Below are 57,671 nucleotides of genomic sequence, written 5' to 3'. Positions count from 1 at the left end.
CAATCACATCGGCAGCAATCATCTTCTCCACGATTTCCACTGCATCATCCTTCTGCGGACAAGGTTTACCGTACATACTGCAAACACTGCATCCCGTACAAGGATGAACCGTTTTGTCTTTCAGAAAAATCTTCTCTACTTCATTGCCCGCCTCAATAGCACCTTTCATAAATTCATCACAAAGCAAATCCGAATTACCACCTTTACGTGGACTGGACGAAATTATCAAAACTTTTTTAGCCATAACTTTCTTTTATTACTTTCATCTTTCAGAATTAATCAGTCTTTTCACTCTGCAAAAATAGACAATTTATAACATAGCGAATGTATATAAATTACAGAGAAATATACCCAGATTACAGATTCAAACATAACAAAAGATTTTTTCTACCAATATTTAATTTATATCTTTGTCCACAATACGAACAACATGATACAATGAAAAAAATACAACTGACCGACACACATAAAGAAAAGCTGTTTCAAATCCCCCTTTTTCGGAATTTGCCCTTAAACATTAAAGAATCCCTATTGGAGAAACTAGATTTCGTAGTCTATATAGCAAACAAGAAAGAGATAGTTGTTACGCAGGGAACGCCTTGCAACAAACTGTATGTGTTGTTGGAAGGGAAATTGCGCACGGATATTATCGACGGACTGGGAAATGAAGTGATGATTGAATATATCATTGCGCCACGCACTTTTGCCACTCCACATCTTTTTAGCTCGGACAACACATTGCCGGCTACTTTCACTGCCCTTGAGGACAGTGTGATACTTATGGCAACAAAGGATTCTACCTTTAAAGTTATCAGCCAGGACCCGCAAGTATTGCACAATTTTCTCTGCATTGCAGGCAATTGCAATATCTGTACCGTATCACGTCTGAAACCACTCTCCCGCAAGACTGTTCGGGAAAGATTTATCGTTTATCTGTTCGAGCACAAGAAGAAAGATTCCCTGATAGTGGAGATTACACATACGCAATCCCAACTTGCCGAATACCTGAATGTATCACGTCCCGCCTTATCGAAAGAAATTAATAAGATTATCAAGGAAGGGCTTATCACTATGGAAGGGAAACGGGTGGAAATTTTGAATAAGGCCGCTTTAGAGAAATTCATATAATAAAGAAACAGGGGCAGGGTTGAAACTAAGGAATAATTTGGCTCTTATATCGAAAACAAGTTAAATATATAAATGAGCCGAAGAGAAATAAAACTGTTTTTGCTATATTTGCAATCAGAAAGAAAAGCAAAAAAATATGACAGATGAACAATTAGGGCAAATGAAGCTTATCTTCAATTACAACGATGTATTCTACAGCTTCTTCTATGATGACCTCAGCGGCTGCGTACATCGTTCCCGCGAATATGCCATCAATTACGTCTATTCGGGTGAGATGATTCTCGACAATGGCAATGAGCAAATTCATGTCGGAAAAGGCGAATGCGTCTTCATACCGCGCGACCATCACATTACGATGTACAAGAAGACGAAAGATGGTGAACGCTACTGCGGTATCTTCCTGATGTTCACACGTCGTTTCTTACGTGAAATGTACGGTAAGTTGGAACAACGTAAAGTACCGACCAATACCGCGAAACTCAATTCCGGAGTGATAAAACTTCCGAAAACGGCCGAACTCGCCAGTCTGTTCGCTTCGATGACGCCCTACTTCGATCCGAAGGTGAAACCTGTGGATGACCTGATGCAACTGAAATTGCAGGAAGGTCTGCTCGCATTATTACATATCAACAAAAAGTTCGCGCCGACGCTTTTCGACTTCAATGAACCGTGGAAAATAGATATTCTGGAATTTATGAACGAGAACTACATGTACGAGCTCACGATGGAAGAGATGGCACACTACACGGGACGCAGCCTTGCCACATTCAAACGGGATTTCAAGAAAATCAGCGACCTCACTCCCGAAAAATGGTTTATCCGTAAACGACTCGAAGTAGCTTACGCCCTGATGAAAGAGGGCGGCAAAAAGGTCGTGGATGTTTATGCCGAAATCGGTTTCAAGAACCCGTCTCACTTCTCAACCGCCTTCAAAAAACAGTACGGTATGCCGCCGACCGACACATTCGTGTAAATCGGAGCAAAATATATTGAGTTTTTTAATTAAATTATTTAAGCCTCACTGCGACATCGCAGTGAGGCTTAAATATCAACTTACAGCTTGTTCCTTACAGTAACCTTACGGTAAGGGCAGCCCTGATAATTTACCGGAAAATATAGAGTATACAATCTTCATAGCAATGTGTATGCTGATGCCATATTGTCCACCGCCAAACTTGATTATCATAAATTCAGAACTACTTTTCCTGCCATTTGCATGGAGCTTTTAAGAAAATAGATAGTTGAGCTTTTGAGTAACTCCTTTTGAGCCCGACAATAATGTGCCGCTTATTTTATAGCCGTACCTTTGCAATATGAAATAGAACAATAACCATTTAAATAATAGAATGATGAGAACAGCGAATTTTAAATCCGCAGCTATCGCAGCCTTGTTAAGTATGGGGTTGCTTACCGGCTGCACGAACGGTATTACAAATCAAAAAACAAGTAATCATATGGACACATTGAATCTTACACAGGAATGGGACAAAAAGTTCCCACAGAGCGACAAGGTTAATCATCGTAAAGTAACTTTCAAAAACCGCTATGGCATCACACTTGCCGCCGACTTGTACGAACCCAAGAATATCGAAAGTAAACTCCCTGCCATTGCCGTTAGCGGCCCTTTCGGGGCTGTGAAGGAACAGTCATCGGGACTTTATGCGCAGACAATGGCCGAACGCGGATTCCTCACCCTTGCGTTCGACCCCTCTTATACGGGCGAGAGCGGTGGCGAACCCCGTAATGTGGCATCGCCCGACATCAACACCGAAGATTTTAGCGCGGCAGTGGATTTCCTGATTGCACACCCCAATGTAGATGCCAAACGCATCGGTATCATCGGCATCTGCGGATTCGGTGGTATGGGACTGAATGCCGCGGCAATGGACACGCGCATCAAAGCAACAGTAGCTTCTACAATGTACGATATGAGCCGCGTGAATGCCAACGGCTATTTCGATGCCGAGGACAGTGCCGAAGTACGCCGCAACAAACGCGAGGCGATGAATGCTATCCGGACCCGTGATGCACAGAACGGCACGGCCACTCCCGGTACGCCCGGTCTGCCCACTAGCATCAAGGGCGACGAGCCGCAATTCGTCAAAGACTACTTCGATTATTACAAGACTGAACGTGCTTTTCACGCCCGTGCCATCAATTCTAATGGTGCATGGAACCCCACGATGGCTCTTTCGTTCATCAATATGCCATTGTTAACCTATATCCACGAGATTGATAATGCTGTATTGCTCATTCACGGCGAAAATGCCCATTCGCGTTATTTCAGCGAGGATGCCTTCAAACGCCTCAAGGGCAACAACAAGGAGTTACTAATCGTTCCCGGAGCCAACCACACCGACCTTTACGACCGGAAGATTCCGTTTGACAAACTGGAAGCATTTTTCAAGTCAAACCTCAAATAAAATAAAAACATGAGTATATCAACTAAAAATAAGCATAACCACTTGTTGATGTTCATCCTCACACTCGGAGTATTCGGAATATTGAATACTGAAATGGGAGTAGTGGGCATCATCCCTATCATTGCCGAAACCTTCGGTGTTACGGTGCCGGATGCGGGTTGGACGGTCAGCCTCTTTGCGCTGATCATTGTCTTCTCTGCTCCCGTCGTACCGTTACTTTTTTCACGGGTAAACCGTAAAACGGTCATGGTGCTCGCCTTGTCCGTGTTCGTGATTTCCAACCTCGTTTCGGTCTTCACGACGAACTTTACCGTACTGTTGATAACCCGTGCGATTCCGGCATTCTTTCATCCGCTCTATGTATCCATCGCTTTCTCAACCGCAGCCTCTTCCGTTAGTCGGGAGGATGCTCCGAAAGCCGTTTCCAAAATCTTTGCCGGAGTATCGGCAGGAATGGTGCTCGGAGTGCCCGTGACGAGCTACATCGCCAGTGAATTTTCATTCTCTGCAGCAATGGTATTTTTTACCGTTGTCAATGCATTTGTACTGCTCGCCACTATTTTCCTCATACCGTCCATGCCCGTTAAGGAACGGTTATCGTATGGCACACAACTCAGCGTATTGAGAAAGCCCGTATTGTGGAACTCCTTCCTTGCGGCATTACTGATGAATGCAGCCATGTTCGGATTTTACAGCTACTTGTCCGATTACCTGATAACGGTTACAGATGTCTCCTTCAAGGTAATCAGCCTTCTGCTGTTTGTTTACGGCATGGCAAATATCGTCGGAAATATCGCAGCCGGAAAGTTGTTGGCACAACGTCCTTTCGCCACGTTGAAATACGTACCTGCCATCATGGCGATACTTTATCTCGTACTTTACGGACTAGGGAAACTGACCATACCAACGTCAATCGTCATTCTGATATTGGGAATATTCGCAGGTATTGCAAATAACGGGAATCAATTCATGGTATCTACGTCGGCAACCGAAGCACCCGATTTTGCCAACGGATTGTTCCTGACCGCCGCAAATCTCGGAACAACGTTGGGAACGGCAATATGTGGCATGTTCATAACCGTATGGGGAACACAATCATCTCCGTTGGGAGCTGTGGCATTCCTGCTTGTCGGAGTGGCAAGCATTATTATCAGGAATAGCTTAATGAGCCGCAATAAACACATAATGGCAGTGACAATATGAAGAAAACAGAACGACCAATAATCACTTTCCCAAATGGACAAACTGTTTGTCCGTTGGGACAAGGCACATGGAAAATGGGACAATCCGCCGCACGGCGGCATGAAGAAATACGGGCATTACAACATGGCATCGAACTGGGAATGAACCTTGTCGATACTGCCGAGATGTACGACAACGAGGAACTGGTAGGCGAAGCTGTCCGCGACTGTAGAGAGAAAGTGCTTCTCGTGAGCAAAGTTTTACCGAGTAATGCAAGCTATCGTGGAACGAAACTCGCCTGTGAACGAAGTTTGCTGAAGCTCGGAACGGAGTATATCGACCTCTACCTGTTGCACTGGAAAGGACGCCATCCTTATGAAGAAACCGTTCGGGCGATGACCGAATTGCAACAAGAGGGAAAAATCCGTTTATGGGGTGTCAGTAATATGGACACAGCCGACATGGAACGTATTGTTTCACTGTCCGGTGGAAGCGGCTGCGCCACCGATCAGGTACTCTATAACCTCGGCGACCGGGGCATAGAGTTCGACCTCATGCCGTGGTGCGCTGCCCGTAGAATGCCGCTTATGGCCTATTCGCCGATCGGAGAAGGACGACTTCTGCGCCACCCTACATTGGTGGAAATCGCCCGGCGACACGATGTATCGCCCGCACAAATCGCATTATCGTGGACTATGCGTCAATCCGGTATCATTGCCATACCCAAAGCCGGCAATGTAGCCCATGTGGAAGATAATTTCCGAAGCCTTTCCATTCATCTGACAAAGGAAGATTTGTATGATTTGGATACCGTGTTTCCCACACCGACACGGAAAATACCTTTGGCAGGTTGGTAATAACATGAAATGCTATAAATTATGAACTATAATAAGAAAAATGAATAAAGTCATAGATAGTATGCTGGCACATCGTTCCATCCGTTCATACACCGACAGAACGGTAAGCGATGAAGATTTAAACTCCATCATCCGTGCCGTACAAGCCGCACCGAACTGGGTAAACCTGCAACTCGTTTCCATAATTGCAGTAAAGAATACCGACCATAGAAGACGTTTAGCCGAATTATGCGGAAATCAGGTACACATTGCCGAAGCTCCCGTATTCCTCGTGTTCTGTACTGATTACCATAGGGTGGCTCTTGCCTGCCATAAGAAAGAGCAAACGCTCGATGAAGTAATGCAGGACATTGACACATTGCTCGTGGGAGCTCATGAAGTCGGTATCGCTCTCGAAGCGGCTGTCGTGGCTGCCGAATCATTGGGATTGGGAACAGTCCCTATTGGAGATGTACGTAAAAATGCGCTGGAAATTGTCCATGAATTGCAACTTCCGGAATATGTCTTTCCTATGTTGGGATTATGTATCGGCTACCCCGCAGAAGAACCGGGATTAAAGCCTCGTTTTCCACAACAGGCTGTCTTTTTCGAAGAGACATATAAGACTGATTTAAAAGATAAACTCGCTGAATATGACGTTATCTACGCCCATTATCTTAAAGAACGTCCATGGAATAATCGTGTAGGCAACTGGACAGACCTGGCAGCTGATTTCTACCGACATCCGTTTCATTACAAAGGAGTTGCGGATGCCTTAAGTCAACAGGGATTTACCTCGGCTAAAAGCAGATATTCGGTATAGAGATCAAAGTCCTAAAATCCCGGTCAACATAAGTCAACCGGGATTCTCATCATTCTGTTTATTTCTCTACCATTTAGTGAAAAATACTTTCGGATTGATATTCAACGATACCCATCCCCAATCCTGCCAGCTTTTATGATTGCCGGTTTTCACAGCGTCCATCGTCTTCGTACCACGCATAAAAGAATATCCGGCAGAGAGTTTCACATCTTTCATGATCGACCAGTTAATCTGATAATCAACTTCCGAACCTAATGATTTCTTTAAATCCTGAACTTTAACTGCTGTACTAAAATAATGGTAATTAAGTTCCATATCTACCTTGCCAGATAGACGGAAACGACCTCCGATACGAGCATCCATCAATCCCGGTGCATAACCGTTTGCAAATGTAGAAGCATAAAAATAATCCATTGCTCCATAGAATTTATGATGGGTCCCATAAAGAGGATCAAAAGCCTTATACTTACCGCCATTTCCTTTATCACCGCTTAAATAATCAAAACTAGCCACGGCTCCCCATGTCTGATTAAACGTATAGGCGGCTTGTATGCTACCCATCAAAGCTGAAACTTTCTCCGCAGCTTTATTCTTACCCATCTGATAGTAGAAAGCACCATCCAGATTCCAGTTACTATTCTTATAAGTGAGGTAAGTACCCATTGTTTGTAAATAGCGGGTATGAGAATCATCCGTGGCTTTATCACCCGTTTCCAATCCCAGATTCATAAACAATAAAGAAGCTCCGAACGGAACATTATCCGCTTTATAATGATACCAGACGGTTTGCATATTCTTATAAGGCTGTCCGGTAGAAGAATCATAGTAAGTACCTCCACTTGTTCTATTGTCATTATTCTGGTTAAAAGCAAGAATCAGATGGACTTCATTATTTTTGTTGGCATATCCCAGCTTCAATGCATCGTGGTAACGGCCCGCTACATTCCAATCCAGTCCTCCCAAAATACGTTCATCATCATAAATCAATGACTGACGTCCCAGTTGAGCAAAGAACCCTTCACCAAAGTTCAGTTTCGCCCAAGCCTCATTCAACATAAAACGCCCATTCTTCTCAATCTGCGGGTCTTGTCCCCAAACACCGACATGCTGTGCCGACATCTTTAGTTCCAGATCCGAACGTTTATAATCCATCGAGAGGCGTGCACGGTTATTGATGAAAGATGTAGGAGCTACCCCTTCATCCCGTGGAGTCAATGCACCATTCCGATACTCCGCACGAGGTCTGATTTGCATAGACATCGTAAATTCATTCTCTTTCTCCGTGTTTTGTGTATATGCCATGCTTGGCAATAGCATAAGCAAGAATGACCAATAAAGTGTTTTCATTGATATTGAAGTTTAAGTGATTCGATATTTCAATTTAAATTATAAGTATGCACACTGACTCCTTGCGCGGCCGGAAGGTAATTGATTCCATACCAGCACATTTGCAACAGGACAAATGATACTAACAGAATAATCAACGCAGGACGTGCCTTCAATGGCTTGCCCAATCTGAAATGGATATACACCAGATAAGCGAACCAGGTAGCTGCCGCCCAAGTCTCTTTCGGGTCCCAAGCCCAGTAATGTCCCCAGGCTTCTTTTGCCCAGATAGCTCCGGTAAGCATACCTAATGTCATAAATGCCAGACCTACATAGGTGAGGTTGTCACACAAATCCATTTCTTTCCGTTCAATCTCCTTCTTTTTGAACCAAAGCAGATAGACGGCCATCACCGTCGCCGCTCCCAACATAGCATAAGCAAACATATACACAATGACATGAGGGGCAAACCACGGGCTTTGCAAAGCAGGCATCAACGTCTTATTATGAATCTCCGGTTTGAAGATATTGATACAAATAAAGACCAATGAAAGGATGCAACTGAAACTTAAAATCCATTTATACTTCCAGCGTGCATAGGTTATCAATCCCGCCAACGGAAGGAAGAAAGAATACCACAGCCGTGTCTCTCCCATTGTCCGCATCGGAGGACGTTCTAATGAAATCCACATTCCGATAATGAAACTGAAGAAAATAGCCAGACCTAAGAAAGTAAATCCATAAGCCCATCCCGTTTTTGTACCTTTCCAGGCAGCAAAAGCTCCCAAAGCCCAACAAACCAGTGCGGCTATTGCAAATAGTATAAAGTATTCCCAACTCATGCTTTGTCCTCCTCTTTCCTCTTTTGTGCGCTGACAAACAGACAGATGGCTCCTGCCATCATCATTATTATTCCTGTGTAAACAACCGGCAACCACGGATCGCGAACCAACTCGAAGACACTGATATCGCTCCATCGTCCCTTTGTTTCATCGTAACTAAGTTGATAAATTTTCCAACCTTCTATCTCCATCGGGCGGTTCACTTCAATGGTTCCTCCCGTGATCGTTCCTTCTTGTGTGTAAATCTTCACTTCCGATACAAATCGCTGCGGTTCCCGTTCCGGCATTACAATACTGGTTAAAGAATCCAGCCGGATTGCCTTATAGGGAAAAAGAAAACTACCGCAACTTACCCATCCCTCTTTGGTTGTTTGATTCTTCTGATTGACTGCTTTCAGATAGACAGCATAAGTCGCTCCCATCGAATGAAATTCAGTAAACTTCAAAATATCTTCGGTAGCCACAGAAGCAGCCATCGGAATAGATTGCTCAATAGTTAGCTGCCAGTCCTGCAAGCTGCCATTTGTCACTCCCTCTTCCAACAATACATGTACAGGAGATTTTTCGGGAAGCGTACGGCCGGTTTCATTATCAATCAACATCAGTTTCGGAGGATATTCGTCGATAGTGAAATCCTTCAGTTCGATAGCCAGCGGAAGTTCAATCAGTTGACCTTTATCATCCGTAGCCCGCCATTCGGCACTTCCCATCCGGGTTGTCATTTTCAACCTTTGCATATCGGCATTTCCCAAAGTGGCTGTTATCAGTGCAATAAACAATCCGATATGATTCAGTAGGAAAGAAATCCTGCTGATCTTCAAAGAGAAACCGGTGCGAAGGATTGTCAGCCCCAAGGCGGTGACCATCCAAAAGTAGAGCAGGACAAAAGGCCAGGAAGAAATCATCTGCGAAAATCCCAGCAGATCAGCCGGAGCATGACCGGAAGGAGCCTGCCGGATCAGTCCCATCACTACTGTCATGCCGACCACCCACAATAGAGACGAGACAGCAGCGGAATAATGACTCAACCATCCGAATAAATAGACACGTTTGCGAAGAAGGTGCATGGCTACCAAAGCAATGATATAAACCACTAACACAATCACATTGACCGGACAGGCAAACAGGTCCCAATGTATGGCTCCCACTGTCATTTGCAGCAATAGCCCTATCACCAGTAATCCTGCGCCAATCACCAGCCCTTCTTTATAACTCCATGGTTTGCTCCACATATATAAATTCTCTTATTTCTGTGCCAGACGGCCGTTTTCTTTCGCTTTCTCCAACCATGCCGGAACAGTTGTTTTCAGGAATTTCTCCTTAGTCGCTCTTTCAGCATCCATATCCAAGCCGATATATTCCTGTGCTTTTGCCTTTGTTGAAATGTCCGGCATCGGAACATCTCCCGTATATCCATTCTTTGCCAATACTTTGGATACAGCCAGACGGGCTTGCATGGCACGATCCAATCCATGAGAAAGAATTCTCTGAATTTCCTGCGGTGCGTGGAAAGAACCTCCGTGTGAAGCTACTCCGAAATCCCAACGCCATTGTGCCTGACGAATCAGTGCGAGCACATCTTTCATCTGTGTTTCTGTAGCACCCTTGTCCCAGGCAAATTTAGCTTCGATATGTGCTTTTGCCAATTCCTGTTCCAGACGGTTACGGATTTCATTCGCTTTACGTTGGCGTTCGTACACATTATTACGTAAAGTCTCTTCACTTTCGCGGTGACAAACCTGACAGGTGCGGTCAATCATAGCCAACGGGCTTTGGATATGGTGATCGCTGAATTTCACACCACCTTCACTCTTATACGGCATGTGACAATCGGCACAAGAAACACCTCTCTGTCCGTGGATACCCATCTGACAAATCTCATAGTCAGGATGCTGTGCTTTCAGAATCGGAGTACGGCTCAATTTATGAATATAATCATAGAAACCGGCCTCATCATAATAAGCCTCCATATCTTCTACCGTAAAACCTTTGTCCCAGGGGAAAGTCAGATACTTACCATCCCCTTTGAAATAATATTCCACATGACATTGTGCACATACCAATGAACGCATCTCCTGCGGAGTAGCTTTAGTGATGTCTTTACCCTGACGTTGGAAAGCCTCTATCAAAGCGGGACGACTGATATGAAGATTCATTGTTTCGGGATCATGACAATCGGAGCATCCGATAGGATTCACAATTTCGGCGCCCATAGCCCCCCATTTATTGTTATAGAAAGAATCGACACCCAATGCCTCCATCATACGGGGAACATCCGGACTCTTACAAGTCCAACAGGTAGACGGTTGAGGACCTTCGGTCGGGCTCATGGGCGAACCGGTACGCAAAGATGCCGTAATATCCTCAATGGCATGCATGTGTCCCCGTGGAGTGGAATAATCTTTTGAGAAAGCATATCCCGCCCATAGAATCACCATTTCAGGACGTTTTTCCAAAGCATCTACAGCAATATTTCCATTAAATTCACTCTCAAAGTCAGTCTTTGCAGTCTCCGTCCAAGTCTGGTATTCACGGGGAAAGTCATTCTTAAACAGTTCATTTCGTGCTTCAATCCCTTTGATAACGTTTTTACGGTTATTGAAAATGCTGGCAACTTCCGCCCTCCGTTCCATCAACGCAGAAACGCATAATCCCAAAACAAATACAACGACCATTGAACCTCCGAACAACAGCCATCCTTGCCATGATTTTAATTTCTTTTCCATTGTATATCGGTTTTATTATTTTATTACGTATTTCATTTCTTATTTATCTTTCTGATTCACCATCTTCCGGAGCCATTCGGGAACAGGCGATTCCGGAAGAGGAACAATCGCTCCCGGAGTACCGGACAGGGAATTCTTTCCACCATGAGGAACATCACGATGGCAATCCCAGCAAGCCTTCCCCTCTCCTACCTGTGACATCATATAATCAATCTTCCCCGTCTTCACAAATTCCGTATTGAGTTGTGTATGACAGCGGATGCAATTATTCATAATCACTTCGGAACTGGCTTCATGAGCCTGAATGACCTGCGGCTCGCTTTTGGTAAGAAATGCAGCCACGTGTTTCATACCGTCCATACCTTTAAAGGTCCATTTCTTCACAGCATTTTCATGCGGCACATGACAATCATTGCAAGTGGCATTCCGGGCATGTGAACTATGGAACCAGGTTGCATAGTAAGGAGTCATAATGTGACAATTCACGCATGCAGCCGGGTCATCTCCAAGATAGGTATGCGCCCGGAGCATATACATAAACAGTGCTCCTCCACCCACAATAACACCGCCAATGATGACAGCCGCTACCTTCCATTTATAAGAAGGAAAGAGTCGATTTATTATTGGAAACTTCATCATACGAAAAAGTATTTTTCACAAAAGTAAAGGATTGGAAACAAAAAAGGTGTAATAGATATTACACCTTTCGAAAGAAAAAATACTCATTACGTAAAAAAACAGAATGGGAATGTGTCAAACGTCCCTTTTTGACCTCACCTCATTCTTTCTCTATGTATTGTCTTATTCATCATGGTGATGGTCTTCGTCTTCCACCTCATTACTTAATTTGATATTGCGTGCGATATAAGATTCGTTACCTGCGGCATCCGTGCAATAAACCATCAAATGATAATCTCCTGCAGTAGCATTGGCCGGTATTACAATATCGTGATGATGAATATGGGCGGTTTTCTGTCCGGACACATCGTAGGATCTGTTGAAACTAAAATCTACTGTTTCCTGTGCAGCCCTGCTATTACCTCCGTGTGAATGGTGGTCGAAATTACTATGAATTTCAATCTTATAGGATTTCAGCATGACATCATCCGACAAATCCATTTCAAAATGAACCCCATGTTCGTTTCCTATCTCCAAAGCCTGACCTTCTTCCGGTTCGTGAAGTTCAATCAGAGGTTTGGTCGTATCACTGGAGTCATCATTATCACAAGAGGAAAACATGAAAGTAACTGTTGCCAAAAGGCTAATCATTGGGAGATAAAATTTATTTTTCATTTCAGTAATTTTTTAAATGGAACTTTGATTAATATCTGGAAGTTACGTCCCGGTTCGGGGATTTCAACTTTCCTGTAAAAACTAAGATGATTGTAATATCGGGTATCGAATATATTCCGGGCGGTCAGGGTTATTTCAATCTCATTGTTTCCACCTATCGGAATATTCAATGAACCACCCAGATGAAAGAGATTTGCTCCGGCTGTACGGTCTTCGTTACGGTCCACTCTATTTTGCCGGGCAATGCTCTGCCATTCTGCATACAACATATACCGATTCTTTTGCCAGGTTAATGTATTGCGCATAACAGGAGGTGGCGAGAAACTCAATGGAATATGTTCATCACAATTATAGGTGTAAACGTATTCAGCGGAAATCCGATAATTGAAGTTGCGCAGAAAATCAACATCTACGGTAGCTTCAGTTCCTGCAAATAGCGCTTCTGCTCCGGTATAGCGATAGATTTGTCCGGCATGAGGCAATACAGACCACTCTCCAGTAGGACGCAGAAAGATGTAATTGCTGAACCAACTGACAAATGGAGAGACGGAGAAAGAAATTCCCCGGTACTTCAGATGATAAGAAGCGTCCAGTTGCCAGCCTTGTTCGGACTTTAGGTTTGCATCTCCCTGTTCATGGCGGAAAGTGCCGTGATGTACACCGTTGGCAGCCAACTCATTCGCACCGGGCAGGCGGAAACTACGCCCGATATTCACCTTTACCAGATGTTTGTCGGAGGGAGTCCATACCAATCCCAGAGAAAGAGAATAATCACCGTAGTGCTTATTCACAGAGTGACTGTTCCACTTGTAGAAGTCTATCTGTTCCGGATCATAGCCCTGTTTCCGAAGATAATCGGCAAGGTAAGTATCTTCATGCGAAGAGATATTCATATATCCGTAGTCATATCGCACTCCTCCGCTGACTGAAAACACATTGTTGGGTCTGTATGTCGTAAGCCAAAGCATTCCGGTAGTGGAACGGCGATATTCAGGCAGTAAAAACGAATAGCCGGAAATGTCGTTCCGTTGATGTTGTCCATCCCACCCCAATATATGTTCCCACGAAGAAGAACCAATAAAACGAGCTTTCACCGAAGCACTGAAAGTGTTCAGATTAAAAGCAAGTTCCTTATCGGGGTCTTTCTCCGGTGCGGGTTGCGAACCATAGTGAGTATGGAAAGCACTCCACTCTTCACGGTGATTGTTCTGGAAACCTAAATCGCCTGACAAGATCAGTTTCTCCCATGCATATTGCTGGTGGGTGGTCACTTTCAGGTGATTCACTTTACTGAATGGCAATTCAATATTACGGCTGTCTCCATCATCTTCCACACGTGACGCATCGGGTATGCCATGTGCCCCCGGAAAGAATCCCGTCTTTTGATATACATTACTCACAGCATAATTCGCTTTATAGGCTCTTCGTTGATATTGGGTAAAAAGTCCGATATTGCGTTCAATGCCTGCTGTATTCTTGAGTTTACGCCCATATATGGGAATTCTTTGTGTCAGGTAGACAATAGAATCCGTCGGAATACGATAGTCACCGAAATGTTGTTCCGAATAACGAATATGGGAGTACCAGGCATTCTTCCTGATTCCCAGCATCAGTGATCCTCCGATGGTTCCATTGACTGATTTACCCAGCAGTGTGACATCTCCGAATACACGATTATCAGCAGGAACAGCCGACGGAACAACATCAATCACTCCTCCCATTGCATCACTGCCATAAAGCAGTGAGGAGGGTCCTTTCAATACATTGACTGCTCCGATATTGAAAGCATCCAGTTCTAGTCCGTGATCGGCTCCCCATTGTTGTCCTTCCTGTTTGATTCCGTTTTCCAATACAGCAATCCGGTTGAATCCCATTCCGCGAACCATCGGTTTGGAGAAGCCCGAACCAATATCCATTGCCTGTACTCCGGGAATATTCTCCATCGCCTGCATGAAGTTTCCTGTAAAATGTTTGCGCAAAAAATCCTGATCGGCTACATCAACCGTAAGGGCAGACTTTTTCGCTTGACGTTGCTGGTACGTTTCGGTTACCACAACATCAGGCAAAAGCATGCTCTTGATTGAATCGGATTTCTGTGCATGGACGGATAAGGTTACAAATAGCCCTATTACGCCCGAAATAATTCCGATACGCATCAATTACAATCTTTTATTTAATGTGTAAAATGAATGTAAGGATAGATTGAAAGCCAATCTATCTCCATTGAAAATATGAGTATGTAATCATGCGACCGGAGGCCCGCGTAAATGATGCGAATAAGTTCGTTTGCAAACAACCTTATCCTGGTAAATAATCGGCTCGTAGGGCACGAGCGTCAGTGTGCAATGAAATTCTATCGGTTGAGGTTCAGTAAAGAAAGAAAGGGAGTATTGGCAGATCGCACAATCATCAGATGATTGGTGAGAATGCTTTGCATGGGAACACGACTTTTCATCCTCACTTCCATGATAGTGAAAGGTCTTCACTACAAAGAAGGGAATGAATGTCATGAATAACATCCATGCTATATATACCCTTATATTTTTCTTTTGATACATTCTCCCTCTATTGATTAATAGAATAGCGGGACAAATATAACAGTATGAAAAATAATCAGCAAGTTATACATCTTAATATGTGTTATCAGTAATAGAGTTCACCTCCCTTAATGTCCAAATCTCTTCATATTCATAAGCCTCTCCCGGCTTTAGTTTAACCATAGGACTGTTCGGTTCCATTTCCAAAAATTCATCATTAAAATAAATCATGTTAGGAAAACACACCTGCAAATTATTATCATATTTCCCCTGTGGAACATACTTATTTTGTTTGATATACAAATAATCACTGAACTGATAGAAATACATACCGTTTGTAGTATTTATCCCATATTTCTTTTGTTCGTCTCCTCCGGGAAATGCGGTAAAATAATGATTCTCTACATGAATACGTTCCTGCAGATGATGAGAGGGAATTAATGTATCTGCTGACAATGAAATCTCACTAAATCCCAATGGATATTGTGAATTTGGCATCGCTTCACAATAGTAAATCCCACCGGCAGGCAGTAATGTACGTGTCCAGAAACAATATTCAACCTCCCCATTTGAAATATTAGACATTCGCTGTTTAATATGCAGAACCGGCTGGTTCTCTTCCAAAAAGTAAATCCGCTCCACCTGAATACCCATCGCCTGTGAGGGATGGCTGACCAAGCGCAATTTATCTTCCTCAATAAAGGTTTGATAAGGTCCTGCCCAAATTGAATCATGGATATTCTCCGTTCTACGTTCATTACCGATATCAAATCTACCGGCATCAGGACTTCGTCTTGTTCGTATATAGTTCTCTACAGTCCAACCGTTGATAACAGAATCACTCCACAATATATTATCTCCACGACTCTCTAAGCCGAAATATAGAATTTGTCCGCCATACGTCGGATTAACAATTACGGAAACAGCCCTGTTAGATAGCTTAAGGCAGTTCTCCCACCCTCTGTAAGAAACTGTATCAACCTCCTGAACCGGACGATGTGAACAGGATAAACAGAGAAAAAACAAAAGAATGAATAGTATATATTTCATAAAAGGCCAACCTCTCTTGATTTATTTAAATTCCTTTGGAGAGGATTTGAGAAGTCCTCTCCAAAGGATCATTTTATACCGGAATAATTTCGACAGAGAATGTAGAAGATATTGTTTTATTAAGCCAGATTACGAGGCTTCCTCCTACTTTATCACTCAAATAGTCACTATCAGACACCAACGTCTTTCCACCAACCTTGACCGTTACATTTCCGCTTCCGGTCCAATTATCAATTCTAAATACAGGATTCTTCACTGCGCCGGTAAGGTTACAAGTAAACTGACAACTTCCTGTACCTGTCGTTTTCATCAAAACCATCTCCCGTTTGGAATACCCTGTTACATCCGGATTATAAGAAACTCCGTTCAGATTCGTCGGGCTTCCCATATACAGCCATCCTCTTGTATACGCATCTATATCAGAAGCCGCATCAGGTTGATTGATACCCAACAGCATCAAATATACTCTATATTTATTTCCATCCGAATTAATCTGATAAGCAGTATTCCAGGAAACGTCCCCTTTAGCCTCCACGCCAATCAATGAAGAATGAGAGACCTGTGACGGCCAGGTAGCCGTTGACTTATCATAATCCCCATAACGGGCATTTAAATAGGGTTGTTTATCTACCGGCCAATGAGACATCTGATAATTTATATCATGCCAGGTCAAGTCATTCTCAATCGGCAACGGAGAGACTTCCGGACGTTCAGGAGTATAAGAGAAAACAGAAAAAGCATCAGGAGCATTATTTAAATGAGCAGTATAGATTTGCTCTTTCCAGTTTTTCACATTCTGGTTGACTTCATCAAATGGTTTAGCCGGATAAAGATCATACCGGTTGCCTGAAAGATTAGAAATACTAAAAGCCGGTTGTTTCACATGATCTGATGGAATGGATGAACTGCCGGAAATAACCATGGGCTCACTCAACTCATGATAGCGATAATAAGCCTGTCCCGCCTGTTTCTGAATATACTCGATGCGTCTCACGCCTACTCCGTCAGCATAGAAAGTATAATACTCGTCTACTTCCGGATATATCCCGTCAGGATAAGGAGCCTTATAATCCGGATTTACCAACGCATAATGGTACTTAACCACTTTCCTTACTTTATTATTCTCTATGATATCCACTTTCGCATGCGCCAACAAACGATCCGACATTGGCTCGAAGCATCCTTTACTCAAATCCGACCATGTTTCAGCAAACTCATAACAATAAAGCAATTCGTTATTCATGTGCCAAGCAGGTACAAAGTTTGCCTCCGACCAGAAAACAAATTGTCTGTTTTGTGCAGCAGCCGGGCAATGTTTCGGATTGAAACTGATTACCGTCGCATCCCCCGGAAAGCCAGCCCATGTAAAATTACGCTGTTTTACATCAAATTCCGGAGAGGACTCCACGACATCTTCAGCCGAAAACTCTTCAAAACGAATATCTGAAAAGTTCACTTCTGTCGAGTTTTCATTACCATTCCTGACTATCGGACAAATAAAATAGTTCTGTCCCTGTCCTCCCCAATCTTTCGATTGAGCAAGTTCAATCCAGTTCTCATGAAATTTCCCATCAATTTCTTTTCCAACACTCACATAAAAATGAAAGAAACCGGATATCTTATTCCTGATGATACGTGCCTTACCTGTAGAAGCTGTAAAAGGAACAGAAAAATAGCTATTATTGAGAGGTATGGAATAACGGAAAGAATAATCGTTTTTATTTATCTTCTTCGTATTATCCAAAACGTTATCTATTCCGTCCTGACGATCCAATACCCGTACGGTCGACACACCGGATTCTGTACACACACTCACCGAAGTATAATTATTGAAATCCGGTTTCCCGTTCTTCTCCCGGACAATAGCCAAGCCAAAGTTAGTTGTTTTATCAGCTGTTACCTCCGCAATAAAATGTCCCTGCGCAATCTGTGGCAGACAAACACCATAAGTAGAATTCTTCCCGTTTAACCCTATTTTTACAGAGGAACCGGAAACATCAAAACGACCATTAGCCCCTATCGTTAAAGCGATAGGCTGATACTCCGTAACCACAGGAGGAGCCGGTTTTTCTTCTGGATTAACCGGCATATAGGGATCATCCAAAGTGCAAGCTATCAGGCTGGAAAGCAGACAAGCTGCCAATATATTATTCATTATCTTCTTCATTTTTATTATGTATTAATAGGTCCGATTGAGATATACATTTCACAATCAATTGACTTGATTTACCGAGAGATATTTCAATTGCTTCTCAAAAGCCGCCGCTGAAAGATGAGTCTTCACCTGAACCACTTCCTCTTTTCCCGGTATCAGCGTTACGTAATTCTGCTCAAAGAAACTTTCATCGTCATCTACATAAAGATAAAGCCCTCTAATCAGTGCAGAAGAACGAAGCCGTAAATTGACTCCTTCATTGGTCTTCTCCACCGTTATAATAGGAGCCACCTTTGAATAAGTATACTGATTGGAGTAGACCGGATAATGGATGTTCGAAGAAACCGTTTTACCATTTTCATTCAACGTCACATAAATGAAAACTTCGTTCTCTTTCTTACCTCCATAAAGTTCCGTAGTTGTTATCGAAGCCACATCTTCACACCCATTAGCACCCAAATCAAATGAAACTTTCTTTGAGAACACCGTCTGTCCCTCCAAAGTCAGAGTCGTTATCTCCAACTCTCCTTTCATCTTTTGCAAACGATCGGAAATGACCTTGAATACGACTTGTTTTCCGGAAGCATAAGGAGAAACCAATACCTCGTCATATGCATCGCGGGCATAATACTGTAAAGCCTTCCATCTGCCACAATAATCAATACTTGACCACGAAGCTACCGGCCAACAATCATTAATCTGCCAATAAAGTGTTCCCATACAGTAGGGTTTTGCACGACGATGAGCTTCAATTCCAATCTTCACCGCCTCCGCCTGCAAATACTGGCTCATATAAACAAATGCACTAAAATCATCGGGAACTTTAAAATATTTCTCCATATACATCTTCATCATATTATTCCCGAAATTCGGATCACGAGTCTGGTCATTGCGGGCACGCTGATGAGACAACATAACTTCCGAATCCAAACGCAAATCATGTTCACTTGCAAAACGACGGATGGTGCGCATCTCCGGATAAGACTGAAAACCATACTCACTCATAAAGCGACCTATGTTTTTAGCTTCCGTGTACTCTTCAAGCCATCCTCCTTTCCAGACAGACCAGAAGTGTACATCTCCCATATTATAATCTATATTATTATAGCCGGTCACAGGAGATGTCGGGTGATAATACCTCGTTTCATCCACAGCCTGTATCGCTTCCGGAATTACGTCATAAAAGAGTTTATGCAGATTACTCTGATAAATTCTGTCTTCTTCGGGCGTATAACGATCTTTCCATCCCCATCCGAAATATGAAATCTCATTTTCATTGTTTCCGTTCCAGAGTGCAATGCAAGGATGATTACGCAAGCGTTTTACATTATCCTTCACTTCCTCGGCCACGCTATTCAAATAATGCTCGTCAGCGGGGAACATGCCACAGGCAAACATCATATCCTGCCAAACAAGAATACCGTATTTGTCACACATTTCATAAAACGCATCCATCTCATAAATACCTCCGCCCCAAATACGCAACATATTCATATTCACATCAGCTGCCGACTTTATGATATATTCGTACCAACTTTCAGGCACCCTGTTCGGAAAATTATCCAAAGGAATATAATTGGCTCCTTTCATAAAGACCGCTTTTCCATTCAGCTTCACAAACATTGACTGCCCCTGTTCATCTTTTTCACGAACTATTTCCAATGTACGGATACCCGTCTTTACACGGTCTGTCACCTTACGTCCTTCTTTATCCAATACAATATCGAAATCATACATCCGGGGATTGCCTAATCCGTTAGTCCACCATAATTCAGGATTCTTCACTTCGAAGTCCACCCGTACCGTGTTCATCCCTTTAGTTAATGCTACTTGTTTACGAACAGCCTCTTTCTTATCATATTCCACTGTAAACGTTGCCTTCGTATCCTCATCACTCATCACCGTACAAACAGCCTCCATCTTCGCTTTTCCCGACTCCAGTTTCCGGGTAATAATTTGAGTTCCATCGATATGGATATCATCCCAGTATTCCAGATAAACATCTCTCCAGATACCGGTAGTAATCAAACGAGGGCCCCAGTCCCATCCATAATTATATCCGGCTTTGCGAGCATAAAGGCTTAACATAATATCCGACTGATCATTATTAGGCCATGCCTGCAACTGGAAAGGAGACGCCAGGTACTTAGGCATATCCACCTTAAATATAGAATGGAAATAGATGCGGATAGTATTCTCCCCTTTCTTCAAATAAGGAAGAGGATTCAAAGTCCATGTACGAAACATATTGTCACACTTCATCACCAGATAATCATTGATATAAATATCGGCATACGTATCAAGTCCGGCAAAAACTAGCTGTACATTGGGCGCTTGAAGCAGAGCCTCATCTACTATGAAAGTCTTTTTATATTCCCAATCCTTTTCTCCAATCCATTGCAGGGATTTCTCATTTACTCCGTAAAACGGGTCCTTTATCATACGATTATTCATCAAATCGGTATGTACAGCTCCGGGCACTTGTGCCGGGAGCCAACTTTGAGATATAGATTGCTTGAACTGCCATTCATCATTCAGACTGATCCGGCTTTTGTTTTTCGCCGTAACAGGTATCAAACAGGTAAATAACATAAGCAACAATATATATTGAATCTTTTTATGCATAATACAAATTAGTTAAATGATAAGTGATTGCTTAATCCCGGTCACTCTCTACCAGAATAGTACTCTGAAAACGAGTTGCATTTCCCGATTTCGGGACAATAAATGTAATCTTGGCAACTGCTGATTTATAACTCGTGTCATCACCCAACGAAGGTGATATATTATAATTTCCCGGTTTACCGCTTTCTTCTACGGCTTTAAAGTTGTCATCTTCAAACGTTATATTCGGACAAGAGAACTCACCTCCCCAGTCTTTCTGATTATAGAATTTGAATTGAACCCATTTACTGACAATGACAGTCTGTGAATAGACAGTTTGGGTAGCATCTTCCGATACTTTACGGAAAATAACTGCATTATTAAAATCCCAATCCGGATTATAGTTCCACAATTCCGGGCGACCGATTCCCCAACCATTCACAAACAAAACTTCCGGATAGGAAACATTAGTAGTTAACGGATTTTCCGCACTCTCTACAAAAACAAAGTTGAACATCGTATTCATATATAACGTCACATTACCTGTCTGCCCGATATACATCAACTTATCTCCTTCCAGTTTAAAGAAATCCGGATCAAACTTCAACACATTGAGATCAATCAATTCTGTCCTCACTTCTTCACCGTTTGTCAAAGAAACATTCTGGGCACGAAGTGTATTGCTTACAAAATCATTATCCGACGCATTCTTCTTATATAGCATGAAGACAACATCATTTACCGTCATTTCCTTTTTCAGAGGTGAAATCTCAAAAGAAAAAGCATCGAATACCACCTCTCTCACTTTCTCTTCCGTACTCTGTGAATCACAAAGGGAAACCGGACGCGACGAAGCCAACTCGCAAGTATTCGTACTGGCATCAAATCCCCATACCATTCCTTTCTTTTCCGGCTCGCTATATATAAACACATTTGTATTATTCGGCAAGTCTACAGTAGCCTTATATAAATAAGGAGTTAACGGATTACTTTCATCCCTTTGCAGCACAATTTCTTCCCCTGTTTCACCAACCACTACATATAATTGTGCAAAATCCGGCCTTTCCAATGGAATCTCGTAAGATTGTTCTGCTGTTTTCACATTTTTATTTGTAGCCACAACCTCCAGAGAAGCAAGTTGCTCGCCACACAAACGTCCGAACGGCACTTCGATTTCTTCTTCCACTTTCAATGTCTTTTGATTATTTCCCGGAAGAGTTTTGGAATAAAGCACCGCCTGATTGGCAACCAAGCGTATTTCTACGTGCGACAAGGCATCTGCATCCGTCACCTCCACGTTTAATTTTACCGACCCACCATATTGCAACTGTTCCTGATTCAAGGATAACTTTCCAATGACAGGTGCTTCGGCAGACGGATCGAAAAACATTTCATCCTGATTCTGGCAAGAAACAGCCAGTAACCCGATAAATATATAGAATGAAACAAGCTTATATAAATTCGTTTTCATATTTCTTCATTTAAAGATTAATAAAGGAAGAGGATTAATTATACCCCGGATTTTGAGTTAGGTTCGGATTACGATCCCTTTCTTCCTGCGGAATAGGCATCAGCAACATGTGTGCGGGGAATTTACCCGTAACAGTCGTTTGTTCTCCATCCACAATTTCCGACCACGTCAGACTTGACAGGGTGCTTTGAGCAATTCCATAACGTTTCAAATCAAAGAATCGCTCTCCTTCGTAAGCCAGTTCCAAGCGTCTTTCTTTCAAAAGGAGCCGGGTCAGTTCTTCTCTTGAACTGGCATTCAATTCCTGAAGTCCGATACGGGTACGAATCTTTTGCAGATTGGGTTCCGCTATTGCAGTTGCCGGACCGGACAAAGCATTGACTGCTTCTGCATGCAACAAAACAATATCAGCCAGACGGAAAATATAGATCAAGTCTCCGCAATCCCATCCTACCCGATTCTTTGCCCTGCACTTGTAAGGGAAAGGCAATGTGCGGGTTTCCCATTGTCCATTCTTCAGTTGCGCATAATACTGGTCGAACCAAATATTGTTAATGTCCTCAAAGATGACCGTAGAGTTTTTACGAACCTGATCTCCTTCATCATCAAAAGCTTTCAGCAAACTTTGGGAAGGTGTCAGATATTTACGCCAATTCTGCTCTGTCATGGAAGGAGGCAATAGAAGAACAGGTACGTAATTATTTTCCGTACTGTTGGCGATATACTGTACAGCCAGAATCGTCTCACTATTATTACGATGTTCATCGTCAAACAGATGGTCATACGTATCCACCAATCGGTATACCGGCGAATTCATCACTGCTTCCGAATAGGTCTTCACCTTATCCCATTCTACATTGCCGGGTGCACCTTTCGTTGCATACACTTTTGCAAACAAAGCGTTAACCGCCCCTTTACTGGCAAATCCTCTGGTTTCAGCTTCCGTAGCACGCTTGTCCGGTAAACGGGTCAACGCAAATTCCAAATCTTCAATGATACGTGCATAAACTTCCTCTTCCGAATCGGCACGAGGCACTTGCACATCAGCCGGAGCAGTGCTTCCCGTAGTAGTCACAACAGGCACACATCCCCAGGTCTTTACTAAATTAAAATAATGCAACGCCCGCAAGAAAGAAGCTTCTCCAAGCATTTCTTCACGTTTACTCACTCCGGTAAAAGCTTCCGCGTCCAACAACGGATCATTAATTTGAGGTATATATTTCAAAGCTACGTTACAACGCATAATACTTCCGTAAAGCGACTTCCATGATTTCATAACAACCGCATTACGGGGAGTCAGGTCGCGTAAGAACACATTATTGATATCCACATCATCACCACCACTGTATGCATTATCCGCAAAACAGTCTGCAAGAATCATATAATACCACATATAATATTCTTCATGCCCCTTCTGTATTCCGTCATAGCAACTGATAATCAGTGCTTCCGCATCTTTTATGGAAGTAAAAGCATTGGCTTCGGTCAGTTCTCCCTGCGGTGTTTCTGTCAGGAAACTATCACAGGAGGTCAGCCCTACATTGAGCAGCAAAGCTGCGGATATAAATATAGAATATATCTGTTTCATGTCTTTTTTAGATTTAATGAGTTGAACAATGCTCAAAATACAATAGTAGCTCCCAGAATATAAGTTCTTGCATGGGGGAAGACACCCTGGTCGATTCCCATAGCCGAAGAACTGCCTCCACCGATATTCACTTCCGGGTCATAACCTCTGTAATTGGTAAAAGTCACCAGGTTATCCCCTGATATATAGACCGTCACTCTGTCCATCAAAGCCTTCCGGGTCAGCGGACGCGGCAAAGTATATGACAGTTTCACATTTTTCAGTTTAAAGTAAGATCCGTCTTCTACAAAACGGGAAGAAATAGCCGGGTATTTATCTTTCTCCGCACGGGGCACAGTAGTGTAGTCTCCCGGATTACGCCAACGCATCAGGACACGGTCGGACTGGTTGCGGGAGTCGAACATTCCTTCGGTAAACATACGGGTGGCATTATAAATATCATTCCCGTATGAACCCTGAAAGAAGAAAGACAGGTCAAAATTCTTATATGAAAAGACATTGTTGATGCCATACAAAAATTTCGGCTGTGCACAACCCAAGATCCGGCGGTCTTCATCTGCGCTCAAATCTTCTTCATACACTAACATTCCGTTAGCCTTTTCGTACATCATACGTCCGTTTTGCGGGTTTACTCCTGCTGCCTGAAAACCATAAAAAGAACCTAAAGCCTGTCCTTTCTGAATGATAGACACATTTCCGGAGATTTTCTTATCAAGTGATCCGGTAAAGATAGCAGGACTTCCTGCCATATCTGTCACCTCATTCTTATTAGTGGAGATATTAAAATCTGTTGTCCATTTTAGTTCTCCGGTCAGATTACGCGTGGTCAGTTGGAACTCCAATCCTTTATTTACCACGCTACCTACATTTTGCATACCCGAATCGAATCCGGAAGTTTGAGGCAGCTTTACCATTAACAGCAAATCGGTTGTTTTCTTATAGTATGCATCGGCAGTCAACGTCATTCTTCCATTAAGGAAAGAGAAGTCGAGTCCCACATTGGTCTGGGTAGTTCTCTCCCAACGCAACTTATCATTCCCTATCTGGCTCTGATAATATCCTGGTAAAATAACGCCATCCATATTATAATTGGCTCCGATTCCATAAATCCCATAAGAACTATAATAACCCACCTGGTCATTACCAACCTGTCCCCAGCCGACACGCAGTTTCAAATCACTCAACCAATCCAATGGTTTCATAAATTCCTCCCCAGTCAGTCTCCATCCCAAAGAGAAAGAAGGGAAATACCCCCAACGGTTGTTCACGCCAAACTTGGAAGAACCGTCAGCACGGAAATTGACAGTGGCGAGGTACTTATTCTGGTAGTCATAGGTCACTCTCCCCAATACAGAAGCATTGGTAGATGCACCATAATCTTCACTTGGCTTGTTTAATACAGTTCCGGCGTTCATAGAATGTATTTTATTATCAGAGAATCCACGTATAGAACTGTTTGCCGATTCTCCCACATAGCGGGAAGCCACAAACCCCGCCAAAGCCGAGAAACTGTGATCTCCTATCTTCTTAGTATAAGTCAGAATTTCTTCGTTGATCCATTTGTAATTTAACGAAGTGTTATAACTCGCTTGTCCCTGCTGGTTACGTCCCCAAGCTGAACTGAACGGGTCCAGAAATTCTTTGTACCGGGAAGCACCCATTTCGATGCCCATGCTTGTTTTTAACTTCAGATCCGGAGTAAAAGAAATCTCCGCATAGAGGTTACCCAACAATTTATGATATACATAATCACGAGTATATGACTCTACCGCACTTAAAGGATTCTCCAAAGAAGACAAAAACGGTAGCGTAGGAAATGTTCCGTCCGCATTATATTTACCTACCACAGATGGAGTGGTGATGGCTTGCAGAATAACGGTCTCGGAATTTCCATCCGAAACATCGACATCATTGATCTTACTGTAACTTAGGTTCGTTCCGATCTTTACCCATTTTTTCAATTCCTGTTCCAGATTGATCTTAAAATTCATACGTTCAAATGAAGATGGTTTTACAATACCATCCTGTTTGATAAATCCGGCTGAAATGTAATAAAGGGATTTTTCGTTTCCACCGGAAATGGATAACTGATAATTCTGCATGGCCGCATTGCGAAACATTTCATCCTGCCAGTCGATATTGGCATTATACACGGAGGTATCCATGGCCGGATACCCCAAATCGGAAAGTAAATCCTGATATTCATCTTTATTCAAAACATCTATTCTCTTGGCACGTTCCGAAAAACCATAGTAGGCATTCAACTCAATTTGCGCTTCACCTTTCCGGCCTCTTTTGGTGGTAATCAGTACTACCCCATTCGCACCTGCATTTCCGTAGATTGCAGCAGAAGAAGCGTCTTTCAATACCGTAATGCTTTCTATTTCGGAAGGGTTGATCGTTTTTGTGTCACTGGTCGGCACTCCATCCACCACATACAAAGGTTCGTTTCCTGCATTGATAGACGTAGCTCCCCGGACACGGATAGAGAAACCCTCATTCGGCTTCCCCGAAGGGGTGATAACTTGTACTCCCGCAGAACGTCCGGCAAGTGCCGACCCGAAATCATTCACGGGAATATTTTCTATATCTTTTGCCAGAACAGTGGATACAGCTCCCGTTATATCTTTCTTCTTCTGTACGCTATAGCCTACTACAACCACTTCATCCAGTTTTTTCACATCTTCCTCTAAAGTTACATTCAGCATCCGGTTGTCTCCGATTCTTTTTTCCTGGGACAGATAACCGAGAAAAGAGTATTGAAGTACTTGATTAGGATGATCGATTTTGATTTCGTACTTACCATCCATATTGGTCACCACTCCATTATTACTTCCTTTCACCATCACACTGACACCTATCATCGGTTCGCCGGAACTATCCGTAACTTGTCCTGTCACGTTTCTGGCAGTAGCCCCCTGTGTAGATTCTGCGTCTTTCTGCCTGACATTCTTGGAGATACGGACAGTTTTGTTATTGATATCGAAAGAGACATCCTGCCCCCGAAACAGATTATTCAGTACATCTTCGATCTTTTGTTGTTTGGCGTCTATTGAAACTTTTCTTTTTGTATCAATATCCGGTGTTCGAAGAACAAACGTGTAGTTGTATCGCTTATTGATTGTTTCCAACGCCTCACCAATTGTCTTATTTTTGAGACTAAGCGTGATAAGTTCTCCATTATTCTGCGCCAATACCGGATTCGTCCAGATAAATAGCGCCAATAGAATTGGTAAAAGATTGCTAAATAGCTCTCTAAAATGAGCCGGTTTTTCATGATATTTCATACCTTTGGCAATGATCTAAGTTAATAATTAATTTTGTTAACTGATTTCCAAAACGGGAAAGTGTCGCAACCACTTTCTCGTTTATTTTTTTATTTGTTTATCCATCCATTCCGCACATGTATTTTAAGGTTAATAACTGGGTTGTCTATCTCGTCTTTCTTGAAATTTCAATAATATCCTGATCTCGCTTGATACATAATTCATTGTCTATATTCAATGCTTCGAGCATCTCATCCAAAGAAAGTCCCTGGGCAAATGTGACAAAGAAAATTTCTTTGAGTAGCGCTTTATCCCTTATCACAATCTGAACATTGAACAGACGTTGAAGTTCCGTTATAATCTCTTGCAGTGTCTTGTCTCTGAATGTATACTGTCCGTTTCGCCAGGATTGATACCCATCGACGTCAAACTTTTCAAGTTTAACTTGTTTTTTATCCAGTATGGCTTTCTCACCCGGAACAAGGAAAATATCATGCTGATTTAAATCTCCCTTCACCAACAAAGAAATACTTCCTTCAAGCAGTGTGGCTTCCGTGCCTTTATCTTCCGTATAAGAACGTACATTAAATCTTGTTCCATGCACTTTGATGCTTAAATCTTTTGTATCTACAATAAAAGGACGTTCCGGATCTTTTGTCACTTCCAGAAAGGTTTCTCCGCTAACAAATATCTGGCGAACTTGGGTAAACCGTTCGGGATAGATAATATGTGTACCGGAATTCAGCCAGACTTTACTCTGGTCGGGCAAAATAACTTCTTTCTTTTGCCCATATTCGGCATAGACTTCTATCCAGTTGACTTGTGATTCCTTGTTATCCAGATATAGATAAAGAGTAGCTCCCAATAAAGGAATAAACAGAATAGCTGCAACACGTATCAGATAATGTATTGTTCTCGTGAATGTACTCTTTTGAGGAGACGGAGCTACTCCGCCAATAGCTTCACAGACCTTCACAAATGCAGAAGAGGTCATTTCGCGGTCACAGGCTACTTGAGACGATTCTTTCCAAATTTCTTGCAATTCCTGATCGAATTCCGGTTTAGACTCATTCTCTATGAACCATCGTCCAAACGCACTTGAAGTGATATCCTTCTTCAAGTTATAGAAATAGTCTTTCAATATTCCGGGAGGTAAGAGTTTCATTTTTCTTCGTATTATCTGGTTATATCTGATATACGGAAGCTAGAAAAAGTACACCCAATGCTTTTTCGACTTTAACATTTATAAACTATTAATTGGGAATAGAGGTGTAACAAAAAGTAGTATGGCAGAGCGGAAAAATTAAAATCAGAGAGAAAGAATGAACAAAACAGCAATCCAATAAAGAAATCCTCCCAGTTTTTCACGAAGTATATGCAACGCTATATTCAGATGGCGTTCTACCGTGCGTTTGGATATTCCTAGTTTAGAGGCTATCTCATCATTAGACAATCCTTGCAAACGACTCATGACAAACACTGCACGACGCTGCGGAGGCATATTATCCACTTCTTTCATCACCAGTTCTTTAATATGTGACAGATCATAAACACTTTCTATCATTTCATCTGTATGATCGCTATCCTTCAGATATGAAATGCTTTCCAAAGGTTCTGAAATGACTAAGGAACGGAAATAATCTGTTATCTCATTCTTTGTGATGGAATACAAATAGTTATTAAACTTCCGTTCGCAATCAATCAATTCTCTTTTTGTCCAGACCTTGATAAATACATTTTGAGCTATATCATCGGCAACAAAAGAATCTTTCACTATCCCCAATGTGAAGAAACGCACTTGAGAATAGTAACGATCGAAAAGAAGTTTAAAAGCATTTATATCTCCGGAAATCATTCGAGAGATAATATGACTCTCATTTTTCATAAACAGTTAGTGCAATATTGCAGATTTTATTGTCTCATACTTCCCAACATTTCCATCCCTTATTAGCACAAATGTACACCACATATGTCCGTACATTATAATTAGGAAACTTTTTCTTAGTGTCTTCACCGTATCTTTTCACCTGTTCCACGTGCTCGGGAAGAGGCTCGGAAAGCGCAAGCATCTTTTCAGCTTCTTTCATACGATAATATTTAAATTCGACCACACGATCATCCGTATAGTAATCTGTACCGGGAATACCGGTCATTTCAAAGTCTGATCGGCCTACTGAATTATTCTGTTCGATGGCAAAGGTATAACAACTACTTAAATAACGCGATACCAGTTCGTAGAAAGAACACCGGATAAAGTTTTCATTGATCTTATCAAAAACTTGTGCTGGAAATTGTCCCAAATATTGTTCGAAATAATTCTGAACGAGTGGTTCTAAGCTTCGATTGGAATCATAGTGCCGATACACAGGAACATAACGTTGTGCATTGCCTTCTATTTTGTTCAGTTGATTATAGTAGTCCATGTATACACTACGCATCGTCATATTAGGCAATGTGGTTACAAATTTATCCTTCAACGTCGTCATTCCCAAATAAAACAAACTAATGGGATAAAACTCTTTATCAAAAAACTTTTTCTTATTAAACTTACTAGCAAGATCAGCCACATTATAAGGCAATTCATCGTCAATTACCAATGCATCCAACATCGTTTTCGCATTATCCAGCGAAAGAGTCAACCGACGAATCCAATGAATGTCAGTACGTAGATTTTCATCTACCAATTCGTCCGGAATACTACCGGCATTGGCTGCAAATTTCTTGAAGAAGTAAGTAAGGATAGTGGCATTGAATAACCGATCTCCATTCGGACGGAAACGATAACCATCATAGTTACTCACTATTAGTTGCCATATTTCGTCAAAGCGATCCTGTCCTGTAGAATACTTATCAAGCACATAACGTAGATATGTTTCAGTTTCTTCGTATGTAAACCCAAGCATATTCAGGAAATTAGGCTCAAGAGTCAATATCTCTGCAATATTATATCCACTAGTCAAATCATCCATAGTGACAGGCAGCACACCTGTACAAAAACAAGTACGGATACTACCTTCACCAATACCTTTTTTAATTACTTTAAAAAAAGTACGCAGAAAGCTGTCATTAGTAGTAACTTCTTCATAGAGTGGATCATTATAGGCAGTAAGTAATTGATTGGTGAAATTATCATATTCATCAATCAAAATATAGACTTTAGGCAATTCGTGAGAGCGGGCGTAAGTAAGCACTTCTTCCAGCATTTTAGATGCATCGCCACGATTGCTAAATTCAAAATCACCAAACAAATCACGATTATGTGCTACCATTACTTCTACCGGACCGCAATTCAGGTCATTAAAATTCTGTGCCAGCCCTTGAATATGGTCTGACATTACCATTGCGGAGAAGTCATAACGAATTATCATATAACGGTTATGTTCTTTTGTCGGATGGTTTCCAATCCACGTGTCACCAAACAATTCTTCAAACCGATGCGCTTTCGTACGGTCATAATAGCAAGCTAGAGTAGAGACTAACAAACTCTTCCCAAAGCGACGGGGACGCAGAAATACAGGAGCCTTATAATCTTCAAGCTTAGCTATATATTGGGTCTTATCTACGTAATAGAAACCACGTTCACGCATTTCTATGAAATCTGCTACTGCATAAGGAATTGTTATACTTGCCATAATCCTACTGTTTTTTCTATAGACAAACAAAGGTACAAAATTGTTAGCAATAACAAGAAGAAATCTTTGAATTGATTGTTATTACTCTTGTTGCCAAACATAAAACACGGTTCTTCCAGTTCCACGTTTACGAAGAATCCCTTTCTCAATGAAAGTATTCAAATCATCTATTGCTTTCAGTCGGGAAAGTCCGGTCAGGCTACTATATTCCAATCGGGTAATACCACCATTTTTCCTTAGAAATTCCTGTAAAAGCTGTTGGCGTTGCTCCATAGAAAATTCCACTTTTTGAGAAGAGTGTTTGGATTTGTCCACACGTTCCAACTCTATCTCACGCTTAATCTTCCTTTTGAACTCTTTGGAAGTACGCAAATGCACGTTATCAAAACAGATTGATTCGGCACGAATCTCCCGTTTAGTCATTACTTTATGCGTACATTTCAAAGAGATGCTAAAATGCCCGAGTTCGCCAAGTTCTACGATATATCCCTCTGCTAACGTTTCGGCTAGTTCATCCAATACAACTCCTACCACCGCATCTATCACGTTATAGTTAAAAGTCTGGGAAGAACGAGATACACGTTCCAGGAATTCTTTTTTCGAGTAAGTTCCATTTGGAACGATACGGGCATGCAAAGGCTTTTGTTCTCCGGTACAATCAGGATCCGGTGTTTCATACAAATCATATTGAGCACTCATAAGTATATCTTTTTATTAGTTCATACATTTATTACTTTCACTACGTATATTTAATCGCCTGTTCATTGAACTTTAATCTTCAGTTCATATAAAAATAATCGTCTGACAGCTGTATCTTTTTCGTCTGACAGTTGTCAGACGGAAAGATAACAGTTGTCAGACGAAAGTTCAACAGCTGTCAGACGATTAATCTATCGCATACAAAGGTATAACTTTATGCGATGCGACCTTTAAATCTTAGGAGGAAAAAGACAATTCCTCCCAAGAATTTAATCACCCAACAGTAATTTAGTCACAGCGGCAGTATTCAATGCCCATTCACGGGTATATATCTCGTCCGCTTCCGGAATATCAACTAACTTCAATCCCTGCGCCTGTGCTTTGACAGCTAACAGTTCACCAACAGTTGTTTTCGCTTCCAGCTTATCCAGATACTTTTCGATGGTCTGTGTATCCAAAGAAAGAATCGTCTGTCCACCAAAAGGTATTTCCAGCCAAACAATTTCCCGTTCTTTCACTTTCAGAACTCCGAAAACAAGCCCTTTCTGCAAACTTTGGGAAATACGTACCTGATGTTGCACGCAAGAAGGATCGTAAGCTACTCCTGTTCTTTCCGATATCTTCATTGGATAGGCAGAGTTCATCCAACCTACCACCAGATTAGGAGAGATAGTCCCGTTGCTATATGCATTGCAAGTGAAAGCGACATATTCCGCACCTACACGGTTCAGTTCATTCAAATCCAGCTCGATATATTCGGCAGTACCTTTCTTATTAGGAATACTTCGGATATCCCCGCTATGTTTAGCGCCAATAGCTTGCAAGTTGAAGAAGGAACAAACTTCTGTTGTGGAAGGCAAAGTGATATGACAACTCAAGTCCATATCAAGATGCTGTGCCGGAAGCCCTTTTCCCCACTGCATAAACAATCGCACTTTATCTCCCTCTACCGGGAAACGCGTTCCCTGCAAAGCACAGGAAGTATCCTGAATTGTTTCGCTACGATCGCCGATAGCCAACGGGATATGGAACAACATAGGGTCAATATACATACTTTTGTTTTCACTTTCGACAGTTGCACTGGCGAAACGGGCAGCTACGACTTCCTTACACAAATCCTGTACATCCTTCACCATCGCTTTTAGCTGATCCTCCATATACAGCCCCACCAAATAATGTGGTTCTATCAAAAGAGCATTCCCCCCTAAAGGTTTCACCATTCTCTTACGTCCCGGTTCAAAGTAGCTCTCCGCATACATACCCAAAGTAACGACCAAACGTGCTGGCAACAAATGAACCACTTCTTTAAATACAGCCAACGTCTCTTCCGCTCCGAACCAAAGCATATTCGCAAATAAAGAACGTGCAAACATACCCGGTCGCTGCTTTAACAAAGCAAATGTCTGTTCCGCATCCGCCTTCAAACGGTTGCGCTCCACTTCTCCCTGCCAAACGGTATATGCCTCGCGGTAGAATATATCCATCAATTCCTTCAAATTTCCGAATTCCGGCTTACGGGCATATTCCGCCAGACGCAACGCACGTATCATACGTACCCACATCTCTCTTTTCGGATGCATGATTTCGCAAGCCTTCTCCGGAGCCATTGTCAGGTTGTTCAACCAAAGAGCTACCATTTTACATTCACGACGCGTATATTTCAACTTCAACTCCTCACGCTTCGCTTGAGCTGCCGAACGACTTTTATCCAAAACTCCACATATATGTGTGTTGTTTCTACCTGTTTTACGGATAATAGTCTTAGGCTCTATGATTTGCAGGAATCCGGTTTTCTTATACCACAGATAACGCAATATATCATTCGGAGTAGAGAAATAGATTTGCGCTTCCTGCGCTCTATCCTGTTCCACCAATGTATCTATCACCAACATCAATGTCTCCTTCATTTTGATTCCGACTGCCGGTAACGGAAGTTCGCCAAGCATTATTTTCAAGCTATCCGCTTGTGTGGCATCAAGAGCCGTGCGCGATTCAAGCAAGTCACAGAAAAAAGCATTCAACTCCTTGTCCTGCCAAAGTTCCAGCACTTTCAGTTTACTTCCCTGTCCGAAATATTCCGTAGTAGCCGTTTGGAACGGGGTTCCGCAGAACGGACAACCATTGTATCGTTCCATAGGGAATGTATTATCAGGGATCACGTGTCCGCAAGGTAGTTTAACGCCTTTCTGGCTATTAAACAGGTTAGCGATCCATGTAACCAGATGATCCAAGCGCGTTTCTCCGGTAGGTACATCCCACCCTTTCACCAATGGAGACCAGTTTAGCGTCACGCCCAACGCTTCTTTCATCACCTGAAGAATCATCATCTGTTGAGCCGGATATAACTGATTAATGGCATGCAGCAGTTCTTCGGACAAGCTATATCCTACTTTACGGAGTTGGGCTACCAATGCAATGGTAGTCGAAGTCAACTCTTCCTGCTTTTTCTCTTCTTCTATCAAAGGCAAATAGATTGCATTCTGCCTGATAGACACTTTCAACAAATCTTTATTCATAACTTTGTTTTTTTAAGTAAGGTAATCGGAAGACTGTGAATCAATGGAGCATTCCTGCGGTTTTGAAGTAAGTCTTCCTTGACCTTAGTTGATAAAAAGAGGTAGAACAGGCCGGATTCGAACCAGCGTTATCCACCGTTAAGAAGTAAGCCCCGGTTGACCTCATTTCAGATAATCCCGAAGCTGCTGTCCTACCTCTATATTTATTTTTTGTGGAGCAGGCCGGAGTCGAACCGACGACCGTCACAGGATAGAAGTAAATCTTAATTGACCTTTTTCATCAGGATAATCTCAAGATTATGTATGATGCTCTACCCACTGAGCTACTGCCCCTTTACGAAACAGGAAAACTGATAATCGTATGAGTCAATATCTTAACAGGATGTATGGAAGTAACCCGTACTTGACCTGTTTTCTTGTTTCTTCGACAAAGATAGATGCAGTGGTGCGCAGCCTTTTTGCGCAACTAAAACTTTTTTGCTCTTTTAAAGAAAAAAATAAATTCCAATACCTGCATCGTTTAAATAGAAATCAGCGATTTGCCTTACGATTCTTTACTTCTTCTACAAGTTTTGTAAAGGACTTCTCCTTTTTACGTTTCTCATGTTCGGAAGCTGAAAAGTGCCACGCTTCCCGGCGAAGTTTCAGATAGCTTGCATAAACTTTATAATCTAACACACCGCTATTGACTGCTTCTAAAACAGCACAACCCGGTTCGTTGATATGCTTGCAATCTTTGAAACGGCACGATTCTGCATAGTCAGAGATTTCAAGTACTTCGGCCAGTGAGTCTGGATTGTCGATAACCAAGCCAAATTCACGCACACCCGGAGTATCGATTAAAACACCCGAATCATTCATCAATACCATTTCCCGACGGGTTGATGTATGCCGGCCTTTTCCTGTGGACAGGCTTATATCGGAGGTAAGCAACACAGATTTTTCACAGAGTGCATTTACCAGAGAACTTTTCCCGACACCCGAAGAACCGACAAACACAACAGTTTCTCCCTCTGATATGGATTCCCGCAACCGGAGAATCGTTTGGGGTTGATGAATGCTCGTAAAAAATACGGGTATCTGATTGGAGATATGATTTATTTGTTCTTCAACACTCTGCCTGTCAAAATCTAAATCGGATTTATTAAGTACCAATACAGGCTTGATGTTTTCTTCTAATACCTGAACCATAAAACGTTCTACTCTGCGGACATTGAAATTATCGTCAAGGCTCTGCACAATAAATGCTTTATCGACGTAAGAAGCAATGGCCTGCTTATCGGCAACTGTACCGCTTTTCTTGCGATACAATGTCCGCTCACGAGGTAGCATATCGACAATAATCCCTTTATTCTCATCAAATGGTTGAAAAAGCACCCAATCACCCGTACAGGGTAATTCAGCATCAGATTTCCCATACATCATGTTTCCCGTGAGTTCACACTGAAACAATCCGTTTTCGGAAACGACCTCGTAGCAGGTACGATGTACTATGGATATACGTCCATGAGGAAGAGTGCTGTAGAGTGATTCTTGTTTTAGTTGGCTTAGTTTATCATTCCAGCCATACCAGTTTAAATTAAAGTCGAATTTGTGAATTGTTTGATTTTCGTTATTCATGATCTTAATGTATACAGCGTACACGTTACAAAGCACCACGATACTTTTAGCACCCTTGTACGCAAGTTAAAAATTGAAATTATAAAGACATAAAGAGTACTCCCGGAAGGAATCATCCGAGAGCAAACGAAAGGACAATCTGTATCAGAAACACAGATTGTTTACTAAACCAAATCCGATTTATTATTTCTTGTCATGCGACAAAGATAGACTATTTTTATTTAATGGCAAAACGAGCCGTCATTTCATACCGTAGCTTGATAACCCGGTACTGCTCGGTAGCTGCCGCACCCATGCTTACATTGCTCTGCGCTTCGAAAGGAAGATAACGGCTTATGTTATTATCGGCAGGTTCGATGATACGAATCACTTCACCCAACTGCTGCCCCATCGCTTCCACCAGATAAGATGCTTTCTCACGGGCAGCCTTCAGTGCTTCAATCTTACCTTGTTTCCGATACATTGGCAAATCCTTATGTTTGAGTTCTCCGATGCGCATGGACTCAATTCCCCACGTATTGACTGAACGAATAATAGAGTTAATCTGCTCAAAATCCGTAAGCCGGATATCCAATTGCTTACCTATCAGAAACTCCTTTCCTCTCTGACGCCAATAATCTCCTATTTCCTGTGTGCGGATAGCATCATCCGTTATTCCTATTTTGCGCAAACTTTTACGCAAATCTTTCTCTATCATTGCCAATGGCACTTTCGTATGAAAATCTTCTTCTTTTTTTGATTTACCGGTGTATTCTTCTTGCCAATACTCCTTAATCTGAACCAGAAAATGAATCTCATCCGGAACGACTTCTATTTCAGAAGAACCGGTCACTTCAACGTATCGTCCATCACTTTCCTGTGCATTCACAACGATACTCCAAGTAAACAAAACAAAAGCTAATAAACATACCTTTTTCATATCTTCAATCTTAATAGTACAACCTCTTTTACAGAATGCGAATTATCATTTCACAAAGCTATTAAAAAAAACTGTAAAACCGATTTTATCCCAAGAAATCAATCAGGCTTTTTCGATCCATCAAAATAGTATCGCCATTCTTTACCTTACACTTGGAAGATGTTTTGCCGGAAAGTAAAGAAATATACCCTTTTTCAAACAGCAGCTTCAAGCGGGTACTGGAAAAAGGCAGACATCTTTTTATCAATGAGGATAATTTAAGGCTCAAGTCGAAATCACACTTGACTTGGATACTTATGATCTCACTACTCATATTCAGGATGTCTTCTAAAGAGACGGTATTTATCACCTCATATTCAACACTGTCATAATCTAATTGAAGATTATTCCTACTTGCCACTCCGGCAGAAAAGGCATATTGCCAGGCAACTTCCCTGTCATTCATAGAAAAGCTGTGAAAGAGCTTTTTATCAATCAAGTCGGGTTTAGTTCGTGACAACAGAGTCATATTACAAGTGTTATCACATTTCACACATCTATAAATCAGCCAGACATCAATGTTTTTCTTCTGTGCATTCATCCTGAACTTATCACTGCAATAAAAGCGGTCACTATCACAGTGACTGCATTTCTTAATTAATAAGGGGCAATTCTTCACCCTTATCTCCCATGTAAATGTTGTTTCCATAACTATACAAAAGCGATTATCTTTCTTTGTGAATCAATTATATTTCTCCGCAAAGTTGGATAATAGCCATTTGTATAATTCACAAGATGTCACAAGACGCCCTGAAATTTATCTGTCAAGCTCATCCATCATCTTTATAATCTGTTCTTTCAACTTATCCAGAAATTGGGTTCTGCTTTTCTTTCTATTCCTGATTTCCAAGAATATACGATAAAAATCACCTATCTCGATATTAAACAGTGTTTCGCAACAAAAAGCAATGTCTTTCAAACTCGTATTTCCATTACTAAAGCATTTACCTGCATACAAGGCGTAGATAAACTCAACCAAAGCAACTTTACTGTCCGTCCATTGCAACAGTTTACTGTCTACAATGGAAGTGAATTTAAGATGAAGTTTCTCTGTCAGCTGCTCTATTTCCTCCGACACATATTCTATCAAGCGATTATTCGCCAGAATTTCTGCAACACTCGAATCATGCAAGGTGGTAAAAGAAATATCTCTATCCAGTAGATGACAATGTATATCAGAAAGAATATCATAATTCTCCCGAATAAAATAGCGGTTATCAAGCTCTGTTCGACCGGCACGGTAATATTCATAAAAGTCATTATTCAAAAATGATTTTTGCAGGTTCTCCAATTCAATCTTCAGATATCTGCATTGGGATGACAGAGATTTGTCGATACGATTCTTTTCAATCTGATACAAACGGACATAAAACATCAACAGACCGGAAATCTGCGGTTTCGAGACTTTAAAGAAAAGAATCTCTTCTTCAGCACTTCGAAACTGATATCCGACAACAGTTGTTTTCAGCGAAGTCAGCGAAACCTGTACGACACCAATGATCTGCCTGATTCTATCCAAAGGATCAACCGGCTGCAGCTCAATCCTTTTTATTTCTTCTTCTATGTTCAGCTTACTATTTCTTACGAAATTTTCCATTCATTCTCAACGCACCCACCACTCCCATCTGATTAGCATAAACCGGACTAAAAGCCTGAATACCTTAATTGCATCAGTTTTGAAAAACGATGCAGTGAATAATAAAAATGATAAAATGAAAAACCTGTTCAAGTATAGAACTACTCAAACGAAAGAAATTAGCCTGTGGTTTATGAGGCTAATATTAAGCTATAACAAATTTAAGAATTGTGCCCAAAATCATTGCTTTTAGAATTCAGATGCAAATATAATTGTTTTTTTAGGATGACATGAAGTTTATATGAATTTTTGAAATAAACTCACCAGAAGTATAGAAAAATAGTATCTTTGCCTCCGACTTTTCACAGATACTGTGAGAAAGCAATTCTTTTAATTATATAAATAAAAAAGACTATGATCAGATTAAATGTTTTTGTTCGTGTAAACGAATCCAACCGCGAAGAAACAATAAAAGCGGCAAAAGAACTGACTGCCTGTTCTTTAAAAGAAGAAGGATGCATTGCTTATGATACTTTCGAAAGCAGCACGCGTCCTGACGTTTTCATGATTTGCGAAACTTGGCAGAATGCCGAAGTATTGGCAGCACACGAAAAATCTCCTCATTTCGCTCAATATGTAGGTATCATTCAGAAATTGGCTGAAATGAAATTGGAAAAATTTGAATTCTAAATGAATTACGAGGCTGTTCGAGAACAGCCTCATTAAATCCGCTATTCCTCTATCTTTCCGAGTAGAATTAGTCGAGTTTCTTATGGATAAATATTCCTTCAATCCAATAAGTTGCGTGATTCGATTCAAATTTCAACAAGACATAGCCGGGATCAGTGGGACCACCGGGAAAATGATCGATAAACCAATCCTGCCAAAGTTCCTGCTTCATCTTTTCGTCAGTTACAACTTCCACTTTCCCCGTTAACGCCACGCTGTCTCCTTTATCCTGAAAGCATAATCCTGCTTTCGGATTCGATAAGAAATCAATTGTTTTTAGTGAATCTGCTCCGGTAGACATCCAGATAGTGGAAATTCCTTCTGTCAGGATTTTGCTCATCGGTACAGGGCGGGGATAACCTTCTTTATTCACAGAAGCAAGGGTAACTACTTCACATCTCTGCAACAATTCTGTTGCTTTCTCTTTCATTGTTTTTGTGGTCATAAATTGATTGTTTTTTATTAACCTTGCAAAGGTAACGGCATATCTTCCCATTCTATTGTAAAAAAGCGACTTTTACCTAATCTATCTTTGTGGTTCGATATAAGTAAGTGTGGTTTCTTCCGGAACGGTTAGGGAAAGAAAAGACGCAGGAGTATTGCCGGACATCGACTTAATCTCTTTTGAAAAATGCGCTAAATCATAGTATCCTGCATCAACTGCCGTAGTCAACAGATTGGCTGATGTTGTGGTTCTCAACAATTCCACAGCATTCTTAAATTTAACAATACGGCTGTATTCTTTAGGAGTAAATCCGGTATAATGCTTGAACTTTCTCTCAAAATGACGCTGACACAAACAGACATCATCCATCAAGCTGCGAACTGAACGTTTTCCTTTGGAATGATTAATCATGTTCACTGCCATAGCGACATGAGAATCGGCAGGCTGATAATGACGCGCCAAATATGCCAGCAAATATTCTTCCACTACTCGTATTCGATCTGTGACATGCTTCTGCTCACCTAATTTTTCAATAAAAGTGTCATCAAAAACAGCCTTCATCTCATTAGTACTGACTCTGCTATTCACAAATTCGTGTAGAGGCAGGTTTGTAAAGCAAGACAAACCACAAGGTAAAAAACGAACGCCAAACATGTGAATCGATTCTGTATAAGTGACGAGTTCCGAATATTTTGTCATAGGTCCTACAAAATAGGAACGATAGGGTTGCATAATCAGACTCCCTTCTTCAACAGCATTAGCCACCTCTCCCAGCGTAAATATAAAATCGGTACAACCATCCGGCAGAATATGGATGCGCATACCATAATCCGGATTGCCCTTAAACTCCCAATAGCTATCAATGTAGGGAACAAGTAAATGAGAAGGCTGATATTCTGTATACATGGATCTATTTTGTACGCAAATATAGCGAAAATAAATTCTAATCAATGATGCGTCCGTTTGCCTTTGCCTTTTGAAGCCATTCAGGGACAATCTCTTCGAGAAATTTATCTTTGCCTACCTTTTCGGCAGCCATATCCAAACCGATATATTGCTGCGCCTTTTCTTTCGTTGTGATATCCGGAAGCGGAACATCACCAGTATATCCGTACGTTCAATTTGAAGGGGTCACTTTCAGCTGGACAAAAGGGATCAATTTAGATTGGATTCAGGGGATCAATTTGATTTGGACAGGAGGGGGCAAATGGTCCCGGATTTTCCATTTTGTCCATGCCTTTGGTTTATGTCGAACAAAAATAGTGTAAATTCTTTAAAAGAAGAGTTTTTTATTGGAAATGTTTCCCCAAAGTCCATTTTAATTCAATTTTTAGTAAAAGGTTTCTATTTGCCAATCCTGTTACTATATTTTCTCCAACCTCATTTTTTATGCTATATTTGTATCCGAAAAAATAATAGAAACGATGATAAACTTTGCAGCTATCGACTTTGAAACAGCCAACGGCAAACGTACCAGCGTATGCAGTGTTGGGGTTGTCATCGTAAGGGAAGGAAAAATAACGAATAAAATCTATCGTCTGATCCGTCCCCGCCCCAATTATTATACGCAATGGACCACAGCTGTTCATGGCTTAACTTACGACGACACGATGGAAGCCGACGAATTTCCGGAAGTATGGGCGGAAATCAAACCATTGATAGACGGTCTGCCACTTGTAGCGCACAACAGTCCTTTTGATGAAGGTTGTCTCCGGGCGGTTCACGAATTATATGACATGACTTATCCTGATTATAAGTTTTATTGTACTTGCCGTACTTCGAGGAAAGTCTTTGGAAAAGATTTGCCCAATCATCAGTTGCATACGGTAGCAGAACGATGCGGATATCATTTAGAGAATCACCACCACGCACTGGCAGATGCAGAGGCTTGCGCACAAATAGCTTTACTTATTATTCCCGAACCGAAAAAAGAAAGAAAAACAAAGAAAGCTGATAAAGATATACATGTTGGAGATTTATTCGCTTCACTTATTCCTCAACCAGTGAAAAAGAGCAAATGAAAAACACTACAACTATTATTTCAATCAATAATAGCCGTAGTGTTTGATAATAAAGTGCTAACTATGTACTTCGATTAGAGGATAGATTTTGCAATACCCATTTCCAAGCCGCGAAGTTCTGCCAAGCCGCGAAGACGGCCCAGGCAAGAATATCCCGGATTCGTTTTCTTTTTCAAGTCATCAATCATTTGATGTCCGTGGTCGGGACGCATAGCGATAGAGCATTTACGACGCTGTTGTAGAAGAATAAGGCTCTTCATTACGTTGTACATGTCTACATTTCCTTCCAAGTGATTAGCTTCGTAGAAGTTTCCTTCCTCGTCACGTTGTGTACTGCGCAAGTGTACGAAGTTCACACGGTCGCCAAAACGCTCCATCATACCTGCAAGATCATTGTCGGCACGCACACCGAAAGAGCCTGTACACAAGCAGAGGCCATTAGATTCGTTAGGTACGGCTTCAATCAATTTCTTGAAATCCTCTTCCGTACTCAAAATACGAGGCAAACCTAAGATGGTATAAGGAGGATCATCCGGATGAATCACCAGTTTCACTCCTACTTCATCGGCAACAGGAGCAATTTCTTTTAAGAAAAAAATCAGGTTGGAACGAAGCTTCTCTGCATCAATATCGTCATAACGATCTAATGCTTGCTGAAATTGTTCTACTGTGAAACTTTCTTCCGAACCCGGAAGTCCGGCAATCATATTACGAACCAACAATTTCTTGTCGTCTTCGCTCATCTGCTCAAAACGAGCTTTCGCTTTAGCTATTTCTTCCGGAGTATAGTCTTTTTCAGCATTCGGACGTTTCAAGATGAAAAGATCGAAAGCTACAAAAGCTGCTTTTTCAAAGCGGAGTGCTTTAGAGCCGTCCGGCATTGTATAGGCAAGATCTGTGCGGGTCCAGTCCAATACAGGCATGAAGTTATAAGTAACTACCATCACGCCACACTTCGCCAGATTACGGATACTTTCCTTATAGTTTTCGATGTATTTCATAAAGTCGCCCGTCTGTGTTTTGATATGCTCGTGTACAGGTACACTTTCTACCACAGACCATGTCAGACCCACTTCTTCAATCATTTGCTTACGCTTCATGATCTCTTCTACTGTCCACACTTCACCATTTGGAATGTGATGAAGAGCATTTACTATACCAGTAGCGCCTGCCTGCTTAATATCCCACAAGCTAACCGGGTCATTAGGACCATACCAGCGCCAAGTTTGTTCACATAAATACATATTATTCTTTCCTGATTACAAGTTACTAATTATGATTAAAAACAGAATGATATCATCCCAATATTAGATAGAGAATGCATCAAATCCACCGTCGATAACAGCTACTGTACCTGTTACGAAGTTAGAAGCATCGCTAATCAAATAATGGATTGTTCCATAAAGGTCTTCCGGTTCACCGAAACGGTTGAATGGAGTATGAGCGAGAATGGTCTTTGAACGATCGGTCAGAGAACCATCCGGATTAGTCAATAATGCACGATTCTGATCGGTCAGGAAGAATCCCGGAGCGATGGCATTTACACGCAGACCGTTACCGAATTTCAAAGCCAGTTCGCCAGCCATATATTTAGTAAAGTTGGCAATAGCTGCTTTTGCCGCACCATAACCTACCACACGGGTCAATGGACGAAGAGCCGATTCAGAACAGAAGTTTACAATAGAACCTTTCTTCTGTTCTACCATAATTTCAGCAAATACCATTGTAGGCAATACTGTACCGAAAAGGTTCAAATCCACTACTTTCTTGAATGCGTCAATCTGTAAATCGAAAAAAGTTTTATCCGGAGCAATAGTTGCACCTGCCATGTTACCTCCGGCAGCGTTCAACAAAACATCAATACGGCCATAAGCCTTCATGATTTCCACTTTGTTGCCTTCCAACACTTCTTTATCCATCACATCCGTGTAAAGGAACATAGCTTCATTTCCTTCGGCTTTGATACTGTCTACCAATGCTTTTCCTGCTTCTTCACTTCTGTCGAGCACAACTACTTTTGCACCTTCCTTTGCGAGATACGCAGCAATACCTTTACCTAAAATACCAGCTCCACCGGTGATAACAACTACTTTGCCTTTTACGTTAAATAATTCATTCATAGTTCTTACAAATTTATATGTTTATAATTTATTGTTCAGATAATATTTCAGATTCTCTTTGAGAAGAATATCGATAGGCATCAAATTAACCTTCTCACTGCCCTGTTTGAACAACAGATGATTACACAATGATTTAATACCATCATATCCCTGACGCTCCGGACGCTGCGCAATCAATGCGGTTATGACACCTTCGGAAAGCAACTGTGTATTTCTCCCGATAAGATCATAACCAACCAGTTTAACAGACTGCATTCCTCTCGCTTTCAGGTAATTCCCTAAAATATAACAAGTTGAATTGAAGATAACAGCCCCATTTATATTTGGATTAGCTTCAAATATTTCATCCAGTTTCATGAAGTTATACACTGAATCATTTATTTTCAGCTCCACTTCATGCAGATTTCCATTGAATCCTGTTTGCGTGAGATAATGGCAGAAACCTTCCCGCCTGTTCTTTCCCTGATTAGAGTCATTCTTCCCACTATGAATAATTCGCGCCATCAATATATCGGAAGACGAAGAAAGCCGATCCATCAACAATCTGGCAGCAATCACTCCGGCATCATAAGACTCCGTTCCGAAATAAGCCAGTTGATGTTGCCCTCCAATGTTGGAGTCAACATACACATAAGGTATTTCATTCCTGTCAAGTTCCTGCGAAAGCCGGATAACAGAATCCGTAAACAAAGTCGCAATCAATACACCATCTACTTTCTCATTCAGCAGATTACGGATGATATCATCAAAAGTCTTGTTATTATATTGATCGAAAAAGAGTTTGGTAATGGTGATGTTATACGATTCCATTTCCGACGCTGCTTTATCTATACCTTCCGAAATAGCTTCCCAATACTCTCCCTGAACAAAAGAAGGAGTAATCGCAAGAAGATGATATTGCTTTTTGGAGGCCGCCAATGAACGTGCCATCAGATTGGGCTGGTAATGTACCATCTCCAGAATCGCCTGTACCTTTTTCCTGTTTTCTTCAGATACCCTGCCACGATTATGTATTACACGATCTACCGTGCCAACAGAGACTCCTGCCATCTTGGCAATGTCTACAATCCGAATATTTGAAAACTCTTTATCCATCTATTGATAAGTATCTTGTTTTTCATCGGCAAAAGTAAAATGAATTATTGAATTAAGCAATAGTGTGTGCGCGCACACACAACACATAATAAAGAACAGACTACTAATAATCAGCAAGTTAACCACAGCAGCAAGGAAGTATACATGTTGTTAAACATAAGAAAAAGTAAAGATAGTATAGATAAAAAAGTACTTATCAGATGAGAAACCAGAGGAAAAGTAGCTTTTGATTCTTGAAGGAAGTGAAAATAATGGAGAAGATACACCAATATGTGTTCGTGCACACATCATTCAAATAGTGACTGATAAGGCTAGAAATAAAAGATTAAACGTATATAAAATAAAACAGGTAACCGATTCTATTTAAATCGATTACCCGTTTTGGAATTCTTATTTTCCCCACTTATCTTTTACTTTTCCGGCCACTTTATCGGCTTCATCTGCTACTTTATCAGCAATTTCCGCACCGGCTTCTACTGCTTTAAGTCCAAGATCCACTGCTTTTCTTTCAGCATGAGCAGCAGCTATTTCAGCATCACGACCTATGCGATGGATAGCATTATAAATTTCACTTTCTAATTGTTTTGCTTTTGCTGTACGTGAAAGACGATAAGCTACTGCGCCAAGGATTGACCCAATTCCGAGTCCAATCCAGAAATTTCCATGTCTACATTCCATAATCAAGTTCTGTTTTTAGGATTAAAAATAAATTATATAAATATCTATTTAGATTTCGAGAATAAAGAAGCAATCCACAATACAAGGATAGCTCCTACGGTGGAAGTTATCAAACTTCCGATCAGTCCTGAAGCTGCCAGTCCGAAAAGGGCAAACACCCAACCGCCCAGTACACCTCCAAGAATACCAAGTAATAAATTTATAACAAGACCAAAACCTCCGCCGCGCATTATTTTACCTGCGAGGAATCCAGCCACAATACCAATAACGATATACCATATAAAGCCCATATAATCCTCCTTTTTTATTTAACAACAGTAGGTATGAAGAATAGTTCAGTCACTCAAAACTGAATTAACGACAATTTACAATCCTTAGTCTTAGAGCTTTATTCCTATCATATTGAATTAATCACAGCAAATATATATTGAGAAACGGGAAGTTTCCGTACCTTTGCAGCCGATTTTTCAGGAACACTTCAATAGTAAATAGGTATTATGGTACAGAATCAGGAACAACCCGTAGGAAAAATTACATTTTCCATTTTGATTGCATTGAGTCTTTCGCATTGCCTCAACGATCTTTTACAGTCGGTGCTATCAGCATCTTATCCTTTATTTAAAGATGATTTAGGACTTAGTTTCGCGCAAATCGGACTTATCACACTAGTCTATCAACTTTCCGCTTCAGTTTTTCAACCGATTACCGGAATTTTCTTTGATAAGCATCCCGTCGCGTGGTCATTGCCTATCGGAATGAGCTTTACACTGATTGGTTTGATAAACTTAGCATTCTCTGATAATCTATACTGGATATTAGCCTCCGTATTCTTAATCGGAATTGGCTCTTCCGTACTGCATCCGGAAGCCTCCCGTATCACGTTCCTTGCCTCCGGCGGAAAACGTGGACTGGCACAATCACTCTTTCAGGTAGGTGGTAACTTCGGAGGTTCATTAGGCCCTTTGCTGGTTGCTCTGTTGGTGGCTCCTTATGGCAGGCAACATCTCATCGTATTTGCATTTGTGGCTTTAGCTGCTATCGGAGTGATGTACCCAATTTGCAAATGGTATAAATCATATCTAAACCGGATGAAAGCACAGACCGTCAGTGTCAGAAAAACAGTTCATCTTCCTTTGCCTATGGATAAGACAGCCCTTTCAATCGCGATATTGCTGATTCTGATTTTCTCCAAGTACATTTATATGGCAAGTCTTACCAGTTATTATACCTTCTATTTGATCCATAAATTCAATGTAAGCGTACAAGATTCGCAACTATATTTATTTATCTTTCTGGTAGCTACTGCTATCGGAACATTAATTGGTGGACCTGTCGGTGACCGAATTGGTCGGAAGTATGTGATCTGGGCTTCTATTTTGGGAGCTGCCCCATTCAGTTTACTAATGCCACATGCTAATTTGATGTGGACTATTATCCTTAGCTTCTGTGTGGGATTGATGCTTTCTTCCGCTTTTCCCGCCATATTGCTTTATGCACAGGAATTGCTTCCTACCAAGCTCGGATTAATATCAGGGTTATTTTTTGGATTTGCATTCGGGGTGGCTGGTGTAGCATCTGCCGTACTCGGTAATTTAGCGGATAAAACGAGTATTGAATATGTATATAATATCTGTGCTTATATGCCGCTACTAGGATTGGTCACATTCTTTTTACCGAATTTGAAGAAGAAAAAAATAGAATAAGATTAGATTAAATAAAATGGGGTGTGTCACATTTTGCGCTCCCTCTTTTCCAAAGAAAACGACCGGTATGCATCGTCACGACGTATACCGGTCTACAAGTTAAGGTCAAAGTCAAAAAATTAAGAGAGCTATTTATATGTTAGGGTTAGCGTTAATTTCTTTCTGTGGAATAGCATATAAATAATAGGTGCTATTTACTGTAAACGGTTTACCGTTCGGGAAGTTGAGGAACCAATGTCCCAGAGGATTTCGTTTTTCAAAGCTACCACCCTCCTGCCAGCAATCGACTTCTGTCTTTTGCATCTCATCCGATAAAGCAGCACGTTCTACTGCCTTTTGTGTACGAAGTATATCGGTAATACCAAATCCTTCTCCCCAAAGTTCACGGCGACGTTCCATCAGAATCTCATTGATTACATCTTCCTGTGATTTTCCTGTCACCTCATAATCCCCTACTCCACGGGCATTACGCAATGTATTCAATGGAGCTACAGCCTGTGCCAACGCTACACCATCACGAACTTTCGCCTCCGCTTCTATCAAATACATTTCAGCAGCACGCATCAAGACCAGATCAGCCGTATCATCTGCACGCATGTGAAATTTCTTATATCCCAAATATCCTTCACGCATCCACTGAAACAAAGGTAAACGAATATCACCTTCGGTAAATGTATCTTTCAGATGGGGATCAGCCATAAAGCTGCTATATGCTCCTACGTATGTTGCATCCAAATAATAGAAATTATAGCTGGCATCCGATTGGGAAGGAATTTGAGGAAATCCCCATATCCATTCTTTATTGGAAATATTATTAAAACCTTCATACTCGGCTGTAGTTGTCATCAACGTATATCCTGCACGTGCTGCTTCAGCAGCTTTCGCAGCTTCTTCCCACTGTCCTGTCAGCAAGTAAGCACGAGCCAAAAGACCGTTGACTACTGCTACATTTGGTTTGAACTTTTGATTATCACCGCTGCGGACATAGTTTTTCAAATAGTCCTTCGCCAAAGTGAGGTCGTCGAAAATAAGCTGATAAACCTGTGCCACTGTTGATTTTCCTTTCGGTACAGTGGAGCTATTGCTAGGTTCGGTATATATAGGAACACACGAAGCATCTTTATCTTTCAAGTAGGTGAATTGATAATGCTGTACCAAGTGCAAATAACAAAAGGCGCGTAATGCCAATGCTTGTCCCTGTGCCTGACGGAGTTCTTCCGAATCCCCCTTGATAGAAATGGCAGTGTTACAATTATCTATCGTTTTATATATCAGATACCAGGCAAACTCTGTTCTACCATTTGAGGATTGCGCTATATCATTAAACTGATACGAAGAGTTAAAACCATATTTCGGACGGGAAACAATATCACTTGCCATCATATCATCCAGACACTGAAGTGCCCGATAACCGATATTGGCATAGGTACTTGAATAATCAAACAGATTATACCAGGCACCATTCACAAGTGCCTCCGCATTTTCGGGTACAGATACCTTATCCGAACTTACCGCATCTGTGGGGTCCGTATCCAAAAAACTGCTGCTACAACTCGTTGCCAGGAAAAGTCCGGCAACTGCCGCAAGAATGGATTGAATTTTTATTTTTCTCATAATTTAGTCTGAATTTAGAAAGAAACATTGATACCTCCGGAGATGGTTCTCATAGCCGGATAACGGTAATAAGTGATACCGGTAATTCCCTGTTCAGGGTCTAGTCCCTGATTCCGGTGAATGGTAAACAGATTATCTCCTTGTACATATACCTGCACACTGCTCAATGACAACTTACTAATCCATTGTTTGGGTAAGTTATAGGAAAGTGTCAGGTTTTTCAATCGCATATACGAATTATTCTGCAAGAAGCGAGTGGAAGCCGAGTTCCAGTTATTAGAGGTAGTACTCAAAGCAGGGACATCGGTATAGCGATTGTCGGGAGTCCATCTTCTTAGAATCTCCGTCGACCAGTCGCGACCTTCCAAACTTCCATTGTGCAGAATCATTGTAACATCACGATTGTAGATATATCCGCCGATACTGTAAGCAAAGATAGCCGAAAGATCGAATCCTTTCCAAGAAAGAGACGTATTGAATCCGCCATACACCTTCGGAAGAGACGATTTGTCAACATAATAATAGTCAGCCGAACCATAATCATTTGTTGTGACACGTTTTCCGGTCGGATTCTTATTTGCATCCACCTCATCCTTATACCACAGCGGATCTCCGTTTTCAGGATCTATCCCCGCCCACTCTATCATATAGAAATCATACACCGAACGACCTACCTGCAACTTGTTCACACCACTTCGCGGCATATCTTTCAATGGGAGGTCTGTCACCTTATTCTTATAATGCGTCAAGTTCATACCCAGTTTCCATACCCAACCATTCTGATTGATAATCGTTCCGTTAAGTACCATTTCTATACCTGTATTCTTCAAGGCTCCTACATTTTCGTCAATAGAACCGTATCCCAGGGAAGGAGCTATCGGACGTGAATAAAGCAGGTCTTTCGAACGACGTGTAAAGAAATCAAACGAACCGGAAAAACGGTTATTGAACAGGGAGAAGTCGATACCTACATTAAAGTTGAGGTTTGTTTCCCATTTCAGATTCGGAGTTGCCATACGGTCGGACACTAACGCATTTTCTCCCAAATTGGAAACAATAGTATAAAGTCCTTTACTTGCATAATAAGTACCTAGGTTGTCATTTCCCTGCGCACCATAGCTCATTTTCAGAGTCAAGGCAGACAACCAGTCGGAAGTACTTGCCATAAACTCTTCCCGGTCGATACGCCAAGAAGTACCCAACGACCAGAAATTTCCCCAGCGGGTCTCCGGCGCAAAACGTGAAGAACCGTCGCGACGATAGGATGCCGAGAAGAAATATTTATTTTGATAGTCGTATAATGCTTGAGTCAGATAACCCACCAACGCATAATCGATGCGATACCCCGAACCTCCGGTCAACTGCGAACCGACTACCAGTTCCGGCATATCAGGCTGCGCCATTTTGGAACGTGATGCTGTCAGTTCATCATAACGGTAAGAATAGGCTTCCACACCGGCAAGGACATTAAAATGATGTTCACCGATTGTCTTGTCATACGTAGCAATATTATTCCATGTCCAAGAGAAAGTACGGGTATTCATTCGGCTGACGCCGCCGCCGTTTTCTTTAGCCGGGCCCAATTGGGGGTTCGTATAATCCAACGTATTATAATTAATCAAGTCAAAGTTAAAACTAGTCTTGAATTTCAATCCCTCAATAATCGTAGCTTCCAGAAAAGTACGACCGGAAACTTCATCTTTCATTCGTTCTGATTTGTCTAAAGGCAAAGTAGCCGGCAGATTCCAGTTTGCCATCGAACCGGAAGGACGATAAGAGCCGAAGTCATAAATGCGGTCTCCATTCTCATCCAATTTGTAACTACCGTCGGTATTCATTTCATAAATCGGATAAAATCCCGGCATGGTACGCCCTGCGGTAATCACGTTACTGGTTTTAGAGTCGGAAGAAACCGGATAGTTCTGCATAGAATGTGCAAAACTCAAATTGACTCCTCCCTTCAACCAGGAGGTCATTTCGCTGGTGATATTGGAACGAAGATTGAAACGCTGATAACCGGATTCAAGCGCAATACCTTTATCATTCAGGTATCCGGCTGAAAAGAAATACTGATTTGCTTTTCCGCCTCCGGAAACACTTAGATTCAACTCTGTGCGAAGTGCTTGTTGTTCCATGGCGTCACTCCAGTCTGAATTCCATAATGGACGGGCATCTGCCACCAATTTTCCATCTGTACCGACCGGTTGCGCATATTGGGGACCGTATGGATTCGGTCCACCTCCCATCAATTTCGTAACCAGGTCTTTGGATGCTTGTGCCGCAGCAGTTGCCGGAGTATAATCCGCGCTCTTGGCGTACTGATTGCGAAGTGCTTCCCAATACAATTCAAAGTATTGATCGGTACTGACACGATCATAATCACGCACGGCACGATTGGAACCTCCTAAAGAGGCTTTTACCTTTACGGTCGCTTTGGTATTTTGATCTCCTTGCTTGGTTGTGATAATAATCACCCCATTTGCGCCACGTGAACCGTATAAAGCAGCAGAAGCCGCATCTTTCAATACTGTCATCGAAGATATATCATCAGGATTGATAGAGTTCACACTACCATCGAACGGGACACCGTCCACTACATAAAGCGGAGCGCTGGAAGCGTTGATAGACCCGATACCACGAATACGGATTTCCGCATCCGTACCCGGCTGGCCGCTTGCCGCACTTGCCTGTACTCCGGATACCGTACCCTCTAATACACGTGATATGCTGGAAGTCTGTAACTTTTCAATCTCACCAGCTTTCATCGTCGAAGCTGCTCCGGTAAAACTATACTTCTTAGCGGTAGCATAAGCTACTACCATTACTTCTTCCAGTTCCTTACTTTCCGATTCCAACGTGACATTAATCACACTCCGGTTATTCACCGGTTGTTCTACTGTTCTCATTCCTACAAAACGGAACACTAAAGTACCGGTAGCAGGAACCTCAATCGAATACTTTCCATCAATATTGGTAATGGTGCCGGAAGATGCTCCTTTCAATTGTACGGAGACACCAGGCAAAGGTTCTCCTTCAGAAGTCACCGTGCCTGTCACGCGTTTCTCCTGCTGTGCTTCCGCATATACTATATTTCCTGCAAAAAGCAGAAGAGACACGACTAATAAACGTAAATAGATTCTCATAATTTTGTGGCTTAAGATTTATTTGCTTGTTGTAACTAACAGTATATTGAACTTTTTTGTTTAGGAAACGAAACATTTTTTAGAAGATTGCTAGTATAAATCAACGAAAGGTAGTACATTCGTGAAACGAAAAATATCTATACCAACAAAGAACCACATGGGGAAACGGGTTATTCTATATCTTTTTCTGTTATTTTCACTGTCCTTACAGGCGCAGACTGAAGAGAAAGTCTCTTTAGGCAACGATAGTACAGAAGTAGATTCCACAGCAACCGCCAAGCCAAGTGCTTTTAAAAGAGCGATCAAGAAGTTTATGAACTTCAGTGATTTCGATACGCTCTATATCAGTCCCAACCGTTATAACTATGCGCTGATGGTTACTCATTTCAGCAACTTTGAGTATTATTCTATCACCAGTGAATTGCCGCAGCCACAGAAACTTAGTTTTTCTCCCAACCCGCACAACAAGATAGGATTGTATTTCGGCTGGCGATGGATTTTCCTGGGATGGTCTGTAGATGTGAACGATATTTTCAAAAAAGGTACCCGAAAGAACAGAGGAACAGAATTCGATCTTAGCCTATACAGCTCCAAACTGGGTGTGGATATCTTCTATCGTCGCACTGGCAATGATTACAAAATACATAAAATCAGAGGATTTTCAGACGATATCCCCTCCAACTATTCCGAAGATTTCAGCGGAATAAAGGTAGATATCAAAGGACTGAATCTATATTATATCTTCAATAACCGCAAATTCTCCTATCCTGCCGCATTCAGTCAATCCACCAATCAACGACGCAATGCAGGTACATTTATTGCAGGTTTTTCCATTTCAAAGCATCATCTCGACTTCGACTATACAGCACTTCCGGGATTTATCCAGGAAGCGATGAATCCTGCCATGAAAGTCAAGAATATTAAATACACCAATGCCAACATCAGTTTCGGCTACGCCTACAATTGGGTCTTTGCCCGCAACTGCCTGGCATGTCTGTCTCTCACCCCTGCCATTGCCTACAAAGCTTCCGATGTGGACGCAGAAACAAATGAAGCAAAAGCATGGTACGGTAAATTCAATCTGGATTTTCTGATTCGGGCAGGGATTGTCTACAACACAGGCAAGTATTACGTAGGTACTTCTTTTGTTGGAAAAAACTACAATTATCATCGCAACAATTTCTCTGTCGACAATGGATTCGGTACTCTCCAAATATATGCCGGATTCAACTTCAACACCCGCAAAGAATACAGGAAAAAGAAATAATTCCACAGAAACTAGAAATCATCAACTTGCTTGCTTATCCAAAGAATCTTTGTACATTTGCCACGTTCTAACGAACAAAAGTAAAAAAATCAATGAAGCAACAACGCCACATACAGACCACACGCGCTCTTCTTTCCCGCTTTCGCTACTGGGGAAGAAAGAACTATGCTGCCTTTGCAAGTATGGGACGCGAATTCCAAATCGGTCATCTGCATACCAATGTAGTAGACGTTGCTCTTCGTAAGCAGAATGCTGCACAAACTATCCCTTATCATACATTTATGACACTTCAGGAAATCAAAGACCAAGTGTTGGCGGGTATCGACATATCACCCGACCAAGCTGCTTGGCTAGCCAACATGGCTGACAGCGAGGCGCTTTATGCCGCCGCGCATGAGATTACCGTCGCGCGTGCTTCACACGAGTTCGACATGTGTTCCATCATCAACGCCAAGTCCGGCCGATGTCCGGAAAACTGCAAATGGTGTGCACAATCCTCCCACTACCGGACTAAAGCCGAGATTTACGATCTCCTTCCCGCTGAAGAATGTCTTCGACAGGCCCAATACAATGAAGCCCAGGACGTCAACCGATTCTCCCTCGTTACCAGCGGACGAAAACCATCTCCCAAACAGATTACCCAACTTTGCGATACAGTCCGTTATATGCGTCGACATTCGTCGATTCAACTTTGTGCTTCTCTGGGACTGCTCAATGAAGAAGAATTGCGTTCCCTGCATGAAGCAGGAATCACCCGTTATCACTGTAATCTGGAAACTGCCCCGTCTTATTTTTCCAAACTCTGCTCTACGCATACGCAAGAACAGAAACTGGCTACTCTCGATGCAGCCCGTCGTGTAGGCATGGATATCTGTTGCGGAGGTATCATCGGCATGGGAGAAACGATGGAACAACGGATTGAATTTGCTTTCACATTGGCAGAACTGAATGTTCAATCCATACCTATCAACCTGCTTAGCCCGATTCCGGGAACTCCACTGGAAAATGAGCAGCCTTTAAGCGAAGAAGAAATACTCAAAACCATCGTTATCTTTCGTTTTATCAATCCAACCGCTTTTCTGCGTTTTGCCGGAGGACGTTCACAGCTTTCTTCCGAAGCGATGCGCAAGGCATTATATATCGGAATTAACTCGGCTATCGTAGGCGACCTATTGACAACACTCGGCTCCAAAGTATCGGAAGACAAAAAGATGATTCAAGAAGAAGGTTATCATTTCGCCGGTTCCCAGTTTGACCGCGAACATATCTGGCATCCGTACACTTCGACTACCGATCCGCTTCCTGTCTACAAAGTGAAACGGGCAGACGGAGCAACCATTACCCTCGAAGACGGACGGACACTCATTGACGGAATGTCTTCCTGGTGGTGTGCAGTGCATGGATATAATCATCCGGTATTAAATCAGGCGGCAAAAGAACAATTAGATAAAATGTCTCATGTCATGTTCGGAGGACTGACGCATGATCCGGCCATTGAACTGGGGAAACTATTATTGCCTTTGGTTCCTTCCTCCATGCAGAAAATATTCTATGCAGATTCCGGTTCGGTAGCCGTAGAAGTGGCACTGAAAATGGCTGTACAATATTGGTATGCCGCAGGAAAACCGGAAAAGAACAATTTCGTGGCTATCCGTTCCGGCTATCACGGTGATACGTGGAATGCCATGTCTGTATGTGATCCGGTGACGGGTATGCACAGTCTTTTCGGTTCGGCATTGCCTGTACGTTATTTTGTCCCGTCCCCCACTTCCCGGTTCGACGGAGAATGGAATCCGAAAGATATACTACCTCTACAAGAGATGATTGAAAAACATTCAAAAGAGTTAGCGGCGCTTATTCTGGAACCGGTGGTACAGGGAGCAGGCGGGATGTGGTTTTATCATCCGCAGTACCTGCGCGAAGCAGAAAAGCTTTGCCGGAAGCACGATATTCTTCTTATTTTCGATGAGATAGCAACGGGATTCGGACGAACCGGTAAACTTTTTGCTTGGGAACATGCCGGAGTAGAACCGGATATAATGTGTATCGGTAAAGCACTGACCGGAGGATATATGACACTTTCTGCTGTATTGACCAGCAACCGGATAGCAGATACAATCTCTAACCACACACCGGGAGCTTTTATGCACGGACCTACATTTATGGGGAATCCACTTGCGTGTGCAGTGGCTTGCGCTTCCGTTCGCCTGCTGCTCGAATCCGGTTGGCAAGAGAATGTGAAGCGAATCGAAACTCAACTGAAAGAAGAACTAGCTCCTGCACGGGAATTTCCGGAAGTGGCTGATGTACGAATACTCGGAGCCATCGGAGTCATTGAGATGAAACGTCCGGTAAATATGGCCTATATGCAACGAAGATTTGTGGAAGAAAGAATCTGGGTACGTCCCTTTGGCAAGCTGGTATATCTGATGCCGCCTTTCATCATCACTTCGGAACAATTAAGCGAACTGACTTCCGGCTTACTTAAAGTTATTCAAAAAAGATGACAGATAAGAAGAATATTACCAGATTTTCACCCAAGAATCTGTTCCTCGGTGAGCAAAAGGGTGTTCCTCGGTGAGGAACGGGCCTTTCCTCACCGAGGAAGGATGCCTTGGTCGGTGAGAAACTTTCGGGATACTTCTTTAGACAATAAACATCTTATAGACAACTGATTACGCTTTCAACCATCCATATATCGAATACTTATTACTTAAAACAATAATTCATGACATTAGAACATATAAACCAGGAACTCCAGACCTTGAAAGAGAAAAAGAACTACCGTTCTCTCCCACCGCTTATTCACGAAGGACGAGATGTTCTGCTGAACGGACAACGAATGTTGAACCTATCTTCTAATGATTATCTCGGGCTGTCCAATGACATTTCATTGAGGAAGGAATTCTTAAAAACACTCACCCCTGAAACATTCCTGCCTACTTCCTCCTCTTCCCGGTTACTGACCGGCAATTTTAGTGACTATCAGAAGTTGGAGCAACAGCTAGCCACGATGTTCGGAACGGAAAGTGCACTTATATTCAATAGTGGTTATCATGCCAATACAGGAATACTTCCTGCCATTTGCAATACTCACACACTGATTCTTGCCGACAAGCTAGTGCATGCAAGCCTGATAGACGGAATTAAATTATCATCAGCTAAATGTATTCGGTATCGTCACAATGATATTTCCCAGTTGCAACGACTGATTGCTGAAAATCATAACGCTTATGAGCAGCTTATTATTGTTACCGAAAGTATCTTCAGCATGGATGGCGATGAAGCTGATCTTCCCGCTCTCATTCAACTCAAAAAGAGTTATTCCAATGTTCTTCTTTATGTAGATGAGGCTCATGCTTTTGGTGTACGAGGAAAAAAAGGATTAGGATGTGCCGAAGAACAGGACTGTATCAACGATATAGACTTTTTGGTAGGAACATTCGGAAAAGCCATTGCTTCGGCAGGTGCCTATATTGTCTGTCGGCAACTCATTCGGGAATATCTTATTAATAAAATGCGCACGTTTATATTCACCACCGCACTTCCTCCTATCAATATCCAGTGGACTTCGTGGGTGTTAGAACGCCTTTCAGCTTTACAACATAAGAGGGCTCACCTGCTACAAATCAGTGAAAAGCTAAAGGTAGCCCTTACAGCCAAAGGATATAATTGCCCATCGGTGAGCCATATTGTACCTATGATTATAGGAGCCAGTGAAGATACCATATTGAAAGCAGAAGAACTCCAGCGCAAAGGATTCTATGCATTGCCCGTCCGTCCACCTACCGTACCCGACGGAACTTCACGTATCCGTTTTTCACTGACAGCGGACATCACTGAACATGAAATTGACCAACTCATCAAACTGATAAACGAATGAAGCAGCATTTTATCATAAAGAATAATCAGAAGCATCTATTGCTTTTCTTCGCCGGTTGGGGGATGGACGAAACTCCTTTCCTGACCATTCATCCTACAGATAAGGACTGGATGATTTGCTATGATTACCGTTCATTAGCATTTGATACCGACTTATTGGAAACCTATTCCCAGATTACACTTATCGCCTGGTCGATGGGAGTCTGGGCAGCTTCGCAAATCATGAAGCAGTACCCACATCTGCCTGTCTCCCAAAGTATCGCCATCAACGGCACCCTCTACCCCATACACGAAACCAAAGGTATCGCTCACTCTATTTTCGATGGCACACTTCAAGGGCTGAATGAACAAACCTTGCAAAAATTTCAAAGAAGAATGTGTGGTTCAATAGCTGACTATAAAACTTTTCAAACCATATCCCCCCAGCGTCCGATGGAAGAACTCAAAGAAGAACTTGCCGCTATACAACAACAATATTTATCATTGCCGCCCTCTGATTTTAAATGGCAAAAAGCTATCATAGGAAAAGGCGACCGCATTTTCCTCCCGGATAACCAATATTTGGCATGGGAAAACCAAGTGGACTCTCTTGAACAAGTGGAAGCGGCACATTACCAACAAGAGCTTTTTAACACGATACTCATGCAGCCGGAGAACTGATGCATCCATCATTTTAAAATAAAGTGATTATCAAGTATATCAGCCTATTAAACAAATATTGAT

At 41.9% G+C, this 57,671-nt stretch carries 46 protein-coding genes, 1 tRNA gene and 1 pseudogene (1 of these 48 running past the window's edge); 13 read left to right on the top strand and 35 right to left on the bottom strand.

Annotated features, from left to right (window positions below):
* Positions 1–244 carry the start of a flavodoxin family protein gene (locus AB5217_RS20480; protein ID WP_004326660.1) on the bottom strand. Its footprint begins 296 nt before the window's first position, so the window shows 244 of its 540 coding nt (coding positions 1–244); it begins with the start codon at positions 242–244; its stop codon lies off the left edge, out of view.
* A gap of 194 nt (positions 245–438) precedes the next feature.
* Here AB5217_RS20480 and AB5217_RS20475 point away from each other — a divergent pair, with 194 nt between their 5' ends.
* The 6 genes from AB5217_RS20475 (at position 439) to AB5217_RS20450 (ending at position 6,392) form a co-directional block, all read left to right on the top strand.
* Positions 439–1,128: a Crp/Fnr family transcriptional regulator gene (locus tag AB5217_RS20475; protein ID WP_004304055.1), complete on the top strand. Its 690-nt coding sequence runs from the start codon at positions 439–441 to the stop codon at positions 1,126–1,128.
* Positions 1,129–1,264: 136 nt separating this feature from the next.
* Positions 1,265–2,101: an AraC family transcriptional regulator gene (locus AB5217_RS20470; RefSeq protein WP_004326659.1), complete on the top strand. Its 837-nt coding sequence runs from the start codon at positions 1,265–1,267 to the stop codon at positions 2,099–2,101.
* A gap of 376 nt (positions 2,102–2,477) precedes the next feature.
* Positions 2,478–3,551 (top strand): alpha/beta hydrolase, encoded by a 1,074-nt coding sequence (locus AB5217_RS20465; RefSeq protein WP_004321299.1) that lies wholly within the window; start codon positions 2,478–2,480, stop codon positions 3,549–3,551.
* A gap of 9 nt (positions 3,552–3,560) precedes the next feature.
* A complete protein-coding gene (locus tag AB5217_RS20460; RefSeq protein ID WP_004326658.1) occupies positions 3,561–4,754 on the top strand; it encodes an MFS transporter in 1,194 nt (397 codons plus the stop codon).
* Positions 4,751–5,590, top strand: a complete 840-nt coding sequence (locus tag AB5217_RS20455) for an aldo/keto reductase (protein ID WP_004326657.1) — start codon at positions 4,751–4,753, stop codon at positions 5,588–5,590. The genes AB5217_RS20460 and AB5217_RS20455 overlap by 4 nt, the downstream gene beginning before the upstream one ends.
* A gap of 40 nt (positions 5,591–5,630) precedes the next feature.
* Positions 5,631–6,392, top strand: coding sequence for an NADPH-dependent oxidoreductase (locus AB5217_RS20450; protein ID WP_004297088.1), 762 nt, complete (start codon positions 5,631–5,633; stop codon positions 6,390–6,392).
* Between the two features lie 66 nt (positions 6,393–6,458).
* On the opposite strand, the gene AB5217_RS20445 is transcribed toward AB5217_RS20450, so the two are convergent.
* From AB5217_RS20445 to AB5217_RS20330, 24 genes are all read right to left on the bottom strand, one after another.
* Positions 6,459–7,739 (bottom strand): alginate export family protein, encoded by a 1,281-nt coding sequence (locus tag AB5217_RS20445; RefSeq protein WP_004297089.1) that lies wholly within the window; start codon positions 7,737–7,739, stop codon positions 6,459–6,461.
* Between the two features lie 29 nt (positions 7,740–7,768).
* A complete protein-coding gene (locus AB5217_RS20440; protein WP_004297090.1) occupies positions 7,769–8,560 on the bottom strand; it encodes a cytochrome c biogenesis protein in 792 nt (263 codons plus the stop codon).
* The gene (locus AB5217_RS20435; protein WP_004326656.1) at positions 8,557–9,792 is read right to left on the bottom strand and encodes a cytochrome c biogenesis protein ResB; all 1,236 of its coding nucleotides are present in this window, start codon (positions 9,790–9,792) and stop codon (positions 8,557–8,559) included. The genes AB5217_RS20440 and AB5217_RS20435 overlap by 4 nt, the downstream gene beginning before the upstream one ends.
* Positions 9,793–9,804: 12 nt before the next feature.
* A complete protein-coding gene (nrfA, locus tag AB5217_RS20430) occupies positions 9,805–11,286 on the bottom strand; it encodes an ammonia-forming cytochrome c nitrite reductase (RefSeq protein WP_004326655.1) in 1,482 nt (493 codons plus the stop codon).
* 39 nt (positions 11,287–11,325) lie between these two features.
* Positions 11,326–11,925 (bottom strand): cytochrome c nitrite reductase small subunit, encoded by a 600-nt coding sequence (gene nrfH, locus AB5217_RS20425; protein WP_004297093.1) that lies wholly within the window; start codon positions 11,923–11,925, stop codon positions 11,326–11,328.
* A 162-nt stretch (positions 11,926–12,087) separates the two neighbouring features.
* Entirely contained in the window at positions 12,088–12,579 is a 492-nt protein-coding gene (locus AB5217_RS20420) for a DUF4625 domain-containing protein (RefSeq protein WP_004309723.1), read from the bottom strand.
* Positions 12,576–14,735, bottom strand: coding sequence for a TonB-dependent receptor (locus AB5217_RS20415; RefSeq protein ID WP_032844250.1), 2,160 nt, complete (start codon positions 14,733–14,735; stop codon positions 12,576–12,578). The genes AB5217_RS20420 and AB5217_RS20415 overlap by 4 nt, the downstream gene beginning before the upstream one ends.
* Positions 14,736–14,822: 87 nt before the next feature.
* Positions 14,823–15,137, bottom strand: coding sequence for a hypothetical protein (locus AB5217_RS20410; protein WP_004297096.1), 315 nt, complete (start codon positions 15,135–15,137; stop codon positions 14,823–14,825).
* Between the two features lie 72 nt (positions 15,138–15,209).
* Positions 15,210–16,166, bottom strand: coding sequence for a hypothetical protein (locus AB5217_RS20405; protein WP_004297097.1), 957 nt, complete (start codon positions 16,164–16,166; stop codon positions 15,210–15,212).
* 73 nt (positions 16,167–16,239) lie between these two features.
* A complete protein-coding gene (locus AB5217_RS20400; protein WP_229115794.1) occupies positions 16,240–18,333 on the bottom strand; it encodes a hypothetical protein in 2,094 nt (697 codons plus the stop codon).
* A gap of 45 nt (positions 18,334–18,378) precedes the next feature.
* Positions 18,379–20,946, bottom strand: a complete 2,568-nt coding sequence (locus AB5217_RS20395; protein WP_032844252.1) for a beta-mannosidase — start codon at positions 20,944–20,946, stop codon at positions 18,379–18,381.
* A 31-nt stretch (positions 20,947–20,977) separates the two neighbouring features.
* The gene (locus AB5217_RS20390) at positions 20,978–22,396 is read right to left on the bottom strand and encodes a DUF5121 domain-containing protein (RefSeq protein WP_032844253.1); all 1,419 of its coding nucleotides are present in this window, start codon (positions 22,394–22,396) and stop codon (positions 20,978–20,980) included.
* 34 nt (positions 22,397–22,430) lie between these two features.
* The gene (locus tag AB5217_RS20385) at positions 22,431–23,984 is read right to left on the bottom strand and encodes a RagB/SusD family nutrient uptake outer membrane protein (RefSeq protein WP_004304085.1); all 1,554 of its coding nucleotides are present in this window, start codon (positions 23,982–23,984) and stop codon (positions 22,431–22,433) included.
* A 32-nt stretch (positions 23,985–24,016) separates the two neighbouring features.
* On the bottom strand, positions 24,017–27,271 hold the full coding sequence (locus tag AB5217_RS20380; protein ID WP_004304088.1) for a TonB-dependent receptor: 3,255 nt from the start codon (positions 27,269–27,271) through the stop codon (positions 24,017–24,019).
* Between the two features lie 145 nt (positions 27,272–27,416).
* Positions 27,417–28,415, bottom strand: coding sequence for a FecR family protein (locus AB5217_RS20375; RefSeq protein ID WP_004304090.1), 999 nt, complete (start codon positions 28,413–28,415; stop codon positions 27,417–27,419).
* Positions 28,416–28,559: 144 nt separating this feature from the next.
* Positions 28,560–29,135 (bottom strand): RNA polymerase sigma-70 factor, encoded by a 576-nt coding sequence (locus AB5217_RS20370; protein WP_004297104.1) that lies wholly within the window; start codon positions 29,133–29,135, stop codon positions 28,560–28,562.
* A gap of 34 nt (positions 29,136–29,169) precedes the next feature.
* Positions 29,170–30,882: an ATP-binding protein gene (locus AB5217_RS20365; RefSeq protein ID WP_032844255.1), complete on the bottom strand. Its 1,713-nt coding sequence runs from the start codon at positions 30,880–30,882 to the stop codon at positions 29,170–29,172.
* An 81-nt stretch (positions 30,883–30,963) separates the two neighbouring features.
* Complete coding sequence (locus tag AB5217_RS20360) at positions 30,964–31,581, bottom strand: DNA-binding protein (RefSeq protein ID WP_032844256.1); 618 nt, start codon at positions 31,579–31,581, stop codon at positions 30,964–30,966.
* Between the two features lie 269 nt (positions 31,582–31,850).
* Positions 31,851–34,097, bottom strand: a complete 2,247-nt coding sequence (locus AB5217_RS20355; RefSeq protein ID WP_070782855.1) for a hypothetical protein — start codon at positions 34,095–34,097, stop codon at positions 31,851–31,853.
* 213 nt (positions 34,098–34,310) lie between these two features.
* Positions 34,311–34,430: transfer RNA gene (locus AB5217_RS20350), tRNA-OTHER, on the bottom strand.
* Between the two features lie 198 nt (positions 34,431–34,628).
* Positions 34,629–35,717, bottom strand: a complete 1,089-nt coding sequence (gene rsgA, locus AB5217_RS20345) for a ribosome small subunit-dependent GTPase A (RefSeq protein WP_050486375.1) — start codon at positions 35,715–35,717, stop codon at positions 34,629–34,631.
* A 217-nt stretch (positions 35,718–35,934) separates the two neighbouring features.
* Positions 35,935–36,636 (bottom strand): SIMPL domain-containing protein, encoded by a 702-nt coding sequence (locus AB5217_RS20340; protein ID WP_004304099.1) that lies wholly within the window; start codon positions 36,634–36,636, stop codon positions 35,935–35,937.
* A gap of 85 nt (positions 36,637–36,721) precedes the next feature.
* Positions 36,722–37,324 carry a DUF1062 domain-containing protein gene (locus tag AB5217_RS20335; RefSeq protein WP_032847168.1) on the bottom strand — a complete coding sequence of 201 codons (603 nt, stop codon included), beginning with the start codon at positions 37,322–37,324 and terminating at the stop codon, positions 36,722–36,724.
* A gap of 108 nt (positions 37,325–37,432) precedes the next feature.
* The gene (locus tag AB5217_RS20330; RefSeq protein WP_008648640.1) at positions 37,433–38,272 is read right to left on the bottom strand and encodes an RteC domain-containing protein; all 840 of its coding nucleotides are present in this window, start codon (positions 38,270–38,272) and stop codon (positions 37,433–37,435) included.
* A gap of 393 nt (positions 38,273–38,665) precedes the next feature.
* On the opposite strand from AB5217_RS20330, the gene AB5217_RS20325 reads away from it, so the two are divergent.
* A complete protein-coding gene (locus AB5217_RS20325; protein ID WP_032847170.1) occupies positions 38,666–38,941 on the top strand; it encodes a putative quinol monooxygenase in 276 nt (91 codons plus the stop codon).
* A gap of 67 nt (positions 38,942–39,008) precedes the next feature.
* Here the strand turns inward: AB5217_RS20325 and AB5217_RS20320 are convergent, their stop codons facing one another.
* The 3 genes and pseudogenes from AB5217_RS20320 to AB5217_RS20310 form a co-directional block, all read right to left on the bottom strand.
* Positions 39,009–39,425 carry a pyridoxamine 5'-phosphate oxidase family protein gene (locus AB5217_RS20320; RefSeq protein WP_032847172.1) on the bottom strand — a complete coding sequence of 139 codons (417 nt, stop codon included), beginning with the start codon at positions 39,423–39,425 and terminating at the stop codon, positions 39,009–39,011.
* A gap of 81 nt (positions 39,426–39,506) precedes the next feature.
* Positions 39,507–40,331 (bottom strand): helix-turn-helix domain-containing protein, encoded by an 825-nt coding sequence (locus AB5217_RS20315; protein WP_004297116.1) that lies wholly within the window; start codon positions 40,329–40,331, stop codon positions 39,507–39,509.
* 37 nt (positions 40,332–40,368) lie between these two features.
* Positions 40,369–40,539: pseudogene (locus AB5217_RS20310) on the bottom strand (ammonia-forming cytochrome c nitrite reductase subunit c552); the annotation flags it as partial.
* Positions 40,540–40,849: 310 nt separating this feature from the next.
* On the opposite strand from AB5217_RS20310, the gene AB5217_RS20305 reads away from it, so the two are divergent.
* Positions 40,850–41,446 (top strand): 3'-5' exonuclease, encoded by a 597-nt coding sequence (locus tag AB5217_RS20305; protein ID WP_004297119.1) that lies wholly within the window; start codon positions 40,850–40,852, stop codon positions 41,444–41,446.
* Between the two features lie 74 nt (positions 41,447–41,520).
* Here the strand turns inward: AB5217_RS20305 and uxuA are convergent, their stop codons facing one another.
* From uxuA to AB5217_RS20280, 5 genes are all read right to left on the bottom strand, one after another.
* On the bottom strand, positions 41,521–42,690 hold the full coding sequence (gene uxuA, locus AB5217_RS20300; protein ID WP_004304108.1) for a mannonate dehydratase: 1,170 nt from the start codon (positions 42,688–42,690) through the stop codon (positions 41,521–41,523).
* A gap of 63 nt (positions 42,691–42,753) precedes the next feature.
* Positions 42,754–43,566 (bottom strand): SDR family oxidoreductase, encoded by an 813-nt coding sequence (locus AB5217_RS20295; RefSeq protein ID WP_004304110.1) that lies wholly within the window; start codon positions 43,564–43,566, stop codon positions 42,754–42,756.
* A gap of 21 nt (positions 43,567–43,587) precedes the next feature.
* Positions 43,588–44,661, bottom strand: a complete 1,074-nt coding sequence (locus AB5217_RS20290; protein ID WP_004304112.1) for a substrate-binding domain-containing protein — start codon at positions 44,659–44,661, stop codon at positions 43,588–43,590.
* 390 nt (positions 44,662–45,051) lie between these two features.
* The gene (locus AB5217_RS20285; RefSeq protein ID WP_032847176.1) at positions 45,052–45,339 is read right to left on the bottom strand and encodes a YtxH domain-containing protein; all 288 of its coding nucleotides are present in this window, start codon (positions 45,337–45,339) and stop codon (positions 45,052–45,054) included.
* A 44-nt stretch (positions 45,340–45,383) separates the two neighbouring features.
* Entirely contained in the window at positions 45,384–45,629 is a 246-nt protein-coding gene (locus AB5217_RS20280; protein WP_004297125.1) for a GlsB/YeaQ/YmgE family stress response membrane protein, read from the bottom strand.
* 207 nt (positions 45,630–45,836) lie between these two features.
* On the opposite strand from AB5217_RS20280, the gene AB5217_RS20275 reads away from it, so the two are divergent.
* Entirely contained in the window at positions 45,837–47,042 is a 1,206-nt protein-coding gene (locus AB5217_RS20275; RefSeq protein ID WP_032847178.1) for an MFS transporter, read from the top strand.
* A gap of 132 nt (positions 47,043–47,174) precedes the next feature.
* On the opposite strand, the gene AB5217_RS20270 is transcribed toward AB5217_RS20275, so the two are convergent.
* Both AB5217_RS20270 and AB5217_RS20265 read right to left on the bottom strand, forming a co-directional pair.
* Positions 47,175–48,656: a RagB/SusD family nutrient uptake outer membrane protein gene (locus tag AB5217_RS20270; protein ID WP_004297127.1), complete on the bottom strand. Its 1,482-nt coding sequence runs from the start codon at positions 48,654–48,656 to the stop codon at positions 47,175–47,177.
* A 14-nt stretch (positions 48,657–48,670) separates the two neighbouring features.
* Entirely contained in the window at positions 48,671–51,799 is a 3,129-nt protein-coding gene (locus tag AB5217_RS20265) for a SusC/RagA family TonB-linked outer membrane protein (RefSeq protein WP_032847180.1), read from the bottom strand.
* A 157-nt stretch (positions 51,800–51,956) separates the two neighbouring features.
* Here AB5217_RS20265 and AB5217_RS20260 point away from each other — a divergent pair, with 157 nt between their 5' ends.
* The 4 genes from AB5217_RS20260 (at position 51,957) to AB5217_RS20245 (ending at position 57,608) form a co-directional block, all read left to right on the top strand.
* The gene (locus tag AB5217_RS20260) at positions 51,957–53,066 is read left to right on the top strand and encodes a DUF4421 domain-containing protein (RefSeq protein WP_032847182.1); all 1,110 of its coding nucleotides are present in this window, start codon (positions 51,957–51,959) and stop codon (positions 53,064–53,066) included.
* A gap of 92 nt (positions 53,067–53,158) precedes the next feature.
* On the top strand, positions 53,159–55,573 hold the full coding sequence (gene bioA / locus AB5217_RS20255; RefSeq protein ID WP_008999988.1) for an adenosylmethionine--8-amino-7-oxononanoate transaminase: 2,415 nt from the start codon (positions 53,159–53,161) through the stop codon (positions 55,571–55,573).
* 221 nt (positions 55,574–55,794) lie between these two features.
* Positions 55,795–56,949, top strand: coding sequence for an 8-amino-7-oxononanoate synthase (locus tag AB5217_RS20250; protein WP_004326645.1), 1,155 nt, complete (start codon positions 55,795–55,797; stop codon positions 56,947–56,949).
* On the top strand, positions 56,946–57,608 hold the full coding sequence (locus tag AB5217_RS20245) for a DUF452 family protein (RefSeq protein ID WP_004297134.1): 663 nt from the start codon (positions 56,946–56,948) through the stop codon (positions 57,606–57,608). The genes AB5217_RS20250 and AB5217_RS20245 overlap by 4 nt, the downstream gene beginning before the upstream one ends.
* The last annotated feature ends 63 nt before the right edge of the window (positions 57,609–57,671 follow it).

The sequence above is a fragment of the Bacteroides sp. MSSM.1001136sp1_RTP21357st2_D2_RTP21359_211015 genome (assembly GCF_040913205.1).
Taxonomy (GTDB): Bacteria; Bacteroidota; Bacteroidia; order Bacteroidales; family Bacteroidaceae; genus Bacteroides; species Bacteroides ovatus.
Note: the sequence above shows the minus strand (reverse complement) of the source record. Positions and strands in the feature narration are given on the sequence as shown.

Coding starts and splice junctions, on each gene's coding strand:
- AB5217_RS20395 (WP_032844252.1), bottom strand. CDS start 20,946: ATGCATAAAAAGATTCAATATATATTGTTGCTTATGTTATTTACCTGT.
- AB5217_RS20390 (WP_032844253.1), bottom strand. CDS start 22,396: ATGAAAACGAATTTATATAAGCTTGTTTCATTCTATATATTTATCGGG.
- bioA (WP_008999988.1), top strand. CDS start 53,159: ATGAAGCAACAACGCCACATACAGACCACACGCGCTCTTCTTTCCCGC.
- uxuA (WP_004304108.1), bottom strand. CDS start 42,690: ATGTATTTATGTGAACAAACTTGGCGCTGGTATGGTCCTAATGACCCG.
- AB5217_RS20320 (WP_032847172.1), bottom strand. CDS start 39,425: ATGACCACAAAAACAATGAAAGAGAAAGCAACAGAATTGTTGCAGAGA.
- AB5217_RS20285 (WP_032847176.1), bottom strand. CDS start 45,339: ATGGAATGTAGACATGGAAATTTCTGGATTGGACTCGGAATTGGGTCA.
- AB5217_RS20280 (WP_004297125.1), bottom strand. CDS start 45,629: ATGGGCTTTATATGGTATATCGTTATTGGTATTGTGGCTGGATTCCTC.
- AB5217_RS20245 (WP_004297134.1), top strand. CDS start 56,946: ATGAAGCAGCATTTTATCATAAAGAATAATCAGAAGCATCTATTGCTT.
- AB5217_RS20265 (WP_032847180.1), bottom strand. CDS start 51,799: ATGAGAATCTATTTACGTTTATTAGTCGTGTCTCTTCTGCTTTTTGCA.
- AB5217_RS20450 (WP_004297088.1), top strand. CDS start 5,631: ATGAATAAAGTCATAGATAGTATGCTGGCACATCGTTCCATCCGTTCA.
- AB5217_RS20360 (WP_032844256.1), bottom strand. CDS start 31,581: ATGAGTGCTCAATATGATTTGTATGAAACACCGGATCCTGATTGTACC.
- AB5217_RS20305 (WP_004297119.1), top strand. CDS start 40,850: ATGATAAACTTTGCAGCTATCGACTTTGAAACAGCCAACGGCAAACGT.
- AB5217_RS20455 (WP_004326657.1), top strand. CDS start 4,751: ATGAAGAAAACAGAACGACCAATAATCACTTTCCCAAATGGACAAACT.
- AB5217_RS20420 (WP_004309723.1), bottom strand. CDS start 12,579: ATGAAAAATAAATTTTATCTCCCAATGATTAGCCTTTTGGCAACAGTT.
- AB5217_RS20415 (WP_032844250.1), bottom strand. CDS start 14,735: ATGCGTATCGGAATTATTTCGGGCGTAATAGGGCTATTTGTAACCTTA.
- nrfH (WP_004297093.1), bottom strand. CDS start 11,925: ATGATGAAGTTTCCAATAATAAATCGACTCTTTCCTTCTTATAAATGG.
- AB5217_RS20410 (WP_004297096.1), bottom strand. CDS start 15,137: ATGTATCAAAAGAAAAATATAAGGGTATATATAGCATGGATGTTATTC.
- AB5217_RS20270 (WP_004297127.1), bottom strand. CDS start 48,656: ATGAGAAAAATAAAAATTCAATCCATTCTTGCGGCAGTTGCCGGACTT.
- AB5217_RS20330 (WP_008648640.1), bottom strand. CDS start 38,272: ATGGAAAATTTCGTAAGAAATAGTAAGCTGAACATAGAAGAAGAAATA.
- AB5217_RS20375 (WP_004304090.1), bottom strand. CDS start 28,415: ATGAAACTCTTACCTCCCGGAATATTGAAAGACTATTTCTATAACTTG.
- AB5217_RS20465 (WP_004321299.1), top strand. CDS start 2,478: ATGAGAACAGCGAATTTTAAATCCGCAGCTATCGCAGCCTTGTTAAGT.
- AB5217_RS20460 (WP_004326658.1), top strand. CDS start 3,561: ATGAGTATATCAACTAAAAATAAGCATAACCACTTGTTGATGTTCATC.
- nrfA (WP_004326655.1), bottom strand. CDS start 11,286: ATGGAAAAGAAATTAAAATCATGGCAAGGATGGCTGTTGTTCGGAGGT.
- AB5217_RS20380 (WP_004304088.1), bottom strand. CDS start 27,271: ATGAAATATCATGAAAAACCGGCTCATTTTAGAGAGCTATTTAGCAAT.
- AB5217_RS20445 (WP_004297089.1), bottom strand. CDS start 7,739: ATGAAAACACTTTATTGGTCATTCTTGCTTATGCTATTGCCAAGCATG.
- AB5217_RS20355 (WP_070782855.1), bottom strand. CDS start 34,097: ATGAATAAAGATTTGTTGAAAGTGTCTATCAGGCAGAATGCAATCTAT.
- AB5217_RS20340 (WP_004304099.1), bottom strand. CDS start 36,636: ATGAAAAAGGTATGTTTATTAGCTTTTGTTTTGTTTACTTGGAGTATC.
- AB5217_RS20315 (WP_004297116.1), bottom strand. CDS start 40,331: ATGTATACAGAATATCAGCCTTCTCATTTACTTGTTCCCTACATTGAT.
- AB5217_RS20405 (WP_004297097.1), bottom strand. CDS start 16,166: ATGAAATATATACTATTCATTCTTTTGTTTTTTCTCTGTTTATCCTGT.
- rsgA (WP_050486375.1), bottom strand. CDS start 35,717: ATGAATAACGAAAATCAAACAATTCACAAATTCGACTTTAATTTAAAC.
- AB5217_RS20325 (WP_032847170.1), top strand. CDS start 38,666: ATGATCAGATTAAATGTTTTTGTTCGTGTAAACGAATCCAACCGCGAA.
- AB5217_RS20435 (WP_004326656.1), bottom strand. CDS start 9,792: ATGTGGAGCAAACCATGGAGTTATAAAGAAGGGCTGGTGATTGGCGCA.
- AB5217_RS20370 (WP_004297104.1), bottom strand. CDS start 29,135: ATGAAAAATGAGAGTCATATTATCTCTCGAATGATTTCCGGAGATATA.
- AB5217_RS20385 (WP_004304085.1), bottom strand. CDS start 23,984: ATGAAACAGATATATTCTATATTTATATCCGCAGCTTTGCTGCTCAAT.
- AB5217_RS20440 (WP_004297090.1), bottom strand. CDS start 8,560: ATGAGTTGGGAATACTTTATACTATTTGCAATAGCCGCACTGGTTTGT.
- AB5217_RS20250 (WP_004326645.1), top strand. CDS start 55,795: ATGACATTAGAACATATAAACCAGGAACTCCAGACCTTGAAAGAGAAA.
- AB5217_RS20335 (WP_032847168.1), bottom strand. CDS start 37,324: ATGGAAACAACATTTACATGGGAGATAAGGGTGAAGAATTGCCCCTTA.
- AB5217_RS20295 (WP_004304110.1), bottom strand. CDS start 43,566: ATGAATGAATTATTTAACGTAAAAGGCAAAGTAGTTGTTATCACCGGT.
- AB5217_RS20290 (WP_004304112.1), bottom strand. CDS start 44,661: ATGGATAAAGAGTTTTCAAATATTCGGATTGTAGACATTGCCAAGATG.
- AB5217_RS20475 (WP_004304055.1), top strand. CDS start 439: ATGAAAAAAATACAACTGACCGACACACATAAAGAAAAGCTGTTTCAA.
- AB5217_RS20260 (WP_032847182.1), top strand. CDS start 51,957: ATGGGGAAACGGGTTATTCTATATCTTTTTCTGTTATTTTCACTGTCC.
- AB5217_RS20400 (WP_229115794.1), bottom strand. CDS start 18,333: ATGAAGAAGATAATGAATAATATATTGGCAGCTTGTCTGCTTTCCAGC.
- AB5217_RS20365 (WP_032844255.1), bottom strand. CDS start 30,882: ATGGCAAGTATAACAATTCCTTATGCAGTAGCAGATTTCATAGAAATG.
- AB5217_RS20470 (WP_004326659.1), top strand. CDS start 1,265: ATGACAGATGAACAATTAGGGCAAATGAAGCTTATCTTCAATTACAAC.
- AB5217_RS20275 (WP_032847178.1), top strand. CDS start 45,837: ATGGTACAGAATCAGGAACAACCCGTAGGAAAAATTACATTTTCCATT.